Source organism: Serratia sp. C2(1) (assembly GCF_036352655.1).
Classification (GTDB): Bacteria; Pseudomonadota; Gammaproteobacteria; order Enterobacterales; family Enterobacteriaceae; genus Serratia; species Serratia inhibens.
In genome coordinates, this window is the sequence record NZ_JAZFBA010000006.1 from 1 (window position 1) to 56,391 (window position 56,391).

The 56,391-nt window shown below is 57.7% G+C and carries 55 protein-coding genes (1 of these 55 only partly in view); 16 read left to right on the top strand and 39 right to left on the bottom strand.

What is annotated here, in order from left to right:
• From tuf to fkpA, 9 genes are all read right to left on the bottom strand, one after another.
• A partial coding sequence (gene tuf / locus V2S86_RS22640; protein ID WP_330764234.1) for an elongation factor Tu occupies window positions 1-824 on the bottom strand: 824 nt, incomplete at its 3' end.
• 70 nt (window positions 825-894) lie between these two features.
• Window positions 895-3,009 carry an elongation factor G gene (fusA, locus tag V2S86_RS22645; protein WP_330764235.1) on the bottom strand — a complete coding sequence of 705 codons (2,115 nt, stop codon included), beginning with the start codon at window positions 3,007-3,009 and terminating at the stop codon, window positions 895-897.
• A 97-nt stretch (window positions 3,010-3,106) separates the two neighbouring features.
• The gene (rpsG, locus tag V2S86_RS22650; RefSeq protein ID WP_004951199.1) at window positions 3,107-3,577 is read right to left on the bottom strand and encodes a 30S ribosomal protein S7; all 471 of its coding nucleotides are present in this window, start codon (window positions 3,575-3,577) and stop codon (window positions 3,107-3,109) included.
• A gap of 96 nt (window positions 3,578-3,673) precedes the next feature.
• Window positions 3,674-4,048: a 30S ribosomal protein S12 gene (gene rpsL, locus V2S86_RS22655; protein ID WP_004930426.1), complete on the bottom strand. Its 375-nt coding sequence runs from the start codon at window positions 4,046-4,048 to the stop codon at window positions 3,674-3,676.
• A 143-nt stretch (window positions 4,049-4,191) separates the two neighbouring features.
• Entirely contained in the window at window positions 4,192-4,479 is a 288-nt protein-coding gene (gene tusB / locus V2S86_RS22660; RefSeq protein ID WP_330764236.1) for a sulfurtransferase complex subunit TusB, read from the bottom strand.
• A gap of 8 nt (window positions 4,480-4,487) precedes the next feature.
• Complete coding sequence (gene tusC, locus V2S86_RS22665; RefSeq protein ID WP_126528861.1) at window positions 4,488-4,847, bottom strand: sulfurtransferase complex subunit TusC; 360 nt, start codon at window positions 4,845-4,847, stop codon at window positions 4,488-4,490.
• An 8-nt stretch (window positions 4,848-4,855) separates the two neighbouring features.
• Entirely contained in the window at window positions 4,856-5,245 is a 390-nt protein-coding gene (tusD, locus tag V2S86_RS22670) for a sulfurtransferase complex subunit TusD (protein WP_442995934.1), read from the bottom strand.
• Window positions 5,245-5,967 (bottom strand): helix-turn-helix transcriptional regulator, encoded by a 723-nt coding sequence (locus V2S86_RS22675; RefSeq protein ID WP_006318988.1) that lies wholly within the window; start codon window positions 5,965-5,967, stop codon window positions 5,245-5,247. Before V2S86_RS22675 ends, tusD begins: the two co-directional genes overlap by 1 nt.
• Before the next feature lie 415 nt (window positions 5,968-6,382).
• Window positions 6,383-7,225 carry an FKBP-type peptidyl-prolyl cis-trans isomerase gene (gene fkpA / locus V2S86_RS22680; protein ID WP_006318994.1) on the bottom strand — a complete coding sequence of 281 codons (843 nt, stop codon included), beginning with the start codon at window positions 7,223-7,225 and terminating at the stop codon, window positions 6,383-6,385.
• 370 nt (window positions 7,226-7,595) lie between these two features.
• On the opposite strand from fkpA, the gene V2S86_RS22685 reads away from it, so the two are divergent.
• Window positions 7,596-7,823, top strand: a complete 228-nt coding sequence (locus tag V2S86_RS22685) for a SlyX family protein (protein ID WP_004951219.1) — start codon at window positions 7,596-7,598, stop codon at window positions 7,821-7,823.
• Window positions 7,824-7,880: 57 nt separating this feature from the next.
• On the opposite strand, the gene slyD is transcribed toward V2S86_RS22685, so the two are convergent.
• The 4 genes from slyD to kefG all read right to left on the bottom strand — a co-directional run bounded on the left by slyD (window position 7,881) and on the right by kefG (window position 11,183).
• Window positions 7,881-8,477 (bottom strand): peptidylprolyl isomerase, encoded by a 597-nt coding sequence (gene slyD, locus V2S86_RS22690; protein WP_330764237.1) that lies wholly within the window; start codon window positions 8,475-8,477, stop codon window positions 7,881-7,883.
• Window positions 8,478-8,601: 124 nt separating this feature from the next.
• On the bottom strand, window positions 8,602-8,805 hold the full coding sequence (locus V2S86_RS22695; RefSeq protein WP_004951224.1) for a YheV family putative zinc ribbon protein: 204 nt from the start codon (window positions 8,803-8,805) through the stop codon (window positions 8,602-8,604).
• A gap of 15 nt (window positions 8,806-8,820) precedes the next feature.
• Window positions 8,821-10,629, bottom strand: a complete 1,809-nt coding sequence (kefB, locus tag V2S86_RS22700; protein ID WP_330764238.1) for a glutathione-regulated potassium-efflux system protein KefB — start codon at window positions 10,627-10,629, stop codon at window positions 8,821-8,823.
• Between the two features lie 2 nt (window positions 10,630-10,631).
• Window positions 10,632-11,183, bottom strand: coding sequence for a glutathione-regulated potassium-efflux system ancillary protein KefG (gene kefG, locus V2S86_RS22705; protein ID WP_261093470.1), 552 nt, complete (start codon window positions 11,181-11,183; stop codon window positions 10,632-10,634).
• A 133-nt stretch (window positions 11,184-11,316) separates the two neighbouring features.
• Here kefG and V2S86_RS22710 point away from each other — a divergent pair, with 133 nt between their 5' ends.
• Window positions 11,317-13,230 carry an ABC transporter ATP-binding protein gene (locus tag V2S86_RS22710; RefSeq protein ID WP_330764239.1) on the top strand — a complete coding sequence of 638 codons (1,914 nt, stop codon included), beginning with the start codon at window positions 11,317-11,319 and terminating at the stop codon, window positions 13,228-13,230.
• A 140-nt stretch (window positions 13,231-13,370) separates the two neighbouring features.
• On the opposite strand, the gene tauD is transcribed toward V2S86_RS22710, so the two are convergent.
• From tauD to V2S86_RS22755, 9 genes are all read right to left on the bottom strand, one after another.
• Window positions 13,371-14,219: a taurine dioxygenase gene (gene tauD, locus V2S86_RS22715; RefSeq protein WP_330764240.1), complete on the bottom strand. Its 849-nt coding sequence runs from the start codon at window positions 14,217-14,219 to the stop codon at window positions 13,371-13,373.
• The gene (gene tauC / locus V2S86_RS22720) at window positions 14,216-15,052 is read right to left on the bottom strand and encodes a taurine ABC transporter permease TauC (RefSeq protein WP_330764241.1); all 837 of its coding nucleotides are present in this window, start codon (window positions 15,050-15,052) and stop codon (window positions 14,216-14,218) included. The genes tauD and tauC overlap by 4 nt, the downstream gene beginning before the upstream one ends.
• Entirely contained in the window at window positions 15,049-15,816 is a 768-nt protein-coding gene (gene tauB, locus V2S86_RS22725) for a taurine ABC transporter ATP-binding subunit (RefSeq protein ID WP_330764242.1), read from the bottom strand. The genes tauC and tauB overlap by 4 nt, the downstream gene beginning before the upstream one ends.
• A gap of 9 nt (window positions 15,817-15,825) precedes the next feature.
• The gene (gene tauA, locus V2S86_RS22730) at window positions 15,826-16,821 is read right to left on the bottom strand and encodes a taurine ABC transporter substrate-binding protein (RefSeq protein ID WP_330764243.1); all 996 of its coding nucleotides are present in this window, start codon (window positions 16,819-16,821) and stop codon (window positions 15,826-15,828) included.
• Between the two features lie 93 nt (window positions 16,822-16,914).
• Window positions 16,915-18,051 carry a Gfo/Idh/MocA family protein gene (locus tag V2S86_RS22735; protein ID WP_330764244.1) on the bottom strand — a complete coding sequence of 379 codons (1,137 nt, stop codon included), beginning with the start codon at window positions 18,049-18,051 and terminating at the stop codon, window positions 16,915-16,917.
• The gene (locus V2S86_RS22740; RefSeq protein ID WP_330764245.1) at window positions 18,048-19,112 is read right to left on the bottom strand and encodes a sugar phosphate isomerase/epimerase family protein; all 1,065 of its coding nucleotides are present in this window, start codon (window positions 19,110-19,112) and stop codon (window positions 18,048-18,050) included. The genes V2S86_RS22735 and V2S86_RS22740 overlap by 4 nt, the downstream gene beginning before the upstream one ends.
• Before the next feature lies 1 nt (window position 19,113).
• Complete coding sequence (locus V2S86_RS22745) at window positions 19,114-20,187, bottom strand: Gfo/Idh/MocA family protein (RefSeq protein WP_330764246.1); 1,074 nt, start codon at window positions 20,185-20,187, stop codon at window positions 19,114-19,116.
• A complete protein-coding gene (locus tag V2S86_RS22750; RefSeq protein WP_330764248.1) occupies window positions 20,180-21,439 on the bottom strand; it encodes an MFS transporter in 1,260 nt (419 codons plus the stop codon). Before V2S86_RS22750 ends, V2S86_RS22745 begins: the two co-directional genes overlap by 8 nt.
• Window positions 21,440-21,470: 31 nt before the next feature.
• The gene (locus V2S86_RS22755) at window positions 21,471-22,388 is read right to left on the bottom strand and encodes a GNAT family N-acetyltransferase (protein ID WP_330764249.1); all 918 of its coding nucleotides are present in this window, start codon (window positions 22,386-22,388) and stop codon (window positions 21,471-21,473) included.
• Between the two features lie 242 nt (window positions 22,389-22,630).
• Here V2S86_RS22755 and V2S86_RS22760 point away from each other — a divergent pair, with 242 nt between their 5' ends.
• Window positions 22,631-23,611: a LacI family DNA-binding transcriptional regulator gene (locus tag V2S86_RS22760; protein ID WP_330764251.1), complete on the top strand. Its 981-nt coding sequence runs from the start codon at window positions 22,631-22,633 to the stop codon at window positions 23,609-23,611.
• Between the two features lie 58 nt (window positions 23,612-23,669).
• On the opposite strand, the gene V2S86_RS22765 is transcribed toward V2S86_RS22760, so the two are convergent.
• A complete protein-coding gene (locus V2S86_RS22765) occupies window positions 23,670-24,452 on the bottom strand; it encodes a PhzF family phenazine biosynthesis protein (protein WP_330764252.1) in 783 nt (260 codons plus the stop codon).
• 10 nt (window positions 24,453-24,462) lie between these two features.
• Window positions 24,463-25,065, bottom strand: a complete 603-nt coding sequence (locus V2S86_RS22770; protein ID WP_330764253.1) for a LysE family translocator — start codon at window positions 25,063-25,065, stop codon at window positions 24,463-24,465.
• A gap of 118 nt (window positions 25,066-25,183) precedes the next feature.
• Here V2S86_RS22770 and V2S86_RS22775 point away from each other — a divergent pair, with 118 nt between their 5' ends.
• The 3 genes from V2S86_RS22775 to V2S86_RS22785 all read left to right on the top strand — a co-directional run bounded on the left by V2S86_RS22775 (window position 25,184) and on the right by V2S86_RS22785 (window position 27,415).
• Complete coding sequence (locus V2S86_RS22775) at window positions 25,184-26,164, top strand: hydrolase (RefSeq protein WP_330764254.1); 981 nt, start codon at window positions 25,184-25,186, stop codon at window positions 26,162-26,164.
• On the top strand, window positions 26,161-26,394 hold the full coding sequence (locus V2S86_RS22780) for a YheU family protein (protein WP_330764255.1): 234 nt from the start codon (window positions 26,161-26,163) through the stop codon (window positions 26,392-26,394). The genes V2S86_RS22775 and V2S86_RS22780 overlap by 4 nt, the downstream gene beginning before the upstream one ends.
• A gap of 151 nt (window positions 26,395-26,545) precedes the next feature.
• The gene (locus tag V2S86_RS22785; RefSeq protein ID WP_330764256.1) at window positions 26,546-27,415 is read left to right on the top strand and encodes a phosphoribulokinase; all 870 of its coding nucleotides are present in this window, start codon (window positions 26,546-26,548) and stop codon (window positions 27,413-27,415) included.
• Between the two features lie 45 nt (window positions 27,416-27,460).
• On the opposite strand, the gene V2S86_RS22790 is transcribed toward V2S86_RS22785, so the two are convergent.
• Window positions 27,461-27,868, bottom strand: coding sequence for an OsmC family protein (locus tag V2S86_RS22790; protein ID WP_330764257.1), 408 nt, complete (start codon window positions 27,866-27,868; stop codon window positions 27,461-27,463).
• Between the two features lie 379 nt (window positions 27,869-28,247).
• Between V2S86_RS22790 and crp the strand changes: the two genes are divergently transcribed.
• Both crp and V2S86_RS22800 read left to right on the top strand, forming a co-directional pair.
• Window positions 28,248-28,880 (top strand): cAMP-activated global transcriptional regulator CRP, encoded by a 633-nt coding sequence (gene crp, locus V2S86_RS22795; RefSeq protein WP_004090925.1) that lies wholly within the window; start codon window positions 28,248-28,250, stop codon window positions 28,878-28,880.
• A gap of 54 nt (window positions 28,881-28,934) precedes the next feature.
• The gene (locus V2S86_RS22800; protein WP_330764258.1) at window positions 28,935-31,010 is read left to right on the top strand and encodes a YccS/YhfK family putative transporter; all 2,076 of its coding nucleotides are present in this window, start codon (window positions 28,935-28,937) and stop codon (window positions 31,008-31,010) included.
• Between the two features lie 38 nt (window positions 31,011-31,048).
• Here V2S86_RS22800 and argD read toward each other — a convergent pair whose 3' ends face one another.
• The 6 genes from argD to ppiA form a co-directional block, all read right to left on the bottom strand.
• Window positions 31,049-32,266, bottom strand: coding sequence for a bifunctional acetylornithine/succinyldiaminopimelate transaminase (gene argD / locus V2S86_RS22805; RefSeq protein ID WP_330764259.1), 1,218 nt, complete (start codon window positions 32,264-32,266; stop codon window positions 31,049-31,051).
• A gap of 131 nt (window positions 32,267-32,397) precedes the next feature.
• Window positions 32,398-32,973, bottom strand: coding sequence for an aminodeoxychorismate synthase component II (locus V2S86_RS22810; protein WP_330764260.1), 576 nt, complete (start codon window positions 32,971-32,973; stop codon window positions 32,398-32,400).
• Between the two features lie 105 nt (window positions 32,974-33,078).
• Window positions 33,079-34,605, bottom strand: a complete 1,527-nt coding sequence (locus V2S86_RS22815) for a helicase HerA-like domain-containing protein (RefSeq protein WP_330764261.1) — start codon at window positions 34,603-34,605, stop codon at window positions 33,079-33,081.
• Window positions 34,606-34,745: 140 nt separating this feature from the next.
• A complete protein-coding gene (btsR, locus tag V2S86_RS22820; RefSeq protein ID WP_006319049.1) occupies window positions 34,746-35,471 on the bottom strand; it encodes a two-component system response regulator BtsR in 726 nt (241 codons plus the stop codon).
• Complete coding sequence (locus V2S86_RS22825; protein WP_330764262.1) at window positions 35,471-37,156, bottom strand: sensor histidine kinase; 1,686 nt, start codon at window positions 37,154-37,156, stop codon at window positions 35,471-35,473. The genes btsR and V2S86_RS22825 overlap by 1 nt, the downstream gene beginning before the upstream one ends.
• A gap of 159 nt (window positions 37,157-37,315) precedes the next feature.
• A complete protein-coding gene (ppiA, locus tag V2S86_RS22830; RefSeq protein WP_006319053.1) occupies window positions 37,316-37,885 on the bottom strand; it encodes a peptidylprolyl isomerase A in 570 nt (189 codons plus the stop codon).
• Window positions 37,886-38,239: 354 nt separating this feature from the next.
• On the opposite strand from ppiA, the gene V2S86_RS22835 reads away from it, so the two are divergent.
• The 4 genes from V2S86_RS22835 (at window position 38,240) to tsgA (ending at window position 42,391) form a co-directional block, all read left to right on the top strand.
• Entirely contained in the window at window positions 38,240-38,578 is a 339-nt protein-coding gene (locus V2S86_RS22835) for a PTS lactose/cellobiose transporter subunit IIA (RefSeq protein WP_006328508.1), read from the top strand.
• Window positions 38,575-39,882 carry a 6-phospho-beta-glucosidase gene (locus tag V2S86_RS22840; RefSeq protein WP_330764263.1) on the top strand — a complete coding sequence of 436 codons (1,308 nt, stop codon included), beginning with the start codon at window positions 38,575-38,577 and terminating at the stop codon, window positions 39,880-39,882. Before V2S86_RS22835 ends, V2S86_RS22840 begins: the two co-directional genes overlap by 4 nt.
• A gap of 95 nt (window positions 39,883-39,977) precedes the next feature.
• On the top strand, window positions 39,978-40,958 hold the full coding sequence (locus tag V2S86_RS22845) for a LacI family DNA-binding transcriptional regulator (RefSeq protein ID WP_330764419.1): 981 nt from the start codon (window positions 39,978-39,980) through the stop codon (window positions 40,956-40,958).
• Window positions 40,959-41,206: 248 nt separating this feature from the next.
• A complete protein-coding gene (gene tsgA, locus V2S86_RS22850) occupies window positions 41,207-42,391 on the top strand; it encodes an MFS transporter TsgA (protein ID WP_004951290.1) in 1,185 nt (394 codons plus the stop codon).
• A gap of 851 nt (window positions 42,392-43,242) precedes the next feature.
• Here tsgA and V2S86_RS22855 read toward each other — a convergent pair.
• Window positions 43,243-44,511: a cytosine deaminase gene (locus V2S86_RS22855; protein ID WP_330764420.1), complete on the bottom strand. Its 1,269-nt coding sequence runs from the start codon at window positions 44,509-44,511 to the stop codon at window positions 43,243-43,245.
• A 303-nt stretch (window positions 44,512-44,814) separates the two neighbouring features.
• Between V2S86_RS22855 and nirB the strand changes: the two genes are divergently transcribed.
• From nirB to cysG, 4 genes are read left to right on the top strand one after another with little or no spacing between them, the layout of a single operon-like run.
• The gene (gene nirB / locus V2S86_RS22860; protein ID WP_330764265.1) at window positions 44,815-47,364 is read left to right on the top strand and encodes a nitrite reductase large subunit NirB; all 2,550 of its coding nucleotides are present in this window, start codon (window positions 44,815-44,817) and stop codon (window positions 47,362-47,364) included.
• Window positions 47,361-47,687, top strand: coding sequence for a nitrite reductase small subunit NirD (gene nirD / locus V2S86_RS22865; protein WP_330764266.1), 327 nt, complete (start codon window positions 47,361-47,363; stop codon window positions 47,685-47,687). Before nirB ends, nirD begins: the two co-directional genes overlap by 4 nt.
• A 29-nt stretch (window positions 47,688-47,716) precedes the next feature.
• A complete protein-coding gene (gene nirC / locus V2S86_RS22870; protein WP_330764267.1) occupies window positions 47,717-48,517 on the top strand; it encodes a nitrite transporter NirC in 801 nt (266 codons plus the stop codon).
• Window positions 48,518-48,567: 50 nt separating this feature from the next.
• Window positions 48,568-49,971: a siroheme synthase CysG gene (gene cysG / locus V2S86_RS22875; RefSeq protein WP_330764268.1), complete on the top strand. Its 1,404-nt coding sequence runs from the start codon at window positions 48,568-48,570 to the stop codon at window positions 49,969-49,971.
• A 51-nt stretch (window positions 49,972-50,022) separates the two neighbouring features.
• On the opposite strand, the gene trpS is transcribed toward cysG, so the two are convergent.
• The 7 genes from trpS to aroK all read right to left on the bottom strand — a co-directional run.
• Entirely contained in the window at window positions 50,023-51,027 is a 1,005-nt protein-coding gene (gene trpS, locus V2S86_RS22880; protein ID WP_330764269.1) for a tryptophan--tRNA ligase, read from the bottom strand.
• A gap of 2 nt (window positions 51,028-51,029) precedes the next feature.
• Window positions 51,030-51,728, bottom strand: coding sequence for a phosphoglycolate phosphatase (locus V2S86_RS22885; RefSeq protein WP_330764270.1), 699 nt, complete (start codon window positions 51,726-51,728; stop codon window positions 51,030-51,032).
• Entirely contained in the window at window positions 51,721-52,398 is a 678-nt protein-coding gene (rpe, locus tag V2S86_RS22890; RefSeq protein ID WP_330764271.1) for a ribulose-phosphate 3-epimerase, read from the bottom strand. Before rpe ends, V2S86_RS22885 begins: the two co-directional genes overlap by 8 nt.
• Before the next feature lie 53 nt (window positions 52,399-52,451).
• Entirely contained in the window at window positions 52,452-53,264 is an 813-nt protein-coding gene (gene dam, locus V2S86_RS22895) for an adenine-specific DNA-methyltransferase (RefSeq protein ID WP_006319076.1), read from the bottom strand.
• A 318-nt stretch (window positions 53,265-53,582) separates the two neighbouring features.
• Window positions 53,583-54,629 carry an SPOR domain-containing protein gene (locus V2S86_RS22900; protein ID WP_330764272.1) on the bottom strand — a complete coding sequence of 349 codons (1,047 nt, stop codon included), beginning with the start codon at window positions 54,627-54,629 and terminating at the stop codon, window positions 53,583-53,585.
• Window positions 54,630-54,787: 158 nt separating this feature from the next.
• Window positions 54,788-55,885 carry a 3-dehydroquinate synthase gene (gene aroB, locus V2S86_RS22905; protein ID WP_330764273.1) on the bottom strand — a complete coding sequence of 366 codons (1,098 nt, stop codon included), beginning with the start codon at window positions 55,883-55,885 and terminating at the stop codon, window positions 54,788-54,790.
• Window positions 55,886-55,980: 95 nt separating this feature from the next.
• Window positions 55,981-56,391: the 3' portion of a shikimate kinase AroK gene (aroK, locus tag V2S86_RS22910; RefSeq protein WP_004391482.1), read on the bottom strand. The gene runs 111 nt beyond the window's last position; only the last 411 of its 522 coding nucleotides appear in the window; its start codon lies beyond the right edge, outside the window; its stop codon occupies window positions 55,981-55,983.

A 56,391-nucleotide genomic window follows, 5' to 3' on the forward strand; every position in this document is an offset into this window, starting at 1 on the left:
ACGTTCTCGCCAGCACGGCCTTCGTCCAGCAGTTTGCGGAACATTTCAACGCCGGTACAGGTAGACTTAACGGTGTCTTTGATACCCACGATTTCAACTTCTTCGCCAACTTTAACGATACCGCGCTCAACACGACCGGTAACAACGGTACCACGACCGGAGATGGAGAATACGTCTTCGATTGGCAGCAGGAACGGCTTGTCGATAGCACGCTCTGGTTCTGGGATGTAAGAATCCAGGAAACCGGCCAGCTCGATGATTTTAGCTTCCCACTCTGGTTCGCCTTCCAGTGCTTTCAGCGCTGAACCACGAACAACCGGCAGGTCATCACCAGGGAAGTCGTAAGCAGACAGAAGTTCACGAACTTCCATTTCTACCAGTTCCAGCAGCTCTTCATCATCAACCATGTCGCATTTGTTCATGAATACGATGATGAAAGGAACGCCAACCTGACGACCCAGCAGGATGTGCTCACGGGTCTGAGGCATTGGGCCGTCAGTCGCAGCAACAACCAGGATAGCGCCGTCCATCTGAGCAGCACCGGTGATCATGTTTTTAACGTAGTCGGCGTGCCCTGGGCAGTCAACGTGCGCGTAGTGGCGAGTCGGGGTGTCATACTCAACGTGAGAAGTGTTGATGGTGATACCACGAGCTTTTTCTTCTGGCGCGTTATCGATCTGGTCGAAAGCACGTGCAGAACCGCCGTAGGTTTTAGCCAGAACGGTGGTGATTGCTGCAGTCAGGGTAGTTTTACCGTGGTCAACGTGGCCGATAGTACCAACGTTAACGTGCGGTTTGGAACGTTCAAATTTTTCTTTAGACACGGCTATATTCCTTACTCTTATGCTCTCCCCTCATGGAGAGAGCACTGATCAATGTGTTAAACCCGAAAGCTTATTTACCACGGGCTTCGATAACGGCCTGAGCGACGTTGTTCGGCGCATCATCGTACTTCAAGAACTCCATGGAGTAAGAAGCACGGCCTTTGGTCAGAGAACGCAGTTGAGTTGCGTATCCGAACATCTCGGACAACGGAACTTCAGCGTGAATCTGAACGCCAGTAGCGTTGGATTCCTGACCTTTCAGTTGACCACGACGACGGCTAAGGTCACCGATGACGTCACCAGTGTTCTCTTCCGGCGTTTCAACTTCAACCTTCATAATCGGCTCAAGCAAAACAGGTTTCGCTTTCTTAAAGCCATCTTTAAAGGCGATAGACGCAGCCAGTTTAAACGCCAATTCGGAGGAGTCAACATCGTGGAAAGAACCGAAATGCAGACGCACACCGAGATCAACTACCGGATAACCAGCCAGTGGACCAGACTTAAGCTGCTCCTGGAGGCCTTTATCAATGGCAGGGATGTATTCCGTTGGGATCACACCACCTTTAATGTCATTGATGAACTCGTAGCCTTTCGGATTTGAGCCCGGCTCCAGCGGGTACATGTCGATAACGACATGGCCATACTGACCACGACCACCAGACTGCTTGGCGTGTTTACCTTCGATATCGGTAACTTTCGCGCGAATCGCTTCACGGTAAGCAACCTGAGGTTTACCCACGTTAGCTTCAACGTTGAATTCACGCTTCATGCGGTCAACCAAGATATCCAGGTGAAGTTCACCCATACCTGCGATGATAGTCTGACCTGATTCTTCGTCAGTCCATACGCGGAATGATGGGTCTTCCTTCGCCAGACGGCCCAGAGCCAGACCCATTTTTTCTTGGTCAGCTTTGGTTTTTGGTTCAACTGCAACAGAGATTACCGGCTCTGGGAACTCCATACGCTCCAGAATGATCACGTGGTTTGGATCACACAGAGTGTCACCGGTAGTCACGTCTTTCAGACCGATCGCTGCAGCGATGTCGCCCGCACGAACTTCTTTGATCTCTTCACGCTTGTTAGCGTGCATCTGAACGATACGGCCCAGACGCTCACGTGCAGCCTTCACTGAGTTCAACACGGTGTCACCGGAGTTAACGATACCGGAGTACACGCGGAAGAACGTCAGGTTACCCACGAATGGGTCGGTAGCAATTTTGAACGCCAGTGCAGCAAATGGCTCATCATCGTTAGCATGACGCTCAGCCGGCGTATCTTTACCGTCGTCCAGGATACCGTTGATTGCAGGTACGTCAGTTGGTGCCGGCAGATATTCGATAACCGCATCCAACATTGCCTGCACGCCTTTGTTTTTAAAGGCAGAACCACAGGTAACCAGGATAATCTCGTTGTTCAGAACGCGCTGACGCAGAGCTGTCTTGATTTCTTCCTCGGTCAGCTCTTCGCCGCCCAGGTACTTGTCCATCAACTCGTCTGAAGCTTCAGCGGCAGATTCAACCAGGTTCTGGTGCCATTCTTCGGCCAGAGCTTGCATGTCCGCAGGGATCTCTTCGTATTCGAAGGTCACGCCCTGGTCAGCATCGTTCCAGTTGATTGCTTTCATTTTCACCAGGTCAACGACACCGGTGAATTTCTCTTCTGAGCCGATAGCCAGCTGCAATGGCACTGGATTCGCGCCCAGACGAGATTTGATCTGACCAACAACTTTCAGGAAGTTAGCACCCATGCGGTCCATTTTGTTAACGAACGCGATGCGTGGAACTTTGTATTTGTTAGCCTGACGCCATACGGTTTCAGACTGTGGCTGAACGCCACCAACAGCACAGTAAACCATTACAGCGCCATCAAGAACACGCATGGAACGTTCTACTTCGATGGTGAAGTCAACGTGCCCTGGGGTGTCGATGATGTTTACGCGGTGCGGCTCAAACTGCTTGGCCATACCTGACCAGAAAGCGGTAGTCGCTGCAGAAGTGATGGTAATACCACGCTCCTGCTCCTGCTCCATCCAGTCCATGGTGGCAGCGCCGTCATGAACTTCACCGATTTTGTGGTTTACACCGGTGTAGAACAGAATACGTTCGGTAGTGGTCGTCTTACCGGCGTCGATGTGAGCGCTGATACCGATGTTACGATAGCGCTCAATGGGTGTTGTACGAGCCATTTGATTCCTCTATTGCCTTAGGCGTTCAAGTTCGGTTAACCCAAGCGGGTTGGCTTCTTGAAGCGCCCGCTTGGTTAGCATAACTACTGCGTGGTAATTACCAGCGGTAGTGGGCGAACGCCTTGTTGGCTTCTGCCATACGGTGAACGTCTTCACGTTTCTTAACAGCAGAACCTTTGTTCTCAACTGCATCAGAAAGTTCGTTCGCCAAGCGCAGAGCCATGGATTTATCACCGCGTTTACGAGCAGCATCAACGATCCAGCGCATTGCCAAAGCATTACGACGGACCGGGCGGACTTCAACTGGTACCTGATAAGTAGAACCACCAACGCGGCGCGACTTAACTTCTACAGTCGGGCGAACGTTGTCGAGAGCTACTTCGAAAGCTTCCAGGTGATTTTTACCAGAACGCTGAGCCAGGGTCTCCAGCGCGGTATACACGATAGCTTCTGCAGTAGATTTTTTACCGTCTACCATCAGGATATTTACAAATTTAGCCAACAGCTCGGATCCGAACTTAGGATCTGGCAGGATTTTACGTTGGCCTATTACGCGACGACGTGGCATGGAAATACTCCGTTGTTAATTCAGGATTGTCCAAAACTCTACGAGTTTATTTTGACATTAAAGTGAAAATGTTTGGCCTTACTTAACGGAGAACCATTAAGCCTTTGGCTTCTTCACGCCGTACTTGGAACGAGCTTGCTTACGGTCTTTAACGCCGGAGCAGTCAAGTGCACCACGGACGGTGTGGTAACGCACACCTGGCAAGTCTTTAACACGACCGCCACGGATCAGGATCACGGAGTGTTCCTGCAGGTTGTGACCTTCACCACCGATGTAGGAAGTCACTTCGAAACCGTTAGTCAAACGCACACGGCATACTTTACGCAGCGCGGAGTTTGGTTTTTTCGGGGTGGTGGTATATACGCGGGTACATACGCCACGTTTCTGCGGGCAGGCTTCCAGCGCTGGAACGTTGCTTTTAGCAGCCTTCACAGAGCGTGGTTTGCGAACCAGCTGATTAATTGTTGCCATTAAAAAAGCTCCTGGTTTTGCTTCGTTTGTTGCTTCGTAAACATGTGATAAATCCCCTCGTATGCACTACTGGCAAAGTACGAGGCCGCAGAATTTTATGGCTGAGTGGTAGAGGTGTCAAGAAATATACAACATCACTCTCATCACCAAGCCATTTGGCTGTGGTGTTTTTCGGTTAATTCAACGAAGTGATTATAGCCGACGACCGTGATTTTGTGTGAAAAATGACCAGCAAGACCTCTGGCTTCCAGGTCGTCCTTCAGCGCATAAAGTGATATGGGGGCATTGAGCAGCAATTCAAGGTGTGCGCTGCCGGCCAGTCCGGCCAGTACGCCATCCTGCAGCAGCAGCAGATCGTCGCCTTGTGCGGTCAAGCGCAACAGCGCAGGCAAATCGCATTGAGTGGGAGAGTGGCTAAGGGTATACAGCATCGAATATCCTAAAAAGTCATTACCGCGTCATAACCGGCCAGCTGTTGGCGCAACGCATCCGGAGCCAGCACCTCGGCCTCCAGCACCCAGTCGGTAACCTGACTCAGCCCGCGCTCCTGCAAAGATGCCTGGCACAGATAACAGCGCTCGACGTCATACAGCGGCAGCACGCCAAAGGTGGCGATATAATTGCGCGCCAAAATTTTTTCCGGTTGCTGCCCCGGCAATAGCTGCAATACGCCATCGCCGATAAAAAAAACGCCCAGATCTTCGCTCAGCGCCGAAGTCGCCAACAACGCATCCAGCCCTTCCCTGCCGCCGGCGCTACCGTGCGGGCCTTGGGTAAAAACAAAAGCGACTCGTTTCATAAATTCTCTCAGAACTGCACCAGACGGTCGCAACTCAGCGCCGCCTCTGCCAACGAACCCAATCCGCTTAGGGTAAAACCAGGTTGCAGATTAGCGGTTTCCAGCCCCTGCTGCGCAGCTTCCTGTTCATCGGTCACACCGCGACGCAGCGCAGCGGCCACACAAACGTTGAGCGCAATACCGTGCTGCTGCGCCAGTCGTACCCAGCCGCGCACCAGATCGAACTCATCGCCGGCAGGCGATGTCAGTTGGTTGGCGTTCAGTACCCCTTCACGGTAGAAAAACACGCTGGAGAGACGATGCCCTTTCGCCAGCAGGGCTTGCGCGAACTGATAGGCGCTGCTGGCCTGTTGAGTGCCGTACGCCGGGCCAGTGACCAAAAGGCAGTAATCCAGCATCAGCGCTCGGTTCCCAGCAGGTCACCGCTTTTGAACTGGCGGATATACAGATACACGGTGTGCTTGGAAATATTCAAACGATCCGCTACCTGATTAATCGCATCTTTGATATCAAAAATGCCTTTTTCATAGAGATTAAGCACCACCTGCCGATTTTTGGCATTGTTGGCGACATTACGATCGGCATTAACTTCCTCAATGGTGAACTCCAGTGTCTGTGCCACCAGATCGTCCACGGAAGAGGCGAAATTGACTGAGGGGGCCACTTCCTGGGTTTCCGGCGGCATGAAAGTCTGCATCACCTGGGAGAACGGCACATCGAGGTTCATGTTGATGCACAACAGGCCGATCACCCGCTGCTCGCGATTGCGGATGGCGATAGTTACCGATTTCATCAGCACGCCGCTTTTGGCGCGAGTGAAGTAGGCCTTCGACACGCTGCTGTCGTCGCCTGCCATATCATGCAGCATGCGCAGCGCCAGGTCGGTGATCGGCGAACCGATCTGCCGCCCGGTATGCTCGCCGTTGGCAATGCGCACCGCCGAGCATTTCAAATCTTCCAGCGCATGCAGCACGATCTCGCAGTGACCGCCGATCAACATCGCCAGGCCATCGACCACGGCTTCATAAGACTTCAGGATTTCATGATCCGTCTGGCTAAACGGACGTTCATTCAGCAAATCAAGTTCGCTGGCTTCGCTGGATAAAAGCGAATTAGACATCGAAAATACCACCCTCAAAGATCGTCTGTGCCAGGGGGCGCAGCTAAAACGGCTCGTGCAGGCTCCCTTTTCACAGGCGGCATACCCTTGAGTATCTACAGGGCAGGCAGGCTGGTATCAGCATGAAACAGCACGACGGGCGTCCGCAGGCCAACAAGGCCGGGAACAGTTTTAGGTACACGCCCTAAGGGGCAGACGGATGACTCATAAGTCCGGATTATTAGTCTAGCAAAACTACCAGAGTAAAGTCCTTGCGTTTGCGCGTGGTATTGACGTTAAGCCCGATGCCCGGCAGGCGTCAAGCAAACAGTGGGAGGGGGAGGTAAAAGTTACGCGTAATGGGGCATTCATCAACGAGGCTTAAATGAACACCGCCGCAAGAAACTCTCGCGGCGGTGAGGGTAATCAGACAGGCTTACTGCGCTTTGGCGTCAGCCGCTGCGTCAGCCGGTTTTTCAGCCTTGGCGTCTGCTTTCGGTGCAGCTTTCACATCCAGCAGCTCAACGTCGAATACCAGGGTAGAGTTAGCCGGAATGCCCGGAACGCCCGTTTTACCGTAGGCCAGCGCCGGTGGGATGACCAGCTTGATTTTGCCGCCTTTCTTGAGGTGTTTCAGGCCTTCGGTCCAACCTGGAATCACGCCGTCCAGGCGGAATGACAGCGGCTCACCACGGGTGTAGGAGTTGTCAAACTCGGTGCCGTCGGTCAGGGTACCTTTGTAGTTAACGACCACGGTGTCGCTGTCTTTAGGCGCTTCACCCGCACCCGGTTTCTCTACCTTGTACAGCAGACCGGATTCGGTTTTCTTCACGCCTTTTTCTTTGGCGAAGGTCTCACGGTACTTGGCGCCTTTTGCTTCATTGTCTTTGGCGTCTTGTTCCATTTTCGCCTGAGCGGAAGCCTTCACGCGCGCTTCAAAGCCCTGCAGCGTTTTTTCGATGTCCGCATCGTTCAGCTTGCTCTTGTTGGCGAAAGCGTCCTGAACGCCTGAGATCAACTGGTCTTTATCCAGTTTGATACCCAGTTTTTCTTGTTCTTTCAGAGAGTTGTCCATGTAACGGCCCAGGGACGCGCCCAGTGCGTAGGCCGCTTGCTCGTCATCGTTCTTGAACTTGCCGGTGCTCGGCGCTGCAGCTGCAGCGTCCGCTGGTTTAGCGGCTTCGGCCGGTTTAGCCGCATCAGCGGCCATAACCTGAGTCGCATTCAGAGCAAAAGCCATGGTGGTTGCCAGAAGCGTGACTTTAAACAAAGATTTCATCCATTTCTCCAGTGTCTGAAGCGGTGCCCCAAACAATCATTAAGTAAGATAACCGGGCTACTATAGCTGTCCGAAAGAAAACAAAACAGTCACACAGGTAACCAATCGAGTCAAAGTGTGACTCCGGGTTTAAGGAGAAGTTTCCTTAAATGTGCTACCCGTATGATAAATCAGATTTTTCTTGCAATCGCGCCATCGACGGTAACAAAATCGGCCAAGATAAGCGCTCTATTTTTCAGCACTTTACACAGTGTTCCGGCGCTAGGGGTTATCCCCCATTTTGAGAGGGGTAAAATAGCGCAGCGCAAAGCCGGCGGCAGCTGTTAACATAGCGCCAGATTCAGGATTAACCCGCTTCAGAGGTAGCATCATGCACAACGCCGATACCCAAAGCCTGTTACTGCGGCTGGAAGAACTGGAGAGCCGCCAGGCTTTCCAGGAAGTCACCATTGAGGAACTCAACCAGACCGTGGTGCAGCACCAGCTTGAAATGCTGAAATTGCAGGAACACCTGCGCGTGCTGACCGATAAACTGCGCTCGACCCAAACGTCGATGATCGCCTCGCAGTCGGAAGAGACTCCACCGCCACATTATTGATAAACAATAAAAAAGGGCAGCCGATGGCCGCCCTTTTTTGCAATTGCCGCGCCGCGATTAGTGGCAGCCGCAACCACCGTTACCGCAACCGCCTTTCTTGGCCTGATCCTGGTCATGCGCATGGCTATGATCGTGATCGTGGCCATGACCGCCGCAGCAACCGTCGCCGTGCTCGTGGTGGTGATCGTGCTCGCCGTGTACGTGACCGTGCGCCAGTTCTTCAGCGGTAGCTTCGCGGATCGCGACAACTTCCACGTTGAAGTTCAGGTTCTGGCCTGCCAGCATGTGGTTACCGTCAACCACTACGTGATCGCCGTCCACTTCGGTGATTTCGACCGGAACCGGGCCCTGATCGGTATCAGCCAGGAAACGCATGCCAACTTCCAACTCGTCAACGCCCATAAAGACGTCTTTCGGCACGCGCTGCACCAGGTTTTCGTCGTAGTTGCCGTACGCATCGTTAGCGCCAACATTCACGTCAAAACGATCGCCTGCTTCGTGGCCTTCGAGTGCTTTTTCCAGACCTGCGATCAGAGAACCATGCCCGTGCAGATAGTCCAGCGGCGCGCTCACCGGAGACTCATCAACCAAAACACCGTCTTCTGTACGTACTTGGTAAGCCAGGCTGACCACCAAGTCTTTTGCTACTTTCATGATATCTCCTACCGTTGGACACTTGGACGCAGCCCATCATCGGGTGCTGCGCCTTTACCGGACAGATTGTATCGGAAATCTGCCCCGCTGTACCCTTCAGCATAAAAAAACGCACCCGATAACGCTACTCCGGATGGAAAATACCTATCACCTGCTCCTGCGGCCGAACGTGCTTTTCTACCTGTTGTTCGGTCTGTCGCTGATGATGACCGCACTTGACGCACTCCACCACTTCGACCTGGTCTTCGCGCCAAACTGCCAGCGTATCCATAGCCTTACAGCTCGGGCAAACCGCCCCGGCGATAAATCTTTTACGTGTTGCGGACATCTTCTGTGCTCCAAATTATTCGTATTCATCCCAGCCGTCGAACTGGCGACTCTCTTTTTGCATTTCGCGATGGAAAAGTTCCTCCAGCTCGCGCCGCGCCTCTTTCACGCGGGAAATCTGCGCCACATCGCCATGGTGCGGCGGCATCAGTTCACGCAGCATGCGCATGTCCAACCGGCGGAAGTGCTGCTGCGCGCGATAGGCCTGATGAGGATGCATACCCAGTTCCATCAGTGCCTTGCGCCCCAGTTCCAGGGCGCTGGAGAAGGTTTCGCGGCTGAACTGTTTGACCCCGGCCTGCAGCAGCTCGTGCGCCTCCACGCGTCCGCGCGCGCGCGCCAGAATGCTCAACTCCGGAAAATGCTGCTGGCACAAGCGCACGATCTCCATGGTGTCTTCCGGCTCATTGCAGGTGATGACAATAGACCTGGCCTTCGCCGCACCGGCCGCACGCAGCAGCTCAAGTTCGGTGGCGTCGCCGTAATACACCTTGTAGCCGTAGCGACGCAGCACGCCGACCGCGCTGACATCGCGCTCCAACACGGTAATGCGCATCTTGTTGGCCATCAACAGCCGGCCGATCACCTGGCCGAACCGCCCGAAACCGACAATGATCACCTGCGGATCGTCGTCCTCCACATACGGCGTTTCTTCGTCTTCATCCCTGGCGTTATACCGGTGTACCAGGATGCGATCGATAATTTGCATCAGCAGAGGTGTAGTCATCATCGACAGGGTCACCACCACCAACAGCAAGGCGAGTTGGTCAGACTGCAATACCTTCTGCGCGCCCGCGGCGGAAAACAGCACAAAGGCAAACTCTCCGCCCTGGCTGAGCACGCCGGCGAACTGCAAACGCACCGAACTGCGCAAACCAAAGATGCGCGACAGCGAGTACAGCACCCCCGACTTGATCGCCACCAGCAGCACCACGCCGAGCAACACTTCGGCCAGATGGGTATAGAGCACGCCGATATTCAGCGCCATCCCCACCGAGATAAAAAACAGGCCCAGCAGCAGCCCCTTGAACGGCTCGATGGCGATCTCCAGCTCATGGCGATATTCGCTCTCCGCCAACAGCACACCGGCGATAAAGGTGCCAAGCGCCATCGACAGGCCGAGCGTATCCATAAACAACGCCGCTCCCAATACCACCAACAATGCGGCGGCGGTGAAAATTTCGCGCACCCCGGAAGAGGCGATATAGCGGAACAATGGCCGCAGCAGGAAACGCCCGCCAATCAGCATGCCACCGAACGCGGCTACCTTGATCGCAATTTCCGCCCAGTCGTCGCTGGTGCCGCCGGCACCTGCCAGGATAGGGATCAGCGCCAGCGCCGGGATCACCGCCATGTCCTGGAACAGCAGCACCGAGAACCCTAACTGGCCGCCTTCATTGCGGTTCATGCCCTTCTCGCGCATCAGTTGCAACGCCATCGCCGTCGATGACATCGCCAGCCCGATACCGCCGATAACGGCGGCCTGCCAGGCGAAATGGGTCAGATAAAGCAGCGCCCCCAACACCGCGGCGGTGATCAACACCTGCCCGGCGCCAACGCCGAATATCGAACGCCGCAGTTCCCACAGCTTGGTCGGATTCAGTTCCAACCCGATGATAAACATCAGGAATACCACGCCCAGTTCGGAAAAGTGCAGGATCTCATCCACGTCGCGGATAAAGCCCAGCCCCCAGGGGCCGATGGCAATGCCGGCGATCAAATAGCCCAGTACCGCACCAATCCCCAGACGGCGGGCGATGGGCACCGTGACCACGGCGGCGAACAGGAACAGCAAAATTGCGGTCAGTAACGTCGAGCCTTCCATGATCATCTTCCTCCATGCGGCAGCGGGTTACGCAACCAGTCGCCATAGGCCGTGGCATGACTTTCCAGCACCTCCGGCTTCTGCCGGCGCGCCCAATACACCAGCATCGGCGTCAACCAGTGCATATGGCACATGGCGGCGGTCAATTCGAACGGGCGCAGGATATCTTCCATCGGGTAACGGTTATAGCCGCCGGTGCGGTAGGCGCCTTCCGGTTCCCCGGTGGTGATCACCGAACGCCAGTATTTGCCTGCCAGCGCATTGCCGCCCATACCGCTGGCAAACCCGCGCGACAGCACGCGATCCAGCCATTCTTTCAGCAAAGCCGGGCAGCTGTAAGTATAGAGAGGATGTTGAAAAACAATGACCTGATGTTCACGCAGCAGTTGTTGTTCGTGGTGAATATCGATAAAAAAGTCAGGGTAGTGCGCGTATAAATCGTGCACGGTGACATGTTCCAACTGCTGTGCCGGTCGAAGCAAAACCCGATTCGCGACCGAGTCCTGGGATTCCGGATGGGCATACAGCAGCAAGACCTTAGGCGGCTGCGACATCATTCCCCTCCAAAGCGTCGTCAGGGTAACGGTTTTCCGTTACCATGCTCCGCAAAGACTAATAATAGGACAGCCTGTGTCCTGTTAACTTAGAATCCTCTCAATTTAACATACTCTGAACATACGGCGCTTTATGATTGTATTCTCCTCGCTACAAATCCGACGCGGTACCCGCGTCCTGTTGGACAACGCCACGGCGACGGTTAATCCAGGTCAGAAGGTCGGCCTGGTGGGCAAAAACGGCTGCGGCAAATCCACGCTGCTGGCGTTGCTGAAAGGCGAAATCGCCGCGGACGGCGGCAGTCATACCTTCCCCAGCAACTGGGCGCTGGCCTGGGTCAACCAGGAAACGCCGGCGTTGGACGTGCCGGCCATTGAGTATGTTATCGACGGCGACCGCGAATTCCGCCAGCTTGAAGCCGAATTGCAGTTGGCGAACGAGAAAAACGACGGCCACGCCATCGCCACGCTGCACGGCAAACTGGACGCCCTCGATGCCTGGACCATCCGCTCCCGCGCCGCCAGCCTGCTGCATGGTCTGGGTTTCTCCAACGAACAGCTGCAAAGCCCGGTGCGCGCTTTCTCGGGCGGCTGGCGCATGCGTTTGAACCTGGCGCAGGCGCTGGTCTGCCGTTCAGACCTGCTGCTGCTCGACGAACCGACCAACCACCTGGATCTGGACGCGGTCATTTGGCTGGAACGTTGGTTGAAGGGCTATCCGGGCACGTTGGTGCTGATTTCTCACGACCGCGACTTCCTCGATCCGATCGTCGATAAAATTCTGCATATCGAACAAGAGACCATCAACGAATATACCGGCAACTACTCCTCGTTCGAGCGTCAGCGCTCGACCAAACTGGCGCAGCAGCAGTCGCTGTATCAGCACCAGCAGGAGAAAGTGGCGCACCTGCAAAGTTATATCGATCGCTTCCGCGCGCAGGCCACCAAAGCCAAACAGGCGCAGAGCCGCATTAAAATGCTCGAGCGCATGGAGCTGATCGCGCCGGCTCACGTCGATAACCCGTTCAGTTTCAGCTTTCGCCAGCCGGAAAGCTTGCCGAACCCGTTGCTGCGCATGGAGAAGGTCAGCGCCGGTTACGGCGACAAGGTGATCTTGAAATCGATCAAGCTCAACCTGGTGCCCGGCTCGCGCATTGGCCTTCTGGGCCGTAATGGCGCCGGTAAATCGACCTTGATCAAAATGCTGGCCGGCTCGCTGGAGCCGCTGAGCGGTGAGATTGGCCTGGCGAAGGGCATCAAACTGGGCTACTTCGCCCAGCATCAGTTGGAATTCTTGCGCGCCGACGAATCGCCGTTGCAACACCTGAGCCGCATCGCTCCCCGGGTGCTGGAACAGCAACTGCGCGACTACCTGGGCGGTTTCGGCTTCCAGGGCGACAAGGTCACCGAGGCCACCGAGCGTTTTTCCGGCGGCGAAAAGGCGCGGCTGGTGCTGGCCCTGATCGTCTGGCAGCGGCCTAACCTGCTGCTGCTCGACGAACCGACCAACCACCTGGATCTGGACATGCGCCAGGCATTGACCGAAGCGCTGATCGATTTCGAAGGCGCGTTGGTGGTGGTTTCGCACGACCGTCACCTGTTGCGCTCCACCACCGACGATCTCTATCTGGTGCACGATGGCCAGGTCGAAGTTTTCGAAGGCGATCTGGACGACTACCAGCAATGGCTGAGCGATCTGCAACGGCAGGAAAACCAGCAGGATGCGCCAGAGAAAGAAAACAACGGCAACAGCGCGCAGGCGCGCAAAGATCAGAAGCGACGCGAAGCCGAATTCCGCACCCAAACTCAACCGCTGCGCAAGCAAATCGCCAAGCTGGAGCAGCAGATGGAAAAACTGGGTGCCGAGCTGGCGGCGGTAGAAGAGAAGCTGGCGGATTCTGCGCTGTATGACATCAGCCGCAAGGCCGATCTGACCGAGTGTCTGCAAAAACAAAGCCAGGCCAAATCCGCACTGGAAGAGACGGAAATGACCTGGCTGGATGCGCAAGAGCAGTTGGAACAGTTAACCCAGGCATTCGAATCCTAAAATTGACGGCGGCACCGCAATAAAGTATGACTGTGCGGGTGCGAGGCAAGGCGCCAGGAACCGAGGGAACGGAGCATACATCAGTATGCGAGTATCCCGAGGCGACGCAGCAACACAGCTGCAGCTCCGCACGGACATTCTTAACCGCGATAAAAAGGTTTATCCCCTAAAATGGTCGCACGGTGCATGATGCGCCGCTGCGGCAGATAATCCGCGTTGGCGTAATGCTGCGTCACGCGGTTATCCCAGATCGCGATGTCATTCTCCTGCCAGCGCCAGCGCACCTGGAACTCCGGCTTGGTGATGTGGGCAAACAGGAACTTCAGCAATGCCTCGCTCTCCTTCGGCGCCAGATCGACAATCCGCGTAGTGAAACCTTCATTGACGAACAACGCCTGCCGCCCGCTTACCGGATGGGTACGCACCACCGGGTGCAGCAACGGCGGGTTTTTCTGCTTCGCCACCTGCCAGCGCTGATGCTCCTCTTCGCTCGACAAATGCTTATGCTCAGGGAATGACTTGGTGAAGTCATGTTCCGCCTTCAACCCGGCCAGCAGTTGCCTGAAGGGTTCAGACAACGCCTCATAGGCCGCGATGCCGCTGGCCCACAGAGTATCGCCGCCGAAAGACGGCAGCGTCTTCGCCGCCAGTATCGCCCCCAGTGGCGGGTTTTCGATAAAGGTGACGTCGGTATGCCAGTTATCGTTGTCCGGCGGGTTATCGTCATGGGTATCCAGCACGATGATCTCTTCCACGTCGGTGGCGTGCGGGTAAACGGGATGGATGTGCAGATCGCCGAAGCGCCCGGCCAAATCACGCTGCTGCAGCGGTGTGATCGGCTGATTGCGGAAGAACAGCACCTGGTGTTTGAGCAGCGCATGGTAAAGCTGCTCAAACTGGCCGTCGCCCAGCGGCCGTGCCAGCGCAACGTTGTCCACCAGCGCGCCGATGTAGGGCCCCAGCGGGGTAATCTTCAAACGTTCGTTCATTGCTGTACTCCATGCCAAGGGGTCAATCGGCGCTGCAAGGCACGCAGCCCCAGCTCCAGCCCAAATGCAATAATCGCTATCACGCCGATCCCGGCCAACACCACGTCGGTGGCCAGAAACTCACCGGCGGATTGCACCATAAATCCCAGACCACGCGTAGCGGCGATCAGTTCGGCTGCCACCAGCGTCGACCAACCGACGCCCAGCCCAATGCGGATACCGGTCAAAATCTCCGGCAGTGCGCTCGGCAGCACCACAAAACGCAGCACCTGCCAGCGGTTGGCGCCTAAAGCGCGAGCGGCACGCACCCGTACCTGTGCCACACTGCGCACACCGGCTACGGCAGATAGCGCAACCGGGGCGAAGATCGCCAGGTAAATAAGCAGAATTTTCGAGGTTTCGCCGATGCCGAACCAAATCACCATCAGCGGCAGGTAGGCCAGCGGCGGCACCGGGCGGTAAATCTCAATCAGCGGGTCGAGAATGCCGCGCACCGTCTCGTTCAGCCCCATGGCGATACCCACCGGAACGCCGATAATCACCGCCGCCAGCAGCGCCACCAAAATGCGTCCCAGGCTGGCCGCCAGGTGTTGCCACAGCGTGGCGTCCATAAAGCCCTGCGGGCTGGCGATGACCAACAATTGGTGCAAAACCTGCTGCGGCGCCGGTAAAAATAACGGACTGATCAGGTTCAGTGCGGTCACGCCCCACCAGACAGCCAAGACCACCAGCAAGGTAGCACCGCTCAGCAAGACGTTGCGCGGTATGCGAAAACGGCGCGACGCCGCAACCTGCGGCTGGGCAACCTCTTTAAGGGCGGAATGCAGGCTCATAGCAATGCCTCGCGCTGTTGGAACACTTGGCCCAGCACATATTCGCGCTGCGCGATAAATTCAGGATCGGATTTGATCGACCGACATGCCTCGCCGTTGGCGTAGCGCCGGCCGAAGTTCAGCGAAAGACGCTCCACCACCTGCCCCGGCCCCGGCGACAGCAGCAACAGTTCGCTGGCGAGGAAGACCGCCTCTTCAATATCGTGGGTGATCAGCAATACCTGCTTGCCGGTATCACGCCAAATGGTCAGCAGCAGTTCCTGCATCTGCTCGCGGGTGAAAGCATCCAGCGCGCCGAACGGCTCGTCCAGCAGCAGCAAACGCGGATCGGCGGCCAACGCGCGGGCAATACCGACCCGCTGGCGCATGCCGCCGGAAAGTTGCCAGATAAAGTGCTGCTCGTAACCCGCCAACCCCACGCGTTGCAACATCTGCTGCGCCACCTCGCGGCGCTCCTGCTTGCCGATACCGGCCAACTGCAGGCCAAACTCGACGTTATCCACCACGTTGCGCCACGGAAGTAAACCCTCATGCTGGAACACCACGCCCCGCTCGGCTCCCGGGCCGTTAACGGACGTTCCATCCAGCGTGATGCTGCCAGCTGAAGGCTCAATAAACCCGGCGATCAAATTCAGCAGCGTGGTTTTGCCGCAGCCCGACGGGCCGAGCACCACCACCAGTTGCCCGGCGGCAATCTGGAACGAGACGTCGCGCAGCGCGGGGCGCCCCTGATAGTCTGCTGAAAGATGGTTAACGTTTAGCATGCGGCTCCCCTACGACTGCGGCGCAGCCTGCACCTGTTTCACAAAGCGGTCGGTCACATAGGCGCTGTAATCGCTGTCGACCTGCGGAATTTTGCCCTGCTGTTTGAGGAACTCGGCGGTATCGTGAATCGCCTTGTCCACCGGCTGACCAAGCTGGGTAATCTGCTCAGCCACCGGCAGATAGGTATTGCCCTTCACCAGCACCGGCACCTGATCCTCCGGTACGCCACTCAGGCGGGACAGCGTATCGAGATTGCTTTTGTCCTTCAGCCATTGCTCCGGTTGTGCCAGATAGGCTTTCTGGGCGTTCAAGGCGCTGGCGGCAAAGGCGGTCACCACCTCCGGGTGTTTTTCGGCAAAGTCCTTGCGTACCACCCAGACGTCGAGGGTCGGCGCCCCCCACTCCCCAACCTGTGCGGAATCGGTCAGTACCTTGCCCTGTTTGGCCAGCTCGTTGACCACCGGCGCCCAGACGTAGGCACCGTCGATATCGCCGCGCTGCCAGGCGGCGGCGATGGCCGGCGGCTGCAGATTGAGGATCTTGACCTGTTCAGGCTTGATGCCCCAATGCTTGAGAGAAGCCAGCAGGCTGTAGTGGGTGGTGGAGATAAACGGTACCGCAATGCGTTTACCGATCAGATCCTGCGGGCTTTTAATGTCTTTCTTCACCACCAGCGCTTCGGAACTGCCGAGCTGCGAGGCGATCAGGAACACTTCGATAGGGAGTTTCTGGCTGGCGGCCACCGCCAGTGGGCTGGAACCGATATTGCCGATCTGCACGTCGCCGGAAGCCAGCGCACGCAACACGCTGGAGCCGCTGTCGAATTTGCGCCAGTCAACGCTGGCGCCGGACTGTTTGGCAAAGCTGTTTTCCGCCTGCGCTACCTTGGCCGGTTCCGCCGAAGTTTGATACGCCACGGTAACGTCGACCGCCTGTGCACTGGCCGCGCCGAGCGATAACACCAGCAGCGTTACGCCGCGTAATGAAAAGAGTTTGCTCGCCATAATCCGCTCCGTTGATAAAAGTCTGTTCAATTGCTGACAGTTTTATCCGAGCGGCGACGAGCGATAAAAGAATAAAAAAATATTCTTTATTACCTATGGAAATATGAATCCCGTCAATTCGACCCACTGTCCCCCGGCTGCACTGCTGCGCTGGGCGGCATCGATAAACGCCATCCCTTGCACGCCTGTTTCAATCCCAGGCAATAAGGGGGCAGCCTGTGGCCCTTCCCGCAGTCGAAGAGCAGCTTCGCGGTAAATCTGGCCAAAACCTTCCAGATAGCCTTCAGGGTGGCCCGCCGGCACCCGTGCCAGCAAACGGTTCTCCACATACTGAAATGACGCCGCGCGGGTGATGCAATACGCCGGGGCATCTCGTGGGCGGATCCATAGCTGATTAGGCTGTTCCTGACAAAACGACAGACTGCCCTCGCTGCCGTATATCCGCAGCCGCAGGCCATTCTCATGCCCACAAGCGACCTGGCTGGCCCACAGCCGCCCTTTTGCGCCATTGGCGTAGCGCATCTGCACTCGTACGTCGTCGTCCAGCCTGCGCCCCGGAATAAACGAGCTCAGTTCAGCGCTGATCGCCTGCGGCAGCAACCCGCTGACAAACTGCGCCAATTGCCAGGCGTGAGTGCCCACGTCACCAATGCAGCCCGCGCCGGCCTTCTCCGGCTGCGCACGCCAACCCGCCTGCTTGTTGTCGGTCAGTTCCAGCGGCTGTGCCAACCATTCCTGCAGATACTCCACCTCGATAAACCGGACTTCTCCCAGTTCACCGGCCAGCACCCGGCTGCGCGCCTCGCGCACCAGCGGATAAGCACTGTAGTTGTGAGTCAATATCAACTGCCTGCCGCTGCACCGTACCCTTTCGGCCAGTTGCAACGCCTCGGCGTAGCTGTTGCACAGCGGTTTGTCGCAAATCACATCGATACCGGCATTGAGAAAGGCGGTCGCTACCGGCGCATGCAAATAATTAGGGGTAACAATCGCCACCGCGTCGATGCCGTCGGCCCGCGCCGCCTCGGCCCGCGCCATCGCGTTAAAATCACGATAGCAGCGCGCCTCGTCCAGGTGCAGTGACGCGCCGGTACGGCGGCAATTTTCCCAGTCGGATGAAAACGCCCCGGCCACCAGCTCAAACTCATCGTCCATCCTCGCCGCCAATCGGTGCACCGCACCGATAAACGCGCCTTCGCCACCACCGACCATGCCCAGCCGTAACCTCATGATTTCTCCCCTATACCCAGCATTTTCCTGACCTGTTGGCGATCGCCGCCGCCGGCGGCAAAATCATCAAACGCCCGATCGGCGATCGGAATGATATGGCGAGCGATAAATGCGGCCCCCTCACGTGCCCCTGCCTCCGGCGATTTCAGACAGCACTCCCACTCCAGCGTCGCCCAGCCGGCGTAACCGTACTGCGTCAGCTTGCTGAAGATCGCCGGGAAATCGATCTGCCCGTCACCGAGCGAGCGAAAACGCCCCGGCCGTTCCAGCCACGGCTGATAACCACCGTATACCCCGCTGCGAGCGCTGGGCCGGTATTCGGCGTCTTTGACATGAAACGCCCGAATACGCGCGTGATAAACGTCGATAAAACCGAGGTAATCCATTTGCTGCAAATGCAGATGGCTGGGGTCGTACAGAATGTGGCAACGCGGATGGTTGCCGACCTGTCGCAGAAAGCGTTCGAAGGTGACGCCGTCGTGCAGATCCTCGCCCGGATGCAGCTCATAGCAAACGTCCACGCCCGCATCATCGAAGGCATCCAGGATCGGCCGCCAACGCTGCGCCAACTGGCTGAATGCCTCATCCAGCAGCAAAGCGTTGTGCGGCGGCCACGGGTAAAAATAGGGCCAGGCCAGCGCACCGGAGAAGGTTGCATGCGCCTTCAGTCCGAGTCTTTGCGACGCCTGCGCCGCCATCAGCAACTGCTCCGTCGCCCACGCCTGCCGCGCCTGCGGTTTGCCGCGCACCTGCGGCGGAGCAAAACCGTCGAAGGCCAGATCGTAAGCGGGATGCACCGCCACCAATTGCCCCTGCAAATGGGTGGACAGTTCGCTAATTGCCAGGCCGTGCCGGGCCAGGCACCCGATCACCTCATCGCAATACTCCTGGCTGTGTGCCGCCAGCTCAAGATTAAAGATCTGCGGCTGACCGGTGGGGATTTGCAGGCTTTTAAATCCCAGCCCCGCCGCCCAACCGGCCAATCCATCCAGTGAATCAAAAGGTGCCTGCGCGCCGATAAACTGCGCCAGAAACAGCCCCGGCCCCTGAATCGTCTTCATGTTACCTCCCTAGCATTACCGTTCTTTGGCTGCGCACCGCTTCGTCCGCCGCCAGCACCACACGCAGGCTGTTTAATGCATCCTGCCAATGTCGGCCGAGATCCAGCCCGCCCCGTATTGCCTGAAGAAAATAGCGCTGCTCGCTCAGGCACAATGCCAGATGGTCCGGCTCGTCCTGGCAATCAATCCAGCGATCCGGCCGTACGAATTGATTGTTTTCATCCAAGGCCGCAGAGTGGATGCGCAGCGATTCCGTACGAGTATGGGCGTCGACGTTATCGGACGCCCCCGCCGCCGTGTGGCGTGCAACGATCGAAACCGCGCCTTTCGGCCCAATCACGTCTTTCACGAAGAAGGCCGTTTCGCTGATCATTGGCCCCCAGCCGGCCTCATACCAGCCCACAGAACCGTCGGCGAAACGCACCTGCAACTGACCGTAGTTGTACATCCCCGTTGGCAACGCTTCGCTAAGCCGCGCACCAATGGCGCTGACGCTGATCGGTTCCGACTGCGTCATCTGGCACATCACGTCGAGGTAATGCACCCCGCAATCGACAATCGGTGACAGCGACTGCATGAGGTTACGATGCACGTCCCACATCTGGCCGTGGCTCTGCTGATTAAGGTTCATGCGCATCACCAGCGGCTTACCCAACCCGCGCGCCAGTTCCACGAATTGCTGCCATGACGGGTGATGACGCAGGATATAGCCCACCACCAGCTGCCGTCCGGCCGCACGCGCCGCCGCGATCACCCGCTCGGCGCCGGCCACGGTAGTGGCGAGCGGTTTTTCAATGAACAGGTGGCAGCCTGCAGCCAGAGCGGCCAGCGCATAAGTCTCATGGGTATCGGGCCAGGTCGTCAGACAGACGGCATCCGGCCGCGATGCCGCCAGCGCCTCGGTGAAGTCACCGTACTCCGGGTAACCGCCGCCCAGCAGAGCATTGAGCCGACGACGCGAATCACCGCGAGCCACCAATCCGCAAATGTCGACCCCCTCCAGAGAGTGATAGGCTGCGGCGTGTGACGCCCCCATATTGCCGCACCCCACCACCAGCACGCGTAAATCAGCCATCACGTTTCTCCCCCTTCGGGGTTTCCCGGTAGTTGAAAGTGAAGAAGAACAATGCCGCGATCACCAGAGCGCCGATGGCCGGATACCACCAGAAGTTTTGCCACTGCGGCAGCGCCGCCGCCCCTTCCGCAGTCACCATGCGATTGAACAGCGCACCGCTGATCTGCGAACCGATCAGCATGCCCAGGCCGTAAGTAAACAGCACCAACAGGCTCTGCGCCTGACCTTTTACCTTGTCGCCTGCCACCTTGTCGGTGTAGATAAACCCGATCACAAAGAAGAAGTCGTAACACATGCCGTGCAGGATGATGCCGAGGTAGATCATCCAGCGCAGCTCTTCGGTGATACCCAGCGCGAACATCACGTAGCGCAGGCACCACGACAGCATGCCAATCAGCAGCATCACCTTGATACCCAAACGGGCAAACAGGAACGGGATCAACAACATAAAGAAAAGTTCGGACATTTGACCGAGCGACATCACGCCACCGACATTGGTGAAGCCGGTTGCCGCCACGAAGGGCGCGGCATAAGCGTAGTAGGCCGCCAGCGGGATCGAGACCAGCGTGGCGCAGATGATAAACACCAGGAAATGGCGCTGTTTGAGCATGGCGAACGCATCGGCGCACAGCAGGTCGCGCATTTTCACCGGTTTGCCGCGTTCCGGCGCCGGGGTGTGCGGCAGGGTAAAGCTGTAAATGCCCAACGCCAGCGAGGCCGCCGCCGCCAACGTGAAGATGCCGGTACTGTCCGACAGGCCGCTGGCGCCGACAATCAGCCCGGCGACAATCCAACCCAGGGTGCCGAACGCTCGCACCACCGGGAAGGCTTTATCGCTGTTGCTCAGGCTGTAAAACGCCACGTTGTTGCTCAGGGCAATGGTCGGCATATAGCAAAGCATATAGCCGAAGATAATCCACAGCAGGCCACTCTGACCGGAGGAAAAGAAGCCGGGCATCAGCCACAGCAACCCCGCGCCGATCAGATGCAAGATGCCCAGAACCTTCTGCGAAGCGAAGAAGCGATCCACCACCATGCCAAGCACGAAGGGTGACAGGATCGAGGCAATCGGCCCCGTGGAATAGGCATCGCCTATAATTGCCGCCAGCCCGTATTTGCCCATTACTACGCCAAGCGTGACGTACCAGGCGCCCCAGACAAAAAACTGCAGAAACATCATCAGCGCCAACCGCGGCACCGCCCATTTGAATGCGACACTTCCGGCCCTCAGGACCACGCTGTCAGTTTGCATAACTCCCCCATCGGTATTGTTGTGATGTTGTCTAACCGCTTTCCGGCAGGAAGGACGGCATAACCACACCGCCGGGATGCTGCGCTCGGCCTTTCACCTGCGCCAAATGTAATTCACAAATCCGCCCGCCCCACTGCAACAGCACCTGGCTGAGGGCGGAACGTCGTGCCGGCACCAGCACCACCGGCACGCTGCCGCGATGATGACGGTCCAGCATCCAGCCCAGCAGTTCGAGGGCGCACTCTTCGCTGTGGCAGCAGCCCGGCCCGAGCAAACGTGAGGCCGGATGCGCCACCGAAGCCAGATAGCCGCCAATGCCGCCATCGAGTTCCCACACCGCGACACGCCATAGCCCGCTCGCGTCATTAAGGAAATAGTCGATATCATTTCGGCGTTCGATACCCAGCAGTTCGCGCTCCAGCAGCAGGATGCCGGGTAAATCTTCCTGCCGTGCGGCGCGCACCCGACCGCGCGTCAGCCGGGGAAATGAAAAGCCCTGCGCCGGTACCGCTATCGCCATGTCCTGATAAACGGCATAGGGCGCAAAACCGGCGCGGTGATACAACGCATAGGAATCCATATTCAGCGCACTGGACAGCAGCCGCACCGGCAGATCGCCCGCCAATTCGTCGGCCTTGGCCAGCAACTGCGCGGCGATGCCGCAACCAAAGTAATCCGGATGAACATTCATGATGCCCAGCCCGAGATGAGTGTCACGCGGGTGGAAGAAACAGGAACCGCAAAGCACGCCTCGCTCGTCGCGGGCAATCCAGTGATGCCCGCGGTCCAGTCGATGGTAAATATCAACAAACAATTCGCAGCTTTCCGGCCCGGCGGGGAAAATAGCCTCCCGGCCATGGCGTTGGTACCAGGCATTGGTCGAAAGATGAATCAGCCGAGCAATCTCACTGCGATCGCCATTTTCCGCCAGCTTCAGTTGCACTCGCATTCGCCACCTCTTTTCGGTTCTGAACTGAGCGAAATGATGCGAAATCGTAAAATGTAATCGATTTCATTTTCACCATGAGCAAAATGTAATCGATTTCTTTTTTTCAGCAACCTGATTAATGTAGGGAGAGGCATTCATTATTTGAATTTGTAAGCAACGTCACAAACCGGAGGTCGGGGTCGTACTTTATCCCGAGCTTCGGCATATTGTGCGAGGCAAATGGGCAGAAGGAACAGCAAACCATGTCGATCGAAAAAGTGGCGAAAATGGCCGGGGTTTCCGCAGCCACGGTATCGCGGGTATTGAACGGCCAGCAGATCGTCAAACCGGTCACCCGGGAAAAGGTGCTGGCGGCAATCCGCGAATGTGATTATCAGCCCAATCTGCTGGCGCGCCAGCTGCGCACCTCCCGCAGCCGTATGCTGCTGGTGCTGGTATCCAGCATCACCAATCCCTTCTGTTCGCTGGTGGTGCGCGGCATCGAGGAAGAGGCCGAACGTCACGGTTACCACATTCTGTTGTGTAACTCCGAATCCAATCCGACAAGGGAATCCGCTTACCTCAGCCTGCTAAGCGGCAAGGTGGTCGACGGCGTGATCACCATGGATGCCGTCAGTTGCCTGCCGGGCCTGACCGCCATGATCGGCGACTTCCCCTGGGTGCAATGCGGCGAAGGCGATCCTGACTTCCGCGCGTCCTCCGTGACCATCGATAACCATCAAGCCGCCGTCGCCGGCGTACGTCATCTGGCAGGTCAAGGTCGCCGACGTATCGCATTGATCAACAGCGATATGCGCTACCTCTATTCGCAACAGCGGGAACAGGGCTACCGTCAGGCACTGGCCGATTTGGGGCTGGAATATTGTCAGGTGGAGTACGTAGAGGGACTGGAGTATGCCGCCGGCGCACAGGCGATGGCGCGCCTGTTGAGCGCCGAACAGCGGCCCGACGCGGTTTTCGCCATCTCGGACGTGATTGCCGGCGGTGCGATGAGCACCTTGCACCAGCAAGGATTGCGCATTCCCGAAGACGTCGCGGTGATGGGTTTCGACGGCGTGCCGTTCGGGGCCATCACTACCCCGCCGTTGACCACCATCGAACAACCTATGCATCAGTTTGGCATTCGCAGCGTGCAGCTATTGCTGGAGAAAATTAAAAACCCGCAGTTACCGCCAAGCAATGAAGTGCTGACATGGCGCCTGGTAGAGCGGGGTTCAGGCTGAACGCCCGAGGTCGGCGGCAAGCGTTCCCCGCCCCCTGCACCAGCGGCGCCGTAAATGTTTAAGGCGTGATAACGCCACGTAAAAACGTCCGTGCATAGCCGCCAATCCGCGTGCGATCGCCTTTCCATTCGCAAAACAGCTCACCGCCACGGGCGGAAATCTGCCGGGCGTGCAGCTTATGGCGCCCCAGGCGCGCAGCCCAATAAGGTGCCAGCGTGCAGTGCGCAGAGCCGGTCACCGGGTCTTCGCCGCCGTCGAGGGTAAAATAACGCGAGACAAAATCGACCTTTTCACCCGGGGCACTGACGATAACCGCGCGGCCGGCCAGCGCGATTAACGCCGGGATGTCCGGCTGCAACGCCCGCACCTGGGCTTCATTTTCCAGCAGCACCAACAACGCGGTAGCCTGCCACACGTCTTGCGGTTTCACGCCAAGCAGCGCCCCCAGCCCGGCCGGTTGTGCCACCTTTTGCGGCAATCGCGAAGGGAAATCCAGGATTAACCGCTCGCCGTCGTCGGCATCACGCTTGACGTACAGCTCACCGCCGGCCGAGCGGAAGCGGATATCCTGCAGTGCCGGATTCACCACGCTGAACATCACATGCGCCGCCGCCAGCGTGCCGTGGCCGCAGAGATCCACCTCACGCTGCGGGGTGAACCAGCGAATCGCCGACATATCGCCATCGTCCCAGACAAAACTGGTTTCCGGCAGGCACAGCTCATTGGCAATGGCCTGCATCTCGGCAGTCGATAACGGCTGTTTCAGCAGACATACACCCGCCGGATTGCCACGCAAGCCTTCGCCGGTAAACGCCACTACGTGGAAGTAATTGTCCGTCATCCGCAACTCCTTACTGCCAGATAAGTAACACACAGGCTGCGGTTAACAGCCCCATGGAAAGGTTAAAAATGATCCAGGCCTTTTTGCTGCGCAGCAAACGACCAATCACCGTGCCGAACCCCAGCCAAATCACCCCGGCGACGACATTCACCACGAAAATACCCAGCGCAATCGCCAGAATAGAAGCGTTATATTTATCGCCCGCCAGACTGAAGCTCGCCACCGCGCCCAATGCCATCAGCCAGGCCTTGGGGTTGAGGAACTGCAACAGCCAGCCCTGATACAACCTTATAGGCTGCGGTGGCGCCACGTCGGTTTCCAGCTTTTCATAGGCGGCGGTAGCGACTTTCCACGCCAGCCATAGCAGGTACAGGCTGCCGAGGACTTTCAGGATCAGGTGCAGCGCAGGGTAAACCAAAATCAGGCTACCGACGCCGAATGCCACCAGCAGCAAAATGCTTTGCATGCCGAGCATAATGCCCAGCATCAACAGCAGTGAGCGCATAAAGCCGAAGTTGGCGCCGGAGGTGGTCAGTAACATATTGTTGGGGCCAGGCGTGATCGCGGCAACCCACAGGAAACCTAACAACGAAAGAAATAAACTCGGTTCCATGAAGCGGGTGCTCCTCACCCGGGGCGTTTTTTGCAGTATTATTGTTAATTCATGGTATTGAAGCTAACAGTGCGCTATTGATCAGACAATAGCCGCCAATAAGATTTTTACTCAGGTTATGCATGAATCCTTTCGCCCTTTGACCGGGGCCAGTAACCCACATTTGCAAACGCTGCTGCCACGGCTGGTGCGCCGCCGCGTGCGGTTGAAACCGCACTGGCAGCGGCTGGAATTGCCCGACGGCGATTTTGTCGATCTCGCCTGGAGCGAAGATCCGGCGCAGGCCGCCGGCAAGCCGCGCGTGGTGCTGTTTCATGGGCTGGAAGGCAACTTCTACAGCCCCTATGCCCATGGTTTGCTCAGCGCCTGGCGCGAAAAAGGCTGGCTCGGCGTCGTTATGCATTTTCGCGGTTGCAGCGGCGTACCGAACCGCAAACAGCGCATCTATCACTCCGGGGAGACGGAGGATGCACGCTTTTTTTTGCGGTGGCTGCGTGCCACCCACGGCGAAGTGCCGACGGCGGCGGTTGGCGTCTCGCTCGGCGGCAACATGCTGGCCTGCTATCTGGCGCAGCAAGGGGCAGACAGTCTGTTGCAGGCGGCGGTGATCGTGTCCGCACCGCTGATGCTGGAGCCTTGTTCGTTGCGAATGGATCAAGGGTTTTCGCGCGTTTATCAGCACTATCTGCTCGGGCAGTTGAAACAAAACGCCACCCGCAAGCTGCTGCACTACCCCGACACCCTGCCGCTCAAACTGCCGCAACTCCGGGCACTGCGCCGAATCCGCGATTTTGACGATGTCATCACCTCACGCGTTCACGGCTTCAGCGACGCCACCGATTACTACCGTCGTTGCAGCGCGCTGCCGCTGTTGCCGGCAATTCAGACGCCGCTGCTGATCATCCATGCCAAAGACGATCCCTTCATGACCGACGCAGTGATCCCCGACATCGCCAGCCTGCCGCGCAACATTGAATACCAGCTGACCGAGTTTGGCGGCCACGTCGGCTTTGTCGGCGGCAGTTTGAACAAGCCCCACATGTGGCTGGAATACCGCATTCCATCCTGGCTTTCCCCTTATCTGGAACCCGCAACGTGATTATCCCCTGGAAAGAACTGGAGACCGAGACCCTGAACAGCCTGATCGAATCCTTTGTGCTGCGCGAGGGCACCGACTACGGCGAACACGAACGTTCGTTGGAGCAGAAAGTGGCAGACGTTCGCCGCCAGTTGCAAAACGGCGAAGTACTGCTGGTGTGGTCAGAACTGCATGAAACCATCAACATCATGCCGCGCGGGCAGTTCCGCGCCGGGCAGGAAGAAATTTAGTGCCTGCCGGTTCTATGACTGACGGAAAAAATCAGGTAACAATGAATCATTGCAAACCCGCGCGCGGAATTTTGCCCTTGGCAAAAAGGCGTCAAACAGACCAATAACCCTACTCTGACGCCGGCGCATTTAACACGGAGTGACAACCACCATGTCCGCCAAACATCCCGTTATCGCAGTGACCGGCTCCAGCGGCGCCGGCACCACCACCACCAGCGTGGCGTTCCGCAAGATATTCCAGCAGTTGAACATCCGCGCGGCGGAGCTGGAAGGCGACAGCTTCCACCGCTATACCCGGCCGGAAATGGACGCGGCGATCCGCAAAGCGCGCGATCTGGGTCGTCATATCAGCTATTTCGGGCCTGAGGCCAACGACTTCGGCCTGCTGCAACAGAGCTTTATCGAGTACGGCAAGAACGGCACCGGACGGTCGCGCAAGTATCTTCATACCTACGACGAAGCGGTGCCCTATAACCAGGTACCCGGCACCTTTACACCCTGGGAAGCGCTGCCAGCGCCGACCGACGTGCTGTTCTATGAAGGGTTGCATGGCGGCGTAGTTACCGAACATACCGACGTGGCCAAACATGTCGATCTGCTGGTCGGCGTGGTACCGATCGTTAACCTGGAGTGGATACAAAAACTGATCCGCGATACCGGCGAGCGCGGCCATTCCCGTGAAGCGGTGATGGATTCTGTGGTGCGTTCGATGGAGGACTATATCAACTACATTACGCCGCAGTTCTCCCGCACCCACATCAACTTCCAGCGCGTGCCGACGGTCGATACCTCCAACCCGTTCGCCGCCAAAGCCATTCCTTCACTGGATGAAAGCTTCGTGGTGATTCATTTCCGTGGGCTGGATCAGATCGATTTCCCTTATCTGCTGGCAATGCTGCAAGGCTCGTTTATCTCGCACATCAATACGCTGGTCGTGCCGGGCGGCAAGATGGGGCTGGCGATGGAGCTGATCATGGCGCCGCTGGTGCAGCAACTGCTGGAAGGCAAAAAAATCGAGTAATGGGCCGGAGCGCGGCGGCAGGCCGCGCCCCTAAATTCTTGCGTTTTACGCCACGTCGCGGATTTCAAAGCTGTGGGTCACGCTGGCGGCCTTGTTCAGCATCAGCGATACCGAGCAATATTTCTCGGCGGAGAGGTTCACCGCACGTTCAACGATCTTGTCGGTCAGATCTTTACCGGTCACGATAAAATGCAGGTTGATATGGGTAAATACGCGCGGCGCTTCTTCACGCCGTTCGGAGGTCAGTTTCACCTCGCAATCGCGCACGTCATTCCGCCCTTTTTTCAGGATCGACACCACGTCGATAGCGCTGCATCCGCCCACCGACATCAGCACCATTTCCATTGGGCTGGGCGCTTTATCGCCGGCATTGCCATCCATCAATACCTGATGGCCGGACGCGGATTCACCCAGAAACGTCAACCCTTCTACCCACTTAACTCTTGCCTGCATGCTGGTCACTCCGGTTAATTTCTTAAAATCAGGGTACGCTTTCGCATAGAAACTGGCAACGGAACCTGATGCTAATCATGCGCGAGCAAGACAACACGAGACACCCGCCTCACTCTGTGCTACAAACAGAGCCGCAATAAATCTTTCCGGGACACTGATTTCAGGGAAACTCCCAGAGAAAGGCTCCTTTACCGGTATGTTAATAGAATGTAGCTTGCAGCTCTCCCGGCAAGTTAATATGCTAGAGCGACAGCGTATATTTATGACACGCCTCAAAACCTGCTGCCAGCCACCCTTAAAACAACGGCGACAGCACGTTTTACAGGGAACTCTGACCCCTGTGACACAAGGCAGCGATAACAACAGAGGATAACAGCGAATGGTTCTCGGCAAACCGCAAACAGACCCTACACTCGAATGGTTCCTGTCTCATTGCCATATCCACAAATATCCATCCAAAAGTACGCTGATTCACCAAGGTGAAAAAGCCGAAACGCTTTACTACATCGTAAAAGGCTCCGTCGCGGTGCTGATTAAAGATGAAGAAGGTAAAGAGATGATCCTGTCCTACCTTAACCAGGGGGATTTCATCGGCGAGCTTGGATTATTTGAAGAAGGCCAGGAGCGTAGCGCCTGGGTCAGGGCGAAGACCGCCTGTGAAGTGGCTGAGATTTCTTACAAGAAATTCCGCCAGCTGATTCAGGTCAACCCGGACATCCTGATGCGCCTGTCAGCGCAGATGGCAAGCCGCCTGCAAGTGACCTCAGAGAAAGTGGGTAACCTCGCCTTCCTGGACGTTACCGGCCGCATCGCGCAAACGCTGCTGAACCTGGCGAAACAGCCCGATGCCATGACTCACCCAGACGGCATGCAGATCAAAATCACCCGCCAGGAAATTGGCCAGATCGTCGGTTGCTCACGTGAAACCGTCGGCCGCATTCTGAAAATGCTGGAAGATCAAAACCTGATCTCCGCCCACGGCAAAACCATTGTCGTTTACGGCACGCGTTAATCACTGAAAAAACGGCGCGATGATTCGCGCCGTTTTTTTATGCCCCGACCGACCATGTGGCGTCGACTGATTTACCACCCGGAAGTCAATTACGCACTGCGGCAAACGCTGGTGCTGTGTCTGCCGGTGCTCCTTGGCCTGCTGATTGGCCACCTGCAACTCGGCCTGCTGTTTTCCCTGGTTCCCGCCTGCTGTAACATCGCCGGGCTGGACACGCCCCACAAACGTTTTTTCAAACGCCTGATCGTCGGCGGCTCACTGTTCGCACTCAGCAGCCTGTTGCTGCAGCAGGCGTTGCTATGGCAACTGCCGCTGCCGGCGTTAATGCTCGGCCTGGCCCTGCTGCTCGGCGTCAGCGGCGAAATCAGCCCGTTGCATGCCCGCCTGCTCCCCGCCGCGTTGATCGCCGCCATTTTTACGCTCAGCATGGCCGGCACGGTGCCGCTGTGGTACGCCCCCTTGCTGTATGGGGTGGGGACAGCCTGGTACGGCCTGTTCACCTGGTTCTGGTTCAAGCTGTGGAAAGAACAGCCGATGCGCGAATCGCTGAGCCAGCTTTATCTGGAACTGGCGGACTACTTCGAAGCCAAGTATTCCCTGTTGACCCAACATACCGATCCGCAAACTGCGTTACCGCCGCTGCTGGTGCGCCAGCAAAAAGTGATGGACCTGATCAGCCTGCTGTATCAGCAGCTTAACTTTTTGCCGCACGCCAATAATCTCGAGCAAAAACGCCTGCAACGGACCTTTCAGGTCGCGCTGGATTTGCAGGAGCACATTACCGTCAGCCTGCACCTGCCGGAAGAAGTGCAAAAGCTGGTGGAGCAGAGCCAGGCCGAGGCGATTATCCGCCGCAATGCGCAGGTGATTGCCGGCCGGCTGCGCACGGTGGCGCACGATATTCTCTACCATCAATACTCCCAGCGCTTCAGTATGACCCACGAGCTGGCCGCCCTGGAGAAAGTGGCCGCACAACACCCCGACAACCCGGTGGGTCAGTTCTGCTACTACCACTTCAGCCGTATCGCTCGCCTGCTGCGCACCCAGCATCCGTTATACCGCCGCGATCTGATGGCCAATCAAAGCCGCCTGCCGTTCTGGCCGGCGCTGTTCAGCTACCTGTCGTTCAAATCCAACGCCCTGCGCAATGCGGCCCGTCTGGGGGTGATGCTGGCGGCGGGCAGCAGCCTGGGTATGGTGTTCAACCTGCCAAAACCTTACTGGATCCTGCTGACCATCATGCTGGTGAGCCAGAACGGCTACAACGCCACCCGGGTGCGCATCCAGCACCGTGCGCTCGGCACATTGGCCGGGCTGGTGATCGCCGCCGGGTTGCTGCAGTTGCAGATGCCCGAGAGCGCTACCCTGAGCGTGATGTTGGTCATTACGCTGGCGGCCTATCTGGTTTCGCGTAAAAACTACGGATTGGCGGTGATCGGCTTTACGGTGACGGCGGTCTATACCCTGCAACTGCTGGCGCTGAACGGCACGCATTTCCTGATCCCTCGCCTGATCGACACCCTGATCGGCTGCGTGTTGGTGTTCGGCGGCACCATCTGGCTGTGGCCACAGTGGCAAAGCGGCCTGCTGCGCAAGAACGCTCATCAGGCGCTGGAGAAAGATCAACAGGCGCTTCGCCTGCTGCTGGAAGAGCAGGAACCCGATCCCAGCGCGCTGGCTTACGCGCGCATGCAGGTGAACCAGGCGCACAACGCGCTGTTCACTTCGCTTAACCAGGCGATGCAGGAGCCGGGGTTTGAATCCAGCTATCTGGCAGATATGCGCCTGTGGGTGACGCACAGTCAATTTATTGTCGAACACCTGAACGCCATGACCATTCTGGCGCGCGAGCACTATATGCTGACGCCAAAGCTGGCGCAGGAGTATCTGCAAACCTGCGAGATCGCGCTGCAAAGCTGCCAGCAGCGGCTGGAATACGACGGGCCGAGCGGCAGCAACAGCATCATGCAGCCACCGGATTTACGCCCGGAAATGCCGGTCACCGAGATGGAGCGCCACCTGCGCCGTATTCTGTCCCACCTGAGCGTCATGCACACCATTTCATCGCTGGCCTGGCGCCAGCGCCCGCATCACGGCATCTGGCTGAAACGCAAACTGCGCGATCAATAAGGGCGCCCTGCGGCGCCCCTTGTCATCCCGAGATGGGATTAAGCGTTAATCACGTCCTGCACCGCCAGCTCAAACAGCGCCATGCCATCGTCGATGTCTTTCAGTTCCACGACCAGAGAAGGGGCAAAGCGGATCACATTAGGACCGGCATTGAGGATCATCAGCCCACGCGCGGCGGCGGCGGTGAGGAAATCTCGCGCCTTGCCGTGATACGGTGGCGTGAGTTCGGCGCCAATCAGCAGCCCCATGCCGCGAATATCGCTGAAAATACCGTATTTTTCGCCAATCTTCTGCAATGCCTGCACGTACAGGAGATGACGTTGTTCGATGCCGCTCAGCACTTCCGGGGTATTGATCACGTCCAGCGCCGCTTCCGCCACCGCACAGGCCAGCGGGTTACCGCCGTAAGTGGTGCCATGGGTACCCACCTGCATCACCGAGGCAATCTCTTCGGTGGTCAGCATGGCGCTGACCGGGAAACCGCCGCCCAGCGCTTTGGCGGTGGTGAGAATATCCGGCGTCACGCCATAATGCATATAGGCGAACAGTTTGCCGCTACGCCCCATGCCGCTCTGCACTTCGTCGAACACCAGCAGCGCCTGGTGCTTATCGCACAGTTCGCGCACACCTTTGAGGAATTCGGCGTTCACCGGGGTTATCCCGCCTTCGCCCTGGATCGGCTCCATCACCACCGCACAGGTATGGTCGTCCATCACGGCTTTTACCGCCGCCAGATCGTTGAACGGCACGTGCACGATATCCGCCGGTTTTGGGCCAAAACCATCGGAATACTTGGCCTGCCCGCCCACCGAAACGGTGAACAGCGTACGGCCGTGAAAGGCGTTATAAAACGCGATGATTTTGGTTTTATACGGACTGTGGCGGCTAATGGCGTAGTGACGCGCCAGCTTGAAGGCCGCTTCATTGGCTTCAGCGCCTGAGTTGGCGAAAAACACCCGATCGGCAAAAGTGGCATCAATCAGTTTGCCGGCCAGCCGCAACGCCGGCTCATTGGTGAAGACGTTGCTGGTATGCCACAAGGTTTCGCCCTGTTGCTTCAGCGCCTCAACCAAGGCAGGGTGGCAATGCCCCAGCGCCGTGACCGCAATGCCGCCGGAGAAATCGATGTACTCCTTCCCCTGCTGATCCCACACGCGGCTGCCTTTGCCCTTTACCGGAACAAACTGGGCAGGTGCATAAACAGGCAAGATAACCTGATCAAAAGTGCTGCGGCTTACTGGGTATTTTTCGGTCATTATGGGGTCCACCCTAAAATTGATTCGGTATTTTCACTGCCATTAAGTGAAAATATAATCACAAAATATGCATAAAAAACCAATAAAGGGCAAACGTAAATCGTCTTCGTCGGCAAAAAAAAACTAACTGATTAACTTTTAAGGAAATTATCCAGCAGTTGGTGACCCTGCTCGCTCAGGATACTCTCAGGATGGAACTGCACCCCTTCCAGCGCCAGCTGACGGTGGCGGATGCCCATGATTTCATCGCGAACCCCGTCGCGCTCGCTCCAGGCCGTGACTTCGAAACAGGCAGGCAGCGTGGCGGCTTCCAGCACCAGCGAGTGGTAGCGGGTAACGGTCAACGGGTCGTTCAGCCCGCGAAATACGCCGCTGTCGAGATGGCGGATCGCTGAGGTTTTACCGTGCATTACCTCGCGGGCGCGCACCACATTTGCCCCAAACGCCTGCCCCAACGCCTGATGCCCCAGGCAAACGCCGAGGATCGGCAGCTTGCCGGCAAAATGACGGATCGCGGCCAGCGAGATACCGGCTTCGTTCGGGGTACAAGGACCGGGGGAGATCACCAGACGCTGCGGTGCCAGCCGTTCGATATCGGCCAGTTGCAGCTCGTCGTTGCGCTTCACCAGCACCTCGGCGCCTAATTCGCAGAAGTACTGGTAAAGGTTATAGGTAAAAGAGTCGTAGTTATCGATCAACAGCAGCATAGTGTTTCCAACGGACATCATCGTAGGGGGCAAGTATCTCGCCCCGATTTACACGGGCGCAGTATACAACGCCCCTGCAATACTGCCGCTACCGATAATTCCCGCTTACTTTTTACGGCCGCCCATGATCGAACCCAGCACGCCACGCAGGATCTGGCGGCCAAGATCGCGCGCCATGCTCTTGGCGGCGGTCTGGACGATACCGTCGCGCTTGCCGCCGCGCGGGCCGGTGGACCCGAACAGAATTTCGTTCAGGCCGCCCATCAGGCCACCGCCCGCCTGCTGCTGCGCCTGCGGTTGTTGCGCCGGCTGGCCCGGCTGCGGGCTGCCGACGGTGGCAAACCCTTCCGACGACAGCTTCTCATAAGCCGATTCGCGATCGACCATATCCTCGTAACGGCCATACAGCGGTGACTTGTTAATTGCGCTGTTTAACCCTTCAGCCCCCAGCATGCCCATTTTGGACTCCGGCGCGATCACCATCGCTCGCTCCACCACGTTTGGCCGCCCTTTCTCGTCGAGGAATGACACCAGCGCCTCGCCCACGCCCAGCTCGGTGATCGCCGTTTCCGCGTCGAAAGCCGGGTTGGCGCGCAGGGTCTGCGCTGCGGCTTTCACCGCTTTCTGATCGCGAGGAGTAAAGGCGCGCAAGGCATGTTGCACGCGGTTGCCCAACTGGCCAAGCACGCTGTCCGGGATATCCAACGGGTTTTGGGTGACAAAATAGATGCCGACGCCTTTGGAGCGGATCAGGCGTACCACCTGCTCGATTTTGGTCAGCAGCGCTGCCGGCGCGTCGTTGAACAGCAGGTGCGCTTCGTCGAAGAAGAACACCAGTTTCGGCTGTTCCGGGTCGCCCACTTCCGGCAGGTGTTCGAACAATTCGGCCAGCAGCCACAGCAGGAACACCGAATACAGTTTCGGCTGATTGATCAGCTTGTCCGCCGCCAGCAGGTTAATGATGCCGTGGCCGTTGGCGTCGGTTTTCATCAGGTCATTGATGTCCAGCATCGGCTCGCCGAAGAACTGATTGGCCCCCTGCTCCTCCAACGTCAGCAGGCCGCGCTGGATAGCGCCGACCGAGGCGGAAGAGATATTGCCGTACTGGGTCTGGAACTGTTTGGCGTTGTCGCCCACGTATTGCACCATGGCGCGCAGGTCTTTCATGTCCAGCAACAACAGCCCATTGTCGTCGGCGATTTTGAATACCAGTTGCAGCACGCCGCTTTGCACGTCGTTCAGATCCAGTAAGCGCCCTAACAGCAGCGGCCCCAGATCGGAAACGGTCGCACGGATCGGGTGGCCCTTCTCACCATAAATATCCCAGGGAATGAGGGTGCAGGCCTGCGGCTGCCAGTCGCTAACCCCAATCGCCGACAGGCGCGCTTGCAGTTTCTCTGAGGGCACGCCTTCGGTGCCTATCCCCGACAGATCGCCTTTCACGTCCGACAAAAACACCGGTACGCCGATACGCGAAAACTGCTCGGCCATTCTTTGCAGCGTCACGGTTTTACCGGTCCCGGTCGCGCCGGTAATCAGGCCATGGCGGTTCGCCAAAGCGGGCAGGATCGCCAGATCCTGTACCGGTTTCCCGTCTTTCATCGCTTTGGCGATAATCCGTGCTTCACTCATTTTCTTTTCCTTTGACGCTGACCCGGCGCGAAAAGCGCCTGTTGATGTCAATAAAGCTATAAGCGCGGCGTAACCCCGTCAAGGACAAACAAAAAGGGCGTCATCAAGACGCCCGTAAAGCCAATAATTTCAGAATCGCCCTAACCCCGCAGCCCCAGCTCCTCCTTCAGCGCTTTGAGGTAGCGGCGGCTGACCGGCACCGGTTCGCCGGCCGGCATGATCATCTCCGCCGCACCGCTGTCCTCGAAGCGAATTTCGCGTACCTGCTCCAGGTTGACCAGATACTGGCGGTGGCAGCGCACCAGCGGCGTACGGAGCTCCAGCGTCCGCAGCGTCAGTTCGGTGAAACACTCCATACCGTCATTGCGCACCACGAACACCCCGCTCAACCGCGAACGAACAGCCACCACTTCGTCAAAACGCAGCAGGTAGATGCGGCTATGGCCGGTGCAGGGAATGTATTTCAGATAGCCGGCGCTTTCATCCAGTGCGGCGACATTCTGCTGCCCACGGTGCTGCTGCAGGCGCTGCAGCGTTTTGCTCAACCGCTTCGGCTCCGCCGGTTTCAGCAGATAATCAAATGCATGTTCCTCAAAAGCCTGCACCGCATACTCGTCGTAGGCGGTCAGGAATACGATATGCGGCATGCGATTGGGATCGAGCATCCCCACCATCTCCAGCCCGGTGATACGCGGCATCTGAATATCCAGGAACACCACGTCCGGCTGCAAACGGTGGATCCCGCTGATGGCTTCAATCGCGTTGGCGCATTCGCCGACGATGCAGATGCCGTCTTCCGCCTCCAGTAAATGCCGCAGGTTATCGCGTGCGGAAGGTTCGTCATCGACAATCAGTACGTTTAACATCAGGCAGCCCTCGCCAGCGGCACGTTGAGCGTAATGCGGGTGAATGTTTGCGGCTCGCAGGCCACCTGAACGCCATAACCGTCGCCGTAGCGAACGCGTATGCGCTTATCCACCAGGTTCATCCCCAGCCCGCTGTTGTTCGGCTGCGGCTGGAACAAGCCGGCGTTATCGGTCACTTGCAGCAGCAGGCACTCCCCCTCGCGCCGCGCGCCGATATCAATCCGTCCCACGCCCAACAGTTGCGATGTGCCGTGCTTGATGGCGTTCTCGACGATCGGTTGCAGCGAAAAGGCCGGCAACCGCACCGCCAACAGTTCTGCCGGCAGCGAAACCGCGATCTCCAGCCGATCGGCAAAACGCGCCTGCTCAATTTGCAGATAGGCGTTCACGTGTTCAAGCTCGTCCGCCAGGCTGACCTCGTCATCCGAACGTTTCAGGTTTTTGCGGAAAAAGGTGGAAAGATACTGCACCAGCTCGCAGGCCCGGTCGCCATCACGGCGGATCACCGCCACCAGCGTATTCAGGGCGTTAAACAGGAAGTGCGGGTTAACCTGCGCATGCAGCAGTTTGATTTCGGACTGCGCCAGCAGCTGTTTATGCCGCTCATACTGCCCGGCCATAATCTGCGCGGACAACAGGCTGGCGATCCCCTCACCCAGCGTACGATTGATGGTACTGAACAACCGGCTCTTGGGCTCGTACAGCTTGATGGTGCCGATCACCCGCTGATTCTCGCCACGCAGCGGGATCACCAGGGTCGAACCCAGCTTGCAGTTGGGGTTGATCGAGCAGCAGTAGGAAAGCTCGTTACCGTCGGCGTACACCACTTCGTTGTTATCGATAGCGCGGTGCGAATGCCCCGATGAGATCGGCGTGCCCGGCAGATGGTGGTCATCGCCAATGCCGATAAACGCCAGCAGTTTCTCGCGATCGGTTATTGCCACCGCGCCAATGCCCAGCTCCTGATAGATCACCCGCGCCACTTTCATGCTGTTTTCCTGATCGAACCCCTGCCGCAGAATACCTTCGGTGCGTTCGGCAATCTTCAGCGCCTTGGCGGAAAACGCGCTGGTGTATTTCTCGAACATCGCCCGCCGGTCCAGCAGGATTTGCATGAACATCGCCGCCCCCAGGGTATTGGCGATCAACATCGGTAAGGCAATGTGCTCCACCAGCCGCAGCGCCTCGTCGAAAGGCCGCGCAATCGCCAGAATAATCGCCATCTGCAACACTTCGGTGACCAATGCCACGCCGGCGACAAACAACGGATTAAACAGCAGGTCGATACGCCTGCGGCGCATGGCGATGCTGTGTACCAGCCCGCCGACCAGCCCTTCCGCCACCGTGGATACCGCGCAGGCGATGTCGGTCATGCCGCCCAGCGTATAACGGTGCAGGCCACCGGTCAGCCCCACCAGAAAACCGACCGAAGGCCCGCCCAGCAGGCCCCCCAGCACGGCGCCGATGGCGCGGGTATTGGCTATCGAGCCTTCGACGTGCAGGCCGAAATAGGTGCCCATGATGCAGAACACCGAGAAGATGAGGTAGCACAACAGCTTATGCGGCAACCGGACGGTCACCTGCGTCAGAGGAATAAATAGCGGGGTTTTGCTCAGCAAATAAGCAATGACAAGATAAACGCACATCTGCTGCAACAACAGCAGAACCTGGGTAAATTCAAACATGGCAGCCGCTCATTCCGAGAGAAAACAAAGGCAAAACGCCGGGTTTCCGGTCTGATTATAAGCGGGCTATTAAAACATGCGGCGGGGAAGAAAACAGTGATGCAGGCAAAGCTTCGGAAGGAAGGAATGGCCGACCCCGGCGGGATCGGCGCAAAAAATTTATGGCAGCACTTTGGCTGACAAAATGACGATAGGCTTGCTCGGCACATTCTGGTACGGGCCCACATTGCCGGTCGGCGCCTGGGAAATTTTGTCCACCACGTCCATGCCCTTAACCACTTTGCCGAATACCGCGTAACCGAAGTCGCGCTGGCCGTGATCCAGGAAGGCGTTATCCGCCACGTTCAGGAAGAACTGGCTGGTGGCGCTGTCTTTATCGGCAGTACGCGCCATCGAGATGGTGCCGCGCAGATTGCGCAGGCCGTTATCGGCTTCGTTCTTGATTGGCGCGTTAGTGGTTTTTTGCTGCATATCCGCAGTAAAACCGCCGCCCTGAACCATAAAGCCCGGGATCACGCGGTGGAAAACGGTGTTGTTGTAATAGCCGCTGTTCACGTAGTCGACGAAGTTCTTGGTGGAAACCGGAGCCTTCTGACTGTCGAGCGCCAATTCGATATTCCCTGCCGAGGTGGTCAGCATGACATGAGTTTCACCGGCGGCGAGCGCAGCGGGTGTCATTGCTGTCAGGGAACACAGCGCAACGAAGGTCACTAAAGTACGTTTGAACATTAACGGGTCCTTTCTCTGAGAGACAAACAACGGAAAAGCGCTTTGATTCTAAAGAGCTGTACCTGCGAGTGCCAGCCATTTACCTATATTTACGCAATTGAGGGGGCATATCTTGGCCAGCCGCAGTTTTTACTGCCAAAAGTATGATCGCCGATACCCTTTTTGCCAACTGCATCACGCATTTTTTGCCCTTTTCACGCCTTCGTCGCTTTTTGCGACACAACTCCCGGTTTAGTTCTCGATTCCCGTTACTCTAGATGAATGAGAGCGCTCTCATTTTAGAGAGACCAAGTTAACGCATGTCTGCCGGCACCGCTGCCGCGCGATAACAGGAGAAATAACGTGAGTGAATTGATGACTGAAATCAGCCCCGATTTTGAAAGCACCATCATGGAACTGCTGGTGTTCTCCGGTGGCGCCCGCAGCAGTGCCCTGATGGCGTTGCAACAAGCGCGTGCCGGGGACTTTACCGCTTCAGCCAAACACATGGCCGAATCGAAACAGTCGGTGAAAAAGGCGCATCTTATCCAGACCCAGTTGATCGGCCTGGATGAAGGCTGCGGCAAACTGGCCATCAACCTGATTACCGTTCATGCTCAGGACCACCTGATGAACGCCATGGTGATCCAGGATCTGGCGGACGACATGATTGAACTTTACCGCCGTCAGGCACTGTTGGAGACTCGCGCATGAATTCGTTGAAAATCGCCGTTATCGGCGGCGGCAGCAGCTATACGCCAGAATTGGTCGATGGACTGATCCAACGTATCGAAGAACTGCCGGTGACCGAATTGGCGCTGGTAGACGTTGAACCGGGCCGCGAGAAGGTCGAGATCATCGCCGCGCTGACCCGCCGCATGCTGGCGCGCAATGGGCTGGAACAGGTGAAGGTCACCGTACATTTCGAGCTGGATGACGCCATTCGCGGTGCCCACTTCGTCCTGACCCAGTTCCGCGTCGGCCAGTTGCCGGCACGCGCCGCCGACGAACGTCTCGGCCTGAAATACGATTTGATCGGCCAGGAAACTACCGGCGTGGGCGGTTTCGCCAAAGCGCTGCGCACCATCCCGGTCATGCTGGATATTGCGCGCAGAGTGGAAAAGTTGGCACCGGACGCCTGGATCATCAACTTCACCAACCCGGCCGGCATCGTCACCGAAGCGGTCTCCCGCTACACCAACGCGAAGATTATCGGCCTGTGCAACGTGCCCATCAGCATGCATCACATGATCGCCACTATGTTAAAAAGCCCCTATGAAGACGTGCAGCTGCAGTTCGCTGGGCTGAACCACATGGTGTGGGTGCATCAGGTGCTGCAAAACGGCCATGACGTGACCGACAAGGTGATCGACATGCTGTGCGACGGCGCGGCGCTGACCATGAACAATATCAAGGAAGAACCGTGGCAGCCGGACTTCCTGCGCGCCGTAGGTGCCATCCCCTGCCCGTATCATCGTTATTTCTACCAGACCAAAGAGATGCTGGCCGAAGAAGTGACCGCGGCAGCCGAGCGCGGCACCCGTGCCGAACAGGTGATGAAGGTAGAGAAAGAGCTGTTTGAGCTGTATGCCGATCCTCAGCTCGACAGCAAGCCTGAACAGCTGAGTTTTCGCGGTGGATCATACTATTCGGAAGTGGCGCTGGAGCTAATTCGTGCGATCCATAATAATCTCGGTACGCAATTAGTCGTCAATACCGCAAACCGGGGCGCCATTCGCGGCTTAGCGGACGATGCCGTGATAGAAACCAACTGTATCGTCGATGCGCAAGGTGCGCATCCGCTGACCTTCGGCACGCTGCCGGACGCCATGCACGCCCTGACCCAGCAGGTGAAGGCCTATGAGCGCCTGACCATCGAAGCCGCAGTGCATGGCGATCGCCGCAGCGGGCTGCTGGCGCTGGTCACCAACCCGCTGGTGGCCAATGCCAACGTGGCGCAACCGCTGCTGGAAGACGTGCTGGCGGTGAATGCGCCTTATCTGCCGCAGTTTAAATAACCGTCTGACGGGACGCGGTTGCTGATACATTGCTATACCTATATCAGGGGTTCGGTACGCCGAACCCGGTTTAAGCCGTAATCAGGAGTCGGATGATGGTGACACTGGAAGATGTCGCAGCTTTGGCGGGCGTGTCCCGCGCCACCGTGTCACGTGTAGTGAATGGCGATACCAACGTTAAAGCGCCGACCCGCGAGAAGGTTGAACGGGCGGTAGCTCAACTCGGTTATACCCCCAACCCCGCCGCCCGTGCGCTGGCCTCCAGCCACAGCAATACGCTGGGCCTGGTCACCACCTCGTATCGCGGCGGTTTCTTCGGCGCACTGATGGACTTTGTGCAAACCGAAGCCGAATCCCAGGGTAAACAGCTGCTGGTGACCCAGGGCCGCAACAGTGCCGAAAACGAATGGCGGGCGATCCAGCGGCTGTTCAGCCTGCGCTGTGACGGGGTGATCCTGCATGTGCGTTGCCTAAGCGACGACCAACTGCGCCAGTTGGCGGCGGAGCAACGCTGCTTTGTGCTGCTCGATCGCCTGGTGCCCGGTCTGGAAGACCGCTGTGTCACCTTTGATCACCCGCTCGCCAGCCGCATGGCGACGCAGCAGTTGATCGATGCCGGCCATCGGCGCATTGCCTGCATCAGCGGTCCAAGCGAAAGGGCTTCCAGCCGGCTGCGGCTGCAGGGTTTCGAACAGGCGATGCAGGCCGCGCATATCAAACCGCTGGCCTGCGTGGAAGGCGTTTACGACCTGGAGAGCGGCTACCGCTGCACCGACCGGCTGCTGCAACTGCAAACCCTGCCCACCGCCATTTACTGTTGTAACGAAGAGATGGCCATCGGCGCGCTGTTGGCCCTCAACGAGCACCGGATGCGGGTGCCGCAAGATATCTCGCTGATCTGTTACGACAGCGGCGAACGCGCCCCCTTCGTACGACCGGCGCTGAGCAGCGTACATTTTCCGATTACCGAAATGGCGCAATACGCCACGCGGCTGCTGATTGATCCGACCACCCCGCACATCCGCTTCGCGCCGACGATCGTCAGCCGCGACTCGATTGTGACGGTGGGCAAATAGATCACAAAAAAATTTCACAACCTTTCATTGATTGCATCAAAAAATCGACAGCCATCACAAAAACTCCCGTTGTCTGTGCTAGGATCCGCTCCCTGGTGGCCTGATCGGGACTTTTCCGTTTTTACCAGGAAAAGCCAGCGGCCTTAATCCAGCGTTATACCCTATGAATTTCAAATTGCAGCTGGGTGCCCAGCTGCGGTTTGAAAGGCGACGGGAATAATCCTAACAGACATAATCAGGCCTTTATAATGAATGACAGCAACCGTCTACGGCTTACCTGGATCAGCTATTTTTCTTACGCGCTGACCGGCGCTTTAGTTATCGTCACAGGGATGGTGATGGGGAACATTGCGGAGTACTTTAATCTGCCGGTTTCCAGCATGAGCAACACCTTTACTTTCCTTAACGCCGGCATCTTGATTTCGATCTTCCTCAACGCCTGGTTGATGGAAATCATCCCGCTGAAGCGCCAACTGATGTTTGGCTTTATCCTGATGGTGCTGGCTGTCGCCGGGCTGATGGTGACCAAGAGCCTGACGATGTTCTCCCTGTGCATGTTTATCCTTGGCGTGGTCAGCGGTATCACCATGTCGATAGGCACCTTCCTGATCACCCATATGTACGCCGGCCGCCAGCGCGGTTCGCGCCTGCTGTTCACCGACTCCTTCTTCAGCATGGCCGGGATGATCTTCCCGATTGTCGCCGCGATGCTGCTGGCGCGTCAGATCGGCTGGTACTGGGTGTATGCCTGCATCGGCCTGCTGTACGTAGGTATCTTTGTGCTGACCCTGTTCTCCGAGTTCCCGGTGCTGGGCAACAAAGGCGCCAATGCCGGCCAGCCGGTAGCAAAAGAGAAATGGGGCATCGGCGTGCTGTTCCTGTCGATCGCCGCGCTGTGCTATATCCTCGGCCAGTTGGGCTTTATCCAATGGGTGCCGGAATACGCCACCAAATCCTTCGGTATGGATCTTGGCCAGGCCGGTAAGCTGGTGAGCGATTTCTGGACTTCGTACATGGTTGGCATGTGGGTGTTCAGCTTTATTCTGCGCTTCTTTGACTTGCAGCGTATCGTCACTGTTCTGGCCGCTCTGGCGACCGGTGCGATGTACCTGTTCGTCAGCACCGACAATCCGGAACACCTGGGTTACTACATCATGGCTTTGGGCTTCGTTTCCAGCGCGATCTACACCACGCTGATCACCCTTGGCTCGCTGCAAACCAAGGTGTCTTCACCGAAGCTGGTTAACTTCATCCTGACCTGCGGCACCATCGGCACCATGCTGACCTTCGTGGTCACCGGCCCGATCGTGGCCAAAGGCGGCGCACACGCTGCGCTGACCACCGCCAACGGCCTGTATCTGGCGGTGTTCGTGATGTGCTTGCTGCTGGGCTTCGTGACCAAGCACCGCAGCCACGGCCACGTCACGCATTGATCGGCCGACTGTGATGCAACAGGGGCGCCCCTGAGGCGTAATGCTTGTCAGTTAAGCCTGACAGGCGTTTTTTTATCCAATCTCTGTGCGTTCCGTGCAGGAGGAATTGCCGTAAATGGCCCGAATTTCTCTGCTACCACAATGAACGGCAATTGAAGGGGCCGAAGGCGCGGCCCCTTCACCCGCGCCCTCGCTTAACACTGTCTGTCCGCTGCGCGGATACCCTCGCTGCACCCGCGTTGCCGGGCGGGTCGGCTACGACAAACATCCCTGTTAGTCTCGCCTCAACCGGCCTTCCCTGGCCGGTTGCCCCTGACAACGCCGTCTTGCTCGGCAGCCGATGATGCGCGCCAAGGTCAACACCCGAATCTGCCCCCACCGGGCAACCTGTCCCTTCCGTTTGATATTACCTTATGAAAGACAGTGAAAATGATGAGATGAGCAGGGGGTGGGCGCCCTTGAAGACGCCGAACACAGGAGCGGCGCATAGGCGAAACCGCCAAGGACGGCGGTTTCAGGCGAGACAGGCAGGGACGCCTGTCGTAGCCGGCCGTGATGCGACGGGACGGAGGGAGGACAAATCTGTCAGGAACAGATTTGAACACTGCTTGCAGCGGCCCCGAAGGGGCGAGGCCCAAGGATGGGCCGAGTAATGTTGGCGCAGCCAACCGTCTGATAGGGCAAAGGCGCGGGCTGCAAGGGACCGCGCCCAGGGTCCCTTGCTCGGTCGAGGCGCGTGAGTCTCATGGCGCATCTCACCTTTATCGACCGAAAACTTCACCAACACCTGCAGAAAAACGCTAACTGACAAGCATTACGCCCCTGAGGCGCCCTTTTTTATGCAGCGGCGCTTAACGCCGGAAATCCACTTTCTCATCCTGCGCCAGATACAGCGTGGTTTCCGCCGGCCGGGTCTCGGCAATCACCGCCCCCTGACGAATCGAATAGCGTACAGGAGTCTGGCGGCGTACCGCATCGAAACCGCTTTCCGCCGGCAGGATCACCAGGTTGGCGCTGTTGCCCGCCGCCAAGCCGTAATCGGTCAGGTTCAGGGTGCGCGCGCTGTGGCTGGTGATCAGGTTCAGCCCGTCGTCAATTTGCCCATATCCCATCAGTTGGCAGACGTGCAACCCCATGTGCAGGACCTGCAGCATATTGGCGGTTCCCAGCGGATACCAGGGATCGAAGACATCGTCGTGGCCAAAGCAGACGTTAATCTCCGCTTCCAGCATTTCTTTCACCCGCGTGATGCCGCGCCGTTTCGGGTAGCTGTCGAAGCGCCCCTGCAGGTGAATATTGACCAGCGGGTTAGCGACAAAGTTGATGCCGGACATTTTCAACAGGCGGAACAACCGCGAAGTATAAGCGCCGTTATAGGAGTGCATCGCGGTGGTATGGCTGGCGGTGACCCTGGCGCCCATATCCAGCTTCAGCGCCAGTGCCGCCACGGTTTCGACAAAACGCGACTGCTCATCGTCAATCTCATCGCAGTGCACATCCACCAGCCGATCGTACTTTTGCGCCAGCGCAAAGGCTTTGTGCAGCGATTCTACGCCGTATTCGCGCGTAAACTCGAAGTGCGGAATGGCTCCCACCACGTCAGCCCCCAGCCGCAGCGCCTCTTCCAGCAATGCCTCGCCGTTGGGATAGGACATAATGCCCTCCTGCGGGAAAGCGACGATTTGCAGCGTCACCCAGGGCGCGACCTCCTGCTTCACCTCCAGCATGGCGCGCAACGCGGTCAGGGTCGGATCGGAGACGTCAACATGGGTACGCACGTACTGCACGCCGTTGGCGATCTGCCATTTCAGCGTTTGCCAGGCGCGTTGTTTGACATCCTCATGAGTCAACATCGCCTTGCGTTCGGCCCAACGTTCTATGCCTTCAAATAGCGTACCGGATTGGTTCCAGGCCGGCTGCCCGGCGGTCTGGGTGGTGTCCAAATGGATATGCGGCTCGACAAACGCCGGCAGCGCCAGACCGCCCTGCGCATCAAGCACGTCGCTGCGCCATTCCTGCCCTTCAGGTTGCGGCACCCAATGAGCAATGCGCCCCTGCTCAATGGCCAGTTGCCACAGCCCTTCATGCCCGCTCAAACGCAGGTTGTCGATAAACTTCAATGGACTCTTGGCCACCCTTCACCTCTGCTGTTACGGCTCGTTTTATTCATCATACTGGCAGCGGATCCGGCTGACAAAGCCGCAGAAGGTTTATTACTCCCTCAGCTACTCCTGCAGGGGTAAGGTTCGCGGTAACTGGCTCGTTTCAGCTAAAGGTGAATAAAAACCGCAACTTATCAAATATCGAGAAAAATCATCTATATACCACATTAGAGGTATATGAAGGTGTACTTGATTTGCATCAATAAATTGCCCGTGGGGAGGCATAAGGTAAGCTCAGGAAATCAGAATTTTGAGGCAATAATGAGCAGAGTCAAACTTGCTGTCATCGGGAACGGCATGGTCGGCCACCGGTTTATCGAAGATCTGCTGGAAAAAGCAGACAAAGACCAGTTTGAGATCACCGTATTTTGTGAAGAACCGCGCATCGCCTATGACCGCGTGCACCTGTCTTCTTATTTCGCCCACCATACCGCCGAAGAACTTTCTCTGGTGCGCGAAGGCTTTTACGAAAAACAGGGCGTAAAGGTGTTGGTCGGCGAACGCGCCATTACCATCAACCGCAGTGAGAAGGTCATTCACTCCAATACCGGCCGCACCCTTTACTACGACAAGCTGATCATGGCCACCGGTTCTTACCCGTGGATCCCGCCGATTAAAGGCTCGGAAAGCCAGGATTGCTTCGTCTACCGCACAATTGAAGATCTGAACGCCATCGAAGCCTGCGCACGCCGCAGCAAACGCGGCGCCGTAGTGGGCGGCGGCCTGCTGGGGCTTGAAGCCGCAGGCGCGCTGAAAAGCCTGGGTGTCGAAACCCATGTCATTGAATTCGCGCCAATGCTGATGGCCGAACAGCTCGATCCTATGGGCGGCGATCAGTTGCGCCGCAAGATCGAACGCATGGGCGTCAAAGTGCACACCGGTAAAAATACGAAAGAGATCGTCAACGGCGGGGAACAGGCGCGCAAAACCATGCAGTTCGCCGACGGCACCGAGCTGGAAGTGGACTTTATCGTGTTTTCCACCGGCATCCGCGCTCAGGACAAGCTGGCTCACCAGTGTGGCCTGGCTACCGCCCGCCGTGGCGGCATCGTGATTAACGACAGTTGCCAAACCTCCGATCCGGACGTTTACGCCATCGGCGAGTGTGCCTCCTGGCATGAGCGCACCTTCGGCCTGGTGGCACCGGGCTATAAAATGGCACAGGTCACGGCCGATCATCTGCTGGGCCGTGAAAATGCCTTCCAGGGTGCCGACATGAGCGCCAAGCTGAAGCTGCTGGGCGTAGACGTTGGCGGCATCGGCGATGCCCACGGCCGCACTGAAGGCGCACGCAGCTACGTTTATCTGGATGAAAGCAAAGAAGTCTATAAGCGCATCATCGTCAGCGCCGACAACAAAACCCTGCTCGGCGCGGTGCTGGTCGGCGACACCAGCGACTACGGCAACCTGTTGCAACTGACGCTGAACGCCATTGCACTGCCGGAAAACCCGGACGGCCTGATCCTGCCGGCGCACGCGGGCAGCAAACCGGCCATCGGCGTAGATTCATTGCCGGAAACCGCGCAAATCTGCTCCTGCTTCGACGTCACCAAAGGCGACATCATCAAGGCGGTCGGCATGGGTTGCCACACCGTCGCGGCGATAAAATCAGAAACCAAGGCCGGTACCGGCTGCGGCGGCTGTATTCCGCTGATCACCCAGGTGCTGAACGCCGAGCTGAGCAAACAGGGCATCGAGGTTAACCATCACCTGTGCGACCACTTCGCCTATTCACGCCAGGAGTTGTACCACCTGATCCGCGTTGAAAATATCAAGTCCTTCGACGCACTGCTGGCCAAATACGGCAAAGGTTACGGCTGCGAAGTCTGTAAACCGACCGTCGGCTCGCTGCTGGCCTCCTGCTGGAATGAGTTCGTACTCAAACCGCAGCACACGCCGCTGCAGGACACCAACGACAACTTCCTCGGCAATATCCAGAAAGACGGCACCTACTCGGTGATCCCGCGTTCCGCCGGCGGTGAAATTACGCCGGACGGGCTGATGGCGGTCGGCCAGATTGCCAAAGAATACAACCTGTATACCAAGATGACCGGTTCTCAGCGCATCGGCATGTTCGGTGCGCAGAAAGACGACCTACCGGCCATCTGGAGCAAGTTGATTGCCGCCGGTTTTGAAACCGGCCACGCCTACGCCAAGGCGTTACGCATGTCGAAAACCTGCGTCGGCAGCACCTGGTGCCGCTTTGGCGTGGGTGACAGCGTCGGGTTTGGCGTCAAACTGGAACACCGCTACAAAGGCATCCGCACGCCACACAAAATGAAGTTCGGCGTTTCCGGCTGTACCCGCGAATGCGCTGAAGCGCAGGGCAAGGACGTCGGCATCATCGCCACCGAGAACGGCTGGAACCTGTACGTGTGCGGTAACGGCGGCATGAAACCCCGCCACGCCGACCTGCTGGCGGCGGATCTCGACAGCGCTACGCTGGAGCGTTATCTCGACCGTTTCATGATGTTCTATATCCGCACCGCCGATAAGCTGCAACGCACCTCGGTGTGGCTGGAAAGCCTGGAAGGCGGCATCGATTATCTGCGCAAGGTGATCATTGACGACAAACTGGGCATCAACGATCAGTTGGAAGCCGAAATCGCCCGCCTGCGTGAGGCGGTGATCTGCGAGTGGAAAGAAGCCGTCGAAGATCCGCAGGCCCAGGTGCGTTTCGCACACTTTATCAACAGCAGCCTGCGCGATCCGAACGTACAGGTCGTGGCCGAGCGCGAACAGCATCGGCCGGCGCGTCCGGATGAACGCATTCCCGTCACCCTGCTGGACGCTGAGGAGAACAACGTATGAGCCAGTGGATCACGCTTTGCCCCGTCACTGATATCTTGCCCGGCACCGGCGTGTGCGCCCTGATCGGCGAGCAGCAGGTGGCGATATTCCGTCCCCATGCCGATGAACAGGTGTTTGCCATCAGCAATATCGATCCCTTCGCCCAGGCCAGCGTGCTGTCACGTGGCCTGATCGCCGAACATCAGGGTGAACTTTGGGTCGCCAGCCCGCTGAAAAAACAGCATTTCCGCCTGCATGACGGCTACTGCCTGGAAGACGGCAGCCGCTCCGTCGCGCATTTCACCAGCCGGGTAGTCGACGGCATGGTGCAGGTCGCGGCCTGACATTTTACTTTAACCTCAGGGGAAGCAGCATGTTCACCGATCCCATCAACAAATGCGCCGCCAACGCGGCGCGCATCGTCAGGCTGTCGAAAGACAGCCCGCTGGGCTTCTGGATCAGCTCGGCGATGGCCGGGGCTTACGTCGGCCTCGGCATCATTTTGATCTTCACCCTTGGCAATCTGGTCGATCCTTCCCTTCGGCCATTAGTGATGGGCGCCACCTTCGGCATCGCGCTGACGCTGGTGATCATCGCCGGTTCCGAGCTGTTTACCGGCCATACCATGTTCCTGACGCTGGGCGTCAAAGCCGGTACCATTCGCCACAGCCAGATGTGGGCAGTCCTGCCGCAAACCTGGTTGGGCAACTTGCTGGGGTCGGTGCTGGTGGCGCTGATGTATTACTACGGCGGCGGCAGCCTGCTGCCGGTGGACACCAGCCTGATACATACTGCCGCGCTGGCGAAAACCACCGCCCCCGCCGAGGTGCTGTTCTTCAAAGGCGTATTGTGCAACTGGCTGGTTTGCCTGGCGATTTGGATGGCGATTCGCGTCGAGGGCGCCGCCAAGTTCATCGCCATCTGGTGGTGCCTGCTGGCCTTTATCGCCTCCGGCTACGAACACTCCGTCGCCAACATGACGCTGTTCGCCTTGTCCTGGTTCGGCCATCACAGCGAAGCCTACACGCTGAGCGGGATCGGCCATAACCTGTTGTGGGTGACGCTGGGCAATATCCTGTCCGGTTCGGTCCTGATGGGCCTGGGTTACTGGTACGCCACCCCGCGCGCCGAACGCCCTCAGGCCGAGAAAACCGCAGCGCGCCAGGCTGCATAATATTCCGGGGGCGCACTGCCCCCCGTTGCCGATTGCTCCGAGGATTGCCAATGGATTACCTGCCGATTTTCTGCCAACTGCAACACAAAGCCTGCCTGCTGGTCGGCGGCGGCGAGGTTGCCGAACGCAAGGCGCGTCTGCTGCTGGACGCCGGCGCGTTACTGACCGTCAACGCCTGCGCGTTCAGCCCCCAGTTCCACGAGTGGGCGGCCCTTGGCCGGGTGACGCTGGTGGAAGGGGAATTCAGCGCGGTATTGCTGGCGGAAAAATGGCTGGTCATCGCCGCAACCGATCGGCTCGAGGTCAACGCGCTGGTCTATCAGTGCGCCAACCAGCAACGGGTATTCTGCAATGTCGTTGACGACCCCAAACGCGCCAGTTTTATCATGCCGTCGATTATCGATCGCTCGCCGATCATGGTCGCGGTGTCCTCCGGCGGCAAAGCGCCGGTGCTGGCGCGGCTGCTGCGCGAAAAGCTGGAAGCCGTGCTGCCGCAGCATCTTGGCAAGCTGGCGCAACTGGGCGGCTCATTGCGCCAACGGGTGAAACGGCACTTTACCGGTGCAGGTGCCCGCCGTCGTTTTTGGGAAAAGCTGTTCGCCCATGACCGGCTGGCGCAATCGCTGGCCAATGATGACCAGGCGCTGGCGGAACGGCAGATAGAACAGCTGTTCAACGGCCCTGCGGAGGAGTCCGGCGAAGTGGTACTGGTGGGCGCCGGGCCGGGGGACGCCGGTTTGCTGACACTCAAGGGTTTGCAACAGATCCAGCAGGCCGATGTAGTGGTGTACGATCGGCTGGTGTCCGATGAAGTCATGACGTTGGTACGGCGCGATGCCGAGCGTATCTTCGTCGGCAAGCGCGCCGGTCATCATTGCGTACCGCAGGAGCAAATCAACCTCATCCTGCTGGAGCAAGCGCAACAGGGTAAACGCGTAGTCCGGCTGAAAGGCGGCGACCCGTTTATTTTCGGCCGTGGCGGCGAAGAGCTGGAAACCCTGGCCGATGCCAATATCCCGTTCTCGGTGGTACCGGGCATTACCGCCGCCTCCGGCTGTTCGGCCTACAGCGGCATTCCCCTCACCCATCGCGACCATGCGCAGAGCGTGCGACTGGTAACCGGCCACGCCAAGAGCGACGGCGGGCTGGACTGGGCAACGCTGGCCGCCGGGCAACAAACGCTGGTGTTTTACATGGGCCTGACGCAGGCGGCGGACATCCAGCGCCAGCTGATTGCTCATGGCATGCCCGCGACCACGCCGGTGGCGCTGGTAGAAAACGGCACTTCATGCCGTCAGCGGGTGATCGAAGGCGAGCTGAACCAACTGGGGACGCTGGCCCAACAGGCCGTTAGCCCGAGCCTGATTATCGTTGGCAGCGTGGTGGGCCTGCGCAGTAAGCTGAACTGGTTCTCCAGCCAGGAAACACCGCAAAAACTGGCTCAACTGGCCTGATACCGACGTAAAAAAAGCGGCTCATGGCCGCTTTTCTGTCTGCGCAAAGCATTACGGCTGCGACACGAAGCCTACCGCCTGGTAAACCTTCGCCAACGTTTCCTGAGCGCGCATACGCGCCTTGGCCGCACCGTCACGCATGACCTGCTGCAGCAGGGCCTCGTCATTGCGGAAGTTGTGATAACGCTCCTGCAACTCGCCCAGCATGCCGGACACCGCTTCGGCAACCGCGCCTTTCAGGTGGCCGTACATCTGGCCTTCAAATTCGGCTTCCAGCTGAGCGATGCTCTTGCCGGTCACGCCCGAGAGAATATCCAGCAGGTTGGATACGCCCGGCTTGTTCGCCACGTCGTAACGAATCACCGGCGGCTCTTCGGAGTCGGTCATCGCACGCTTGATTTTCTTGGCCACCGCTTTCGGATCTTCCAGCAGGCCGATCACGTTATTGCGGTTATCGTCCGACTTGGACATCTTCTTGGTCGGATCCTGCAAGGACATCACGCGCGCACCGGACTTGGGAATGAACGGCTCAGGCACCTTGAACACATCGCCGTACAGCGCGTTGAAACGCTGGCCGATGTCGCGGCTCAATTCCAGATGCTGTTTCTGGTCTTCGCCGACCGGCACCTGGTTGGTCTGATACAGCAGGATGTCCGCCGCCATCAACACCGGGTAGCTGAACAGGCCGGCATTGATGTTTTCCGCATAGCGTGCGGATTTGTCTTTGAACTGGGTCATGCGGCTCAGCTCGCCGAAATAGGTGTAGCAGTTCAGCACCCAGCTCAGTTGCGTGTGTTCCGGCACGTGCGACTGCACAAAGATAGTGCTCTTTTGCGGATCGATGCCGCAGGCCAGATACAGCGCCAGCGTATCCAGCGTAGCCTTGCGCAGTTTTTCCGCGTCCTGACGTACGGTGATGGCGTGCAGATCGACGATGCAGTAGATGCAGTCGTAATCGTCCTGCAGCTTAACCCACTGACGCAGCGCACCCATGTAGTTGCCAATGCTCAGTTCACCGGACGGCTGCGCGCCGCTAAATACGATGGGCTTACTCATGTTTAAATTTCCTGATTCTCTAAAGATGACAGCCCAAGAGCGGGCAACAAATCGGCAAAGCGCTCCAACACGCGGTCGGGGTGGCTCAGGGCTATCGCCTCACCGTAGTTATAACCGTAGGTCAGCGCAGCGCTTGGGCAACCTGCCCCCTGTGCCGCCTGAATATCGTTGCGCGAATCGCCCACGAACAGCAGCTCATTGGCGCGCAGACCAAGCTTGCCGAGCACCAGATACAGCGGCGCCGGGTGCGGTTTCTTTTCCACCACGTCGTCACCGCCGATGATCAGCGAGAAATAATCGATAATGCCCAGCGCAGCCAGTAACGGCGCAACAAACGGCGTCGGCTTGTTGGTCACCAGCGCCATCGGGTAACCTTGTGCGGCCAGGCGTGCCAGCGTTTCCTTTACCTGTGGAAACAGGCGGCTGCCGCTGTCGACGGTTTGCGCGTAAAAGTGATCGAAGCGTTCACGCAACTGATGATTGTGTTCCGGCGTGGCTTCCACTTCGGCCCAACGCAGCGCACGCTGCACTAGCACGTCGGCGCCATTGCCAATCCAGGTACCGACCCGAGCTTCGCCGGCCTGCGGCAAACCCATTTCAGCCAACGCCAGATCGATGGCTGCCGCCAGCCCCGGCGCGCTGTCTACCAGCGTGCCGTCGAGATCGAAGGCCAGAGCGCGCACCGCGCTGAAATCAGCCATGGGTCACTTTCGCCAGTTCGCTGCGCATTTCGTCGATCACTTTGCGGTAATCCGGCTTGCCGAAGATTGCTGAACCGGCGACAAACATGTCCGCGCCCGCTGCGGCAATCTCGGCGATATTGTCTACCTTCACGCCACCATCGACTTCCAGACGGATATCGCGACCGCTTTCGTCAATCAGCTTGCGTACCTGACGCAGCTTATCCAGAGTGCCGTGAATAAACGACTGGCCACCAAAGCCGGGGTTGACCGACATCAGCAGGATCACGTCGACTTTATCCATGACGTAATCCAGGTAGCTCAACGGCGTCGCCGGGTTGAATACCAGACCGGCCTTGCAACCGTGTTCTTTAATCAGCTGAATGGTGCGATCGACGTGTTCGGAGGCTTCCGGATGGAAAGAGATGTAGCTGGCGCCCGCTGCGGCGAAATCCGGGACAATGCGATCGACCGGTTTCACCATCAGGTGCACGTCAATCGGCGCGGTGATGCCATAATCGCGCAGCGCCTGGCAAACCATCGGCCCGATGGTCAGATTGGGTACATAGTGGTTATCCATTACGTCGAAGTGCACCACGTCGCCGCCAGCGGCCAGCACGTTAGCGGTATCTTCACCTAACCGGGCAAAATCTGCCGACAGAATGGACGGGGCAATCAAAAACTTTTTCATCCGCAATCTCCAAACGTAGGGTTCGAATTGTTACAGCCGGGGCGTATCCCGGTTTAACGATACAGCGCCAAAAGCTCGTTCACTTTACTGCGACCAAGAATATTGCGGCTGATCGTGCGACGCGCTTTCACCACATACAGCGCAGCATGCTGGTACCAATCACGCGTCAGTTCGGTGTCATGGTTGGAAATCAATACCGGCACCTGGCTTTCCACAGAAAGCTGACGCGCCATTAACGCCAGGCTCTGTTGATCGGCAATGCTGAAGCTGTTGGTGTGGTAAGCGGTAAAATTCGCCGTCGCCGATAATGGCGCATACGGCGGATCGCAATATATCACCGTCCCGCGCTCGGCTTTTGCCATGGTATCGCGGTAATGCTCACAGACAAACGTGGCGTTGCGGGATTTTTCAGCGAACCAGTACAGCTCTTCTTCCGGGAAATACGGTTTCTTGTAACGCCCAAAAGGAACGTTGAACTCACCACGCAGATTATACCGGCACAGACCGTTATAACAGTGGCGGTTCAGATAGAGAAACAGCAGCGCGCGACGATAGGCGTCGGCACTGGTATTAAACTCTTCGCGCAGCAGGTAAAACTGATCCGAGTTATTGAATTCATCGGTGAAAAGAAGGCGAGCATCGCGCACGAAATCATCCGTACGCAGCTTAACGATGTTATACAGGTTGATAAGATCGCTGTTGATGTCGGCGAGAATATAGGCGTCGTACTCCGTGTTCAGGAAGACTGAACCCGCACCCACGAAGGGCTCGATTAAGCAGTCGCCCGCCGGCAGATGACGACGGATCTCGTCAACCAGCGGGTATTTTCCACCAGCCCATTTTAAAAAAGCGCGGTTTTTCTTCATGCCGTCAGTTAGCTACTTATACAATTCAGAGCGGCGGATTGTACTCTGTTTCAGACAGCACATCAGCGCACAAATTTAAATGATTAATACCCTTCATCTTTCAAGCTGGAGCCATGTTGGCTGCGTGCAGTTCTTCGACCTGTCCGTGGGCCTCGCCCCTCTCGGGACCACCGCAGGGGGGAGAGCAAATCTGCTCACGGCAAACTTGCCCCCAACACCGTAGGGGCGAAAAACGTCGCCCCATTTACACGGCCGCAGCATGTCCATCCCTACCAGGCATGAAATTCATGCCCTGGCCGCAGCTTGAAATCTATTGGGTTACTTTTTCAGGTCCTGCTGCACCTGACGTACCGGCTTGGCCCATGGCTTTTTCGCCTGAACATCCGCCGGCAGCGACGCGATGGCACGCTTGGCTTCAGCCGCAGAGGCGTAGTTACCGCTTACCAGCACGTACCATGCCTTGCCGTCACGCTGGGTTGCATACACCTGATAATTCTGCAGCTTCTGCTGCTTGGCGTAGGCGTTCAGCGTATCGGAACGCGAAGCGCTGCTCAGTTGCAGGGTGTAATGGCTGGCCGGAGCAGACTGCAGCGAACTGCCGCTGCCGCTAACAACGCCCGTCTTGGCACTCGTCGTCCCCGTTTTACTGCTTGCCGCTCCCGGTTTGGCGGAAGGCGCCGGGGTATACACCGTGGTTGGCGCTTTATGCTGCGTAGCCGTCGGTTTGCCGGCGGTTTTTGCCGGTGTCTTATGTTGCTGTGGAGCAGTGCCCTGAACCGGGCGCGTTGATTCTTTCGCTGCGGTCGCTGCGGCGCCGTTCATCAGGGTGGCCGGCGCCGTAGGCAGCGTTGAAGCCGGGCCACTCATGCCCTGCGTCGCCGCATCAACCTGGCCCTGCTGGGCAGATAACGCATCCGACATATTGCCCGGCAGATCGACACGCTGCTGCGCCCCCTCTTGCACTGGCTGCGGTTGCGCTTCCGTCGGAGTACTGGAGATCGGCGGAACGCTGACGTTTTGCGGCTGTTGCGCGGAAGTGCTGCTCACGCCGTTGTTGTCATTGGTATCGGTCGTGCCGCCGGTAACACCGGCGTTACCGGCGGTCAGCGACGAAGAGCCGGACAGGTTGATGTCTTTGGCCGCGCCGTTTTGCGCGCCTTCCTGTGCCGCTTCATGCTTGGTTGGCGCCTTCAGCGCCGAGCCGATGCCGATAATCAGCAGCAGTAGCACCAGAATACCGATACCAATCATTAAGTGCTGACGTGAAACGGCAAAGCGTGGTCCCGGAGCCGGTTTACGCGAACGTGCAGGACGACGATCGCTGCTATCAGGTCTGAGATCGTCTTCCGGTTTAAACTCATCCATCTGAAACCCTCCAACTAGAGGCAAAAGCCCACCACCGTAGACCTACCGTGGCACGGGCAGATTAACCCGATGATGACAAAGCGACATCAGTCGTGCTTTGCACATTATTAATATAGATGTAAACGGCGGCTAAGCCACTGTTACTTCTTCCGATTTACTCAGGCATGCCGTTCGGGAAGGCAAGCTGCGATAGAAGCCAGCACCAAATCATGCCCGACTCCGCTACGAACTTCCGCCTGACCGATGGCCGTCGGCAGTACCAGCCGCAGTTCGCCGGCCAACACTTTCTTGTCGCGCATCATGTGCGGCAAATAAGATTCCGGCGCCATTTCCTGCGGCCCGCACACCGGTAAACCAGCGCGTAACAACAGTGTTTTAATGCGTTCGATATCGTCGGTGGAGAACTGACCGAGACGATGCGCGGTTTCCGCAGCCATCATCATGCCGGCTGCCACCGCTTCGCCGTGCAGCCATACACCATAGCCCATTTCCGCTTCGATCGCATGGCCGTAAGTATGGCCCAGATTCAGCAGCGCGCGCAGGCCGCTTTCGCGTTCATCAGCGGCAACCACCTCGGCCTTCAGCTCGCAGCAACGGCGGATACAATAGCCCAGGGCATTCATATCCAGCGCAACCAATGCATCGATATTGTTTTCCAGCCAGACGAAGAAATCGCGATCGAGAATAATCCCGTACTTGATCACTTCAGCCAGACCAGAGGAGAGCTCACGCGCCGGTAAAGTTTTCAGGCAATCCAGATCAACCACCACGGAAGCAGGCTGATAGAATGCACCGATCATGTTTTTGCCGAGCGGATGATTGACGGCGGTTTTACCGCCAACGGAAGAGTCCACCTGCGAAAGCAATGTGGTAGGAACCTGAATAAAGCGGACACCGCGCTGATAGCAAGCCGCGGCAAAACCGGTAAGATCGCCCACCACGCCGCCGCCGAGCGCGATCAATGTGGTATCGCGACCGTGGGGCTTTTGCAGCAGCGCCGAGAACACCTGCTCAAGCACGGCAAGGGATTTATACTGTTCGCCATCAGGTAGAATCACCTGATCCACCATTACGCCAGCCTGTTCTAGCACCTTTCGGACCCGGTCCAAATAGAGCGGCGCCAGGGTTTGGTTGGTGACCAGCATGACCTGTTCACCCGCCTTTAGCGGCATAAAAGAAGCCGGATCGTTAAACAATCCGGCGGCTATGGTAATCGGGTAGCTGCGCTCCCCAAGCGTTACGGTAATTCTCTCCATGTCGCGCTCAGTTCTCAATGTGTGGTTTATCCCCGCTGCTGCGGGGAACACAATCAGTCTTTCCGCATTTGCCGTGGCGAACACGGAAACCGCAATCAGTTGCTTTCCAGCATATTGATAATCTGGTTGGCAACCACTTTAGCGCTTTGATCGTCGGTGCGGATGGTGACATCTGCAATTTCTTCGTATAACGGATTGCGCTCTTTCGCCAGCGCTTCCAGCACTTCGCGCGGAGGAGAATCAACCTGCAGCAACGGACGTTTTTTGTCGCGTTGGGTACGGGCCAACTGCTTCTCGATGGTGGTTTCCAAATAAACCACGACACCACGCGCCGACAGACGGTTGCGCGTTTCACGCGATTTAACCGAACCACCGCCGGTAGCCAGCACAATCCCTTGCTTTTCCGTCAGTTCATTAATGACTTTTTCTTCACGATCGCGGAAACCTTCTTCACCTTCCACGTCGAATACCCAGCCCACGTCAGCTCCGGTACGTCGCTCAATTTC

What these genes read in the sequence shown, in the direction of transcription:
- kefB (WP_330764238.1), bottom strand. Translation starts at nt 10,629, where the DNA reads ATGGAAGGCTCGACGTTACTGACCGCAATTTTGCTGTTCCTGTTCGCC.
- V2S86_RS22755 (WP_330764249.1), bottom strand. Translation starts at nt 22,388, where the DNA reads ATGCGAGTGCAACTGAAGCTGGCGGAAAATGGCGATCGCAGTGAGATT.
- aroB (WP_330764273.1), bottom strand. Translation starts at nt 55,885, where the DNA reads ATGGAGAGAATTACCGTAACGCTTGGGGAGCGCAGCTACCCGATTACC.
- V2S86_RS22845 (WP_330764419.1), top strand. Translation starts at nt 39,978, where the DNA reads ATGGTGACACTGGAAGATGTCGCAGCTTTGGCGGGCGTGTCCCGCGCC.
- V2S86_RS22785 (WP_330764256.1), top strand. Translation starts at nt 26,546, where the DNA reads ATGTCCGCCAAACATCCCGTTATCGCAGTGACCGGCTCCAGCGGCGCC.
- V2S86_RS22815 (WP_330764261.1), bottom strand. Translation starts at nt 34,605, where the DNA reads ATGAGTGAAGCACGGATTATCGCCAAAGCGATGAAAGACGGGAAACCG.
- dam (WP_006319076.1), bottom strand. Translation starts at nt 53,264, where the DNA reads ATGAAGAAAAACCGCGCTTTTTTAAAATGGGCTGGTGGAAAATACCCG.
- V2S86_RS22775 (WP_330764254.1), top strand. Translation starts at nt 25,184, where the DNA reads ATGCATGAATCCTTTCGCCCTTTGACCGGGGCCAGTAACCCACATTTG.
- V2S86_RS22840 (WP_330764263.1), top strand. Translation starts at nt 38,575, where the DNA reads ATGAATTCGTTGAAAATCGCCGTTATCGGCGGCGGCAGCAGCTATACG.
- V2S86_RS22810 (WP_330764260.1), bottom strand. Translation starts at nt 32,973, where the DNA reads ATGCTGCTGTTGATCGATAACTACGACTCTTTTACCTATAACCTTTAC.
- V2S86_RS22710 (WP_330764239.1), top strand. Translation starts at nt 11,317, where the DNA reads ATGATTGTATTCTCCTCGCTACAAATCCGACGCGGTACCCGCGTCCTG.
- cysG (WP_330764268.1), top strand. Translation starts at nt 48,568, where the DNA reads ATGGATTACCTGCCGATTTTCTGCCAACTGCAACACAAAGCCTGCCTG.
- argD (WP_330764259.1), bottom strand. Translation starts at nt 32,266, where the DNA reads ATGACCGAAAAATACCCAGTAAGCCGCAGCACTTTTGATCAGGTTATC.
- tsgA (WP_004951290.1), top strand. Translation starts at nt 41,207, where the DNA reads ATGAATGACAGCAACCGTCTACGGCTTACCTGGATCAGCTATTTTTCT.
- V2S86_RS22675 (WP_006318988.1), bottom strand. Translation starts at nt 5,967, where the DNA reads ATGTCTAATTCGCTTTTATCCAGCGAAGCCAGCGAACTTGATTTGCTG.
- fkpA (WP_006318994.1), bottom strand. Translation starts at nt 7,225, where the DNA reads ATGAAATCTTTGTTTAAAGTCACGCTTCTGGCAACCACCATGGCTTTT.
- V2S86_RS22825 (WP_330764262.1), bottom strand. Translation starts at nt 37,156, where the DNA reads ATGTTTGAATTTACCCAGGTTCTGCTGTTGTTGCAGCAGATGTGCGTT.
- tusC (WP_126528861.1), bottom strand. Translation starts at nt 4,847, where the DNA reads ATGAAACGAGTCGCTTTTGTTTTTACCCAAGGCCCGCACGGTAGCGCC.
- V2S86_RS22685 (WP_004951219.1), top strand. Translation starts at nt 7,596, where the DNA reads ATGCACAACGCCGATACCCAAAGCCTGTTACTGCGGCTGGAAGAACTG.
- V2S86_RS22790 (WP_330764257.1), bottom strand. Translation starts at nt 27,868, where the DNA reads ATGCAGGCAAGAGTTAAGTGGGTAGAAGGGTTGACGTTTCTGGGTGAA.
- tauD (WP_330764240.1), bottom strand. Translation starts at nt 14,219, where the DNA reads ATGAACGAACGTTTGAAGATTACCCCGCTGGGGCCCTACATCGGCGCG.
- tusD (WP_442995934.1), bottom strand. Translation starts at nt 5,245, where the DNA reads ATGCTGGATTACTGCCTTTTGGTCACTGGCCCGGCGTACGGCACTCAA.
- V2S86_RS22885 (WP_330764270.1), bottom strand. Translation starts at nt 51,728, where the DNA reads ATGGCTGATTTCAGCGCGGTGCGCGCTCTGGCCTTCGATCTCGACGGC.
- nirD (WP_330764266.1), top strand. Translation starts at nt 47,361, where the DNA reads ATGAGCCAGTGGATCACGCTTTGCCCCGTCACTGATATCTTGCCCGGC.
- nirC (WP_330764267.1), top strand. Translation starts at nt 47,717, where the DNA reads ATGTTCACCGATCCCATCAACAAATGCGCCGCCAACGCGGCGCGCATC.
- ppiA (WP_006319053.1), bottom strand. Translation starts at nt 37,885, where the DNA reads ATGTTCAAACGTACTTTAGTGACCTTCGTTGCGCTGTGTTCCCTGACA.
- tauB (WP_330764242.1), bottom strand. Translation starts at nt 15,816, where the DNA reads ATGCTAAACGTTAACCATCTTTCAGCAGACTATCAGGGGCGCCCCGCG.
- slyD (WP_330764237.1), bottom strand. Translation starts at nt 8,477, where the DNA reads ATGAAAGTAGCAAAAGACTTGGTGGTCAGCCTGGCTTACCAAGTACGT.
- kefG (WP_261093470.1), bottom strand. Translation starts at nt 11,183, where the DNA reads ATGTCGCAGCCGCCTAAGGTCTTGCTGCTGTATGCCCATCCGGAATCC.
- tauA (WP_330764243.1), bottom strand. Translation starts at nt 16,821, where the DNA reads ATGGCGAGCAAACTCTTTTCATTACGCGGCGTAACGCTGCTGGTGTTA.
- rpsL (WP_004930426.1), bottom strand. Translation starts at nt 4,048, where the DNA reads ATGGCAACAATTAATCAGCTGGTTCGCAAACCACGCTCTGTGAAGGCT.
- V2S86_RS22695 (WP_004951224.1), bottom strand. Translation starts at nt 8,805, where the DNA reads ATGTCCGCAACACGTAAAAGATTTATCGCCGGGGCGGTTTGCCCGAGC.
- tauC (WP_330764241.1), bottom strand. Translation starts at nt 15,052, where the DNA reads ATGAGCCTGCATTCCGCCCTTAAAGAGGTTGCCCAGCCGCAGGTTGCG.
- rpe (WP_330764271.1), bottom strand. Translation starts at nt 52,398, where the DNA reads ATGAAAAAGTTTTTGATTGCCCCGTCCATTCTGTCGGCAGATTTTGCC.
- V2S86_RS22760 (WP_330764251.1), top strand. Translation starts at nt 22,631, where the DNA reads ATGTCGATCGAAAAAGTGGCGAAAATGGCCGGGGTTTCCGCAGCCACG.
- V2S86_RS22900 (WP_330764272.1), bottom strand. Translation starts at nt 54,629, where the DNA reads ATGGATGAGTTTAAACCGGAAGACGATCTCAGACCTGATAGCAGCGAT.
- V2S86_RS22745 (WP_330764246.1), bottom strand. Translation starts at nt 20,187, where the DNA reads ATGGCTGATTTACGCGTGCTGGTGGTGGGGTGCGGCAATATGGGGGCG.
- tusB (WP_330764236.1), bottom strand. Translation starts at nt 4,479, where the DNA reads ATGCTGTATACCCTTAGCCACTCTCCCACTCAATGCGATTTGCCTGCG.
- V2S86_RS22735 (WP_330764244.1), bottom strand. Translation starts at nt 18,051, where the DNA reads ATGAGGTTACGGCTGGGCATGGTCGGTGGTGGCGAAGGCGCGTTTATC.
- nirB (WP_330764265.1), top strand. Translation starts at nt 44,815, where the DNA reads ATGAGCAGAGTCAAACTTGCTGTCATCGGGAACGGCATGGTCGGCCAC.
- btsR (WP_006319049.1), bottom strand. Translation starts at nt 35,471, where the DNA reads ATGTTAAACGTACTGATTGTCGATGACGAACCTTCCGCACGCGATAAC.
- V2S86_RS22770 (WP_330764253.1), bottom strand. Translation starts at nt 25,065, where the DNA reads ATGGAACCGAGTTTATTTCTTTCGTTGTTAGGTTTCCTGTGGGTTGCC.
- V2S86_RS22750 (WP_330764248.1), bottom strand. Translation starts at nt 21,439, where the DNA reads ATGCAAACTGACAGCGTGGTCCTGAGGGCCGGAAGTGTCGCATTCAAA.
- V2S86_RS22835 (WP_006328508.1), top strand. Translation starts at nt 38,240, where the DNA reads ATGACTGAAATCAGCCCCGATTTTGAAAGCACCATCATGGAACTGCTG.
- V2S86_RS22800 (WP_330764258.1), top strand. Translation starts at nt 28,935, where the DNA reads ATGTGGCGTCGACTGATTTACCACCCGGAAGTCAATTACGCACTGCGG.
- crp (WP_004090925.1), top strand. Translation starts at nt 28,248, where the DNA reads ATGGTTCTCGGCAAACCGCAAACAGACCCTACACTCGAATGGTTCCTG.
- V2S86_RS22765 (WP_330764252.1), bottom strand. Translation starts at nt 24,452, where the DNA reads ATGACGGACAATTACTTCCACGTAGTGGCGTTTACCGGCGAAGGCTTG.
- trpS (WP_330764269.1), bottom strand. Translation starts at nt 51,027, where the DNA reads ATGAGTAAGCCCATCGTATTTAGCGGCGCGCAGCCGTCCGGTGAACTG.
- rpsG (WP_004951199.1), bottom strand. Translation starts at nt 3,577, where the DNA reads ATGCCACGTCGTCGCGTAATAGGCCAACGTAAAATCCTGCCAGATCCT.
- V2S86_RS22740 (WP_330764245.1), bottom strand. Translation starts at nt 19,112, where the DNA reads ATGAAGACGATTCAGGGGCCGGGGCTGTTTCTGGCGCAGTTTATCGGC.
- fusA (WP_330764235.1), bottom strand. Translation starts at nt 3,009, where the DNA reads ATGGCTCGTACAACACCCATTGAGCGCTATCGTAACATCGGTATCAGC.